This window comes from Phenylobacterium ferrooxidans (assembly GCF_042714595.1).
Classification (GTDB): Bacteria; Pseudomonadota; Alphaproteobacteria; order Caulobacterales; family Caulobacteraceae; genus Phenylobacterium; species Phenylobacterium ferrooxidans.
On record NZ_JAOTJD010000021.1, the window covers coordinates 1 to 54373 of the forward strand.

Annotated in this window: 55 protein-coding genes, 1 tRNA gene and 1 riboswitch (1 of these 57 cut by a window edge); of the genes, 31 read left to right on the forward strand and 25 right to left on the reverse strand. The window is 69.6% G+C overall.

All coding sequences use genetic code 11. The annotated features are described in order from the left end of the window. Positions 1–380, reverse strand: a 380-nt coding sequence (locus OCL97_RS12030; protein WP_377370265.1) for a DNA translocase FtsK 4TM domain-containing protein, incomplete at its 3' end; no start/stop codon positions are given. A 160-nt stretch (positions 381–540) separates the two neighbouring features. Between OCL97_RS12030 and OCL97_RS12035 the strand changes: the two genes are divergently transcribed. Next, complete coding sequence (locus OCL97_RS12035) at positions 541–954, forward strand: hypothetical protein (protein WP_377370266.1); 414 nt, start codon at positions 541–543, stop codon at positions 952–954. A 3-nt stretch (positions 955–957) separates the two neighbouring features. Here the strand turns inward: OCL97_RS12035 and OCL97_RS12040 are convergent, their stop codons facing one another. Both OCL97_RS12040 and OCL97_RS12045 read right to left on the reverse strand, forming a co-directional pair. Continuing rightward, a complete protein-coding gene (locus tag OCL97_RS12040; protein ID WP_377370267.1) occupies positions 958–1866 on the reverse strand; it encodes a dienelactone hydrolase family protein in 909 nt (302 codons plus the stop codon). A 46-nt stretch (positions 1867–1912) separates the two neighbouring features. Further along, entirely contained in the window at positions 1913–2530 is a 618-nt protein-coding gene (locus tag OCL97_RS12045) for an alpha-ketoglutarate-dependent dioxygenase AlkB (protein WP_377370268.1), read from the reverse strand. A 19-nt stretch (positions 2531–2549) separates the two neighbouring features. Between OCL97_RS12045 and OCL97_RS12050 the strand changes: the two genes are divergently transcribed. The 4 genes from OCL97_RS12050 (at position 2550) to OCL97_RS12065 (ending at position 8474) form a co-directional block, all read left to right on the forward strand. Then, positions 2550–3050, forward strand: coding sequence for a hypothetical protein (locus OCL97_RS12050; protein ID WP_377370269.1), 501 nt, complete (start codon positions 2550–2552; stop codon positions 3048–3050). Between the two features lie 182 nt (positions 3051–3232). Continuing rightward, positions 3233–5140 carry a molecular chaperone DnaK gene (gene dnaK / locus OCL97_RS12055; protein ID WP_304780610.1) on the forward strand — a complete coding sequence of 636 codons (1908 nt, stop codon included), beginning with the start codon at positions 3233–3235 and terminating at the stop codon, positions 5138–5140. 169 nt (positions 5141–5309) lie between these two features. After that, positions 5310–6458 (forward strand): molecular chaperone DnaJ, encoded by a 1149-nt coding sequence (gene dnaJ, locus OCL97_RS12060; protein ID WP_377370270.1) that lies wholly within the window; start codon positions 5310–5312, stop codon positions 6456–6458. Positions 6459–6563: 105 nt separating this feature from the next. Next, positions 6564–8474, forward strand: a complete 1911-nt coding sequence (locus OCL97_RS12065) for an alpha/beta fold hydrolase (protein ID WP_377370271.1) — start codon at positions 6564–6566, stop codon at positions 8472–8474. A gap of 16 nt (positions 8475–8490) precedes the next feature. Here OCL97_RS12065 and OCL97_RS12070 read toward each other — a convergent pair whose 3' ends face one another. Continuing rightward, the gene (locus OCL97_RS12070) at positions 8491–9009 is read right to left on the reverse strand and encodes a GNAT family N-acetyltransferase (RefSeq protein WP_377370272.1); all 519 of its coding nucleotides are present in this window, start codon (positions 9007–9009) and stop codon (positions 8491–8493) included. Between the two features lie 106 nt (positions 9010–9115). On the opposite strand from OCL97_RS12070, the gene mutS reads away from it, so the two are divergent. The 7 genes from mutS (at position 9116) to OCL97_RS12105 (ending at position 19361) form a co-directional block, all read left to right on the forward strand. Further along, positions 9116–11803 carry a DNA mismatch repair protein MutS gene (gene mutS, locus OCL97_RS12075; protein WP_377370273.1) on the forward strand — a complete coding sequence of 896 codons (2688 nt, stop codon included), beginning with the start codon at positions 9116–9118 and terminating at the stop codon, positions 11801–11803. A 140-nt stretch (positions 11804–11943) separates the two neighbouring features. Then, entirely contained in the window at positions 11944–12183 is a 240-nt protein-coding gene (locus tag OCL97_RS12080; protein WP_377370274.1) for a hypothetical protein, read from the forward strand. 141 nt (positions 12184–12324) lie between these two features. Beyond that, positions 12325–15153 carry a [protein-PII] uridylyltransferase gene (locus OCL97_RS12085; protein WP_304780630.1) on the forward strand — a complete coding sequence of 943 codons (2829 nt, stop codon included), beginning with the start codon at positions 12325–12327 and terminating at the stop codon, positions 15151–15153. A gap of 39 nt (positions 15154–15192) precedes the next feature. After that, a complete protein-coding gene (gene murJ / locus OCL97_RS12090) occupies positions 15193–16824 on the forward strand; it encodes a murein biosynthesis integral membrane protein MurJ (RefSeq protein WP_377370275.1) in 1632 nt (543 codons plus the stop codon). 147 nt (positions 16825–16971) lie between these two features. Continuing rightward, positions 16972–18009: a tryptophan--tRNA ligase gene (gene trpS, locus OCL97_RS12095; RefSeq protein ID WP_377370276.1), complete on the forward strand. Its 1038-nt coding sequence runs from the start codon at positions 16972–16974 to the stop codon at positions 18007–18009. A 55-nt stretch (positions 18010–18064) separates the two neighbouring features. Continuing rightward, a complete protein-coding gene (locus tag OCL97_RS12100) occupies positions 18065–18538 on the forward strand; it encodes a universal stress protein (protein WP_377370277.1) in 474 nt (157 codons plus the stop codon). 22 nt (positions 18539–18560) lie between these two features. Continuing rightward, positions 18561–19361, forward strand: coding sequence for an SDR family NAD(P)-dependent oxidoreductase (locus tag OCL97_RS12105; RefSeq protein WP_377370278.1), 801 nt, complete (start codon positions 18561–18563; stop codon positions 19359–19361). On the opposite strand, the gene OCL97_RS12110 is transcribed toward OCL97_RS12105, so the two are convergent. Continuing rightward, on the reverse strand, positions 19358–20044 hold the full coding sequence (locus tag OCL97_RS12110) for a MarC family protein (protein WP_305338267.1): 687 nt from the start codon (positions 20042–20044) through the stop codon (positions 19358–19360). The two genes, OCL97_RS12105 and OCL97_RS12110, sit on opposite strands and share 4 nt — an antisense overlap. A gap of 75 nt (positions 20045–20119) precedes the next feature. Between OCL97_RS12110 and pyrF the strand changes: the two genes are divergently transcribed. Then, on the forward strand, positions 20120–20827 hold the full coding sequence (gene pyrF, locus OCL97_RS12115) for an orotidine-5'-phosphate decarboxylase (RefSeq protein ID WP_377370279.1): 708 nt from the start codon (positions 20120–20122) through the stop codon (positions 20825–20827). 3 nt (positions 20828–20830) lie between these two features. Here pyrF and OCL97_RS12120 read toward each other — a convergent pair whose 3' ends face one another. After that, positions 20831–21406 carry a hypothetical protein gene (locus OCL97_RS12120; protein WP_377370280.1) on the reverse strand — a complete coding sequence of 192 codons (576 nt, stop codon included), beginning with the start codon at positions 21404–21406 and terminating at the stop codon, positions 20831–20833. A gap of 113 nt (positions 21407–21519) precedes the next feature. Further along, entirely contained in the window at positions 21520–21717 is a 198-nt protein-coding gene (locus OCL97_RS12125; RefSeq protein WP_377370281.1) for a DUF1674 domain-containing protein, read from the reverse strand. Positions 21718–21855: 138 nt separating this feature from the next. Here OCL97_RS12125 and OCL97_RS12130 point away from each other — a divergent pair, with 138 nt between their 5' ends. From OCL97_RS12130 to purH, 5 genes are all read left to right on the forward strand, one after another. Then, complete coding sequence (locus OCL97_RS12130) at positions 21856–22242, forward strand: hypothetical protein (protein WP_377370282.1); 387 nt, start codon at positions 21856–21858, stop codon at positions 22240–22242. 55 nt (positions 22243–22297) lie between these two features. After that, entirely contained in the window at positions 22298–23584 is a 1287-nt protein-coding gene (locus OCL97_RS12135) for an RsmB/NOP family class I SAM-dependent RNA methyltransferase (RefSeq protein WP_377370283.1), read from the forward strand. A gap of 43 nt (positions 23585–23627) precedes the next feature. Next, positions 23628–24293, forward strand: a complete 666-nt coding sequence (gene rpe, locus OCL97_RS12140; RefSeq protein WP_304780659.1) for a ribulose-phosphate 3-epimerase — start codon at positions 23628–23630, stop codon at positions 24291–24293. Between the two features lie 9 nt (positions 24294–24302). Then, positions 24303–26030: a heparinase II/III family protein gene (locus tag OCL97_RS12145; protein ID WP_377370284.1), complete on the forward strand. Its 1728-nt coding sequence runs from the start codon at positions 24303–24305 to the stop codon at positions 26028–26030. Between the two features lie 28 nt (positions 26031–26058). Next, positions 26059–26141, forward strand: a riboswitch (ZMP/ZTP riboswitch). Positions 26142–26161: 20 nt separating this feature from the next. Then, positions 26162–27754, forward strand: coding sequence for a bifunctional phosphoribosylaminoimidazolecarboxamide formyltransferase/IMP cyclohydrolase (gene purH / locus OCL97_RS12150; protein WP_377370285.1), 1593 nt, complete (start codon positions 26162–26164; stop codon positions 27752–27754). Positions 27755–27758: 4 nt separating this feature from the next. Here purH and OCL97_RS12155 read toward each other — a convergent pair whose 3' ends face one another. Continuing rightward, positions 27759–27989 carry a hypothetical protein gene (locus OCL97_RS12155; RefSeq protein WP_377370286.1) on the reverse strand — a complete coding sequence of 77 codons (231 nt, stop codon included), beginning with the start codon at positions 27987–27989 and terminating at the stop codon, positions 27759–27761. After that, the gene (locus tag OCL97_RS12160; RefSeq protein ID WP_377370287.1) at positions 27989–30811 is read right to left on the reverse strand and encodes a M16 family metallopeptidase; all 2823 of its coding nucleotides are present in this window, start codon (positions 30809–30811) and stop codon (positions 27989–27991) included. Before OCL97_RS12160 ends, OCL97_RS12155 begins: the two co-directional genes overlap by 1 nt. Before the next feature lie 394 nt (positions 30812–31205). Here OCL97_RS12160 and OCL97_RS12165 point away from each other — a divergent pair, with 394 nt between their 5' ends. Further along, on the forward strand, positions 31206–31331 hold the full coding sequence (locus tag OCL97_RS12165) for a hypothetical protein (RefSeq protein WP_377370288.1): 126 nt from the start codon (positions 31206–31208) through the stop codon (positions 31329–31331). On the opposite strand, the gene OCL97_RS12170 is transcribed toward OCL97_RS12165, so the two are convergent. The 4 genes from OCL97_RS12170 to OCL97_RS12185 form a co-directional block, all read right to left on the reverse strand. Beyond that, on the reverse strand, positions 31328–32311 hold the full coding sequence (locus tag OCL97_RS12170; protein WP_377370289.1) for an NADP-dependent oxidoreductase: 984 nt from the start codon (positions 32309–32311) through the stop codon (positions 31328–31330). The genes OCL97_RS12165 and OCL97_RS12170 overlap by 4 nt on opposite strands. A gap of 95 nt (positions 32312–32406) precedes the next feature. Beyond that, positions 32407–33387 carry a small ribosomal subunit Rsm22 family protein gene (locus tag OCL97_RS12175; protein WP_377370290.1) on the reverse strand — a complete coding sequence of 327 codons (981 nt, stop codon included), beginning with the start codon at positions 33385–33387 and terminating at the stop codon, positions 32407–32409. Beyond that, the gene (gene acs, locus OCL97_RS12180) at positions 33388–35328 is read right to left on the reverse strand and encodes an acetate--CoA ligase (RefSeq protein ID WP_377370291.1); all 1941 of its coding nucleotides are present in this window, start codon (positions 35326–35328) and stop codon (positions 33388–33390) included. 77 nt (positions 35329–35405) lie between these two features. After that, entirely contained in the window at positions 35406–36068 is a 663-nt protein-coding gene (locus OCL97_RS12185) for a TetR/AcrR family transcriptional regulator (protein ID WP_377370292.1), read from the reverse strand. Positions 36069–36160: 92 nt separating this feature from the next. Here OCL97_RS12185 and OCL97_RS12190 point away from each other — a divergent pair, with 92 nt between their 5' ends. Further along, complete coding sequence (locus OCL97_RS12190) at positions 36161–37540, forward strand: cytochrome P450 (protein ID WP_377370293.1); 1380 nt, start codon at positions 36161–36163, stop codon at positions 37538–37540. Positions 37541–37615: 75 nt separating this feature from the next. After that, on the forward strand, positions 37616–38365 hold the full coding sequence (locus OCL97_RS12195; protein WP_304780693.1) for a creatininase family protein: 750 nt from the start codon (positions 37616–37618) through the stop codon (positions 38363–38365). A 24-nt stretch (positions 38366–38389) separates the two neighbouring features. Here OCL97_RS12195 and OCL97_RS12200 read toward each other — a convergent pair whose 3' ends face one another. From OCL97_RS12200 to tsaD, 6 genes are all read right to left on the reverse strand, one after another. Beyond that, positions 38390–39532 carry a cell wall hydrolase gene (locus tag OCL97_RS12200; RefSeq protein WP_377370294.1) on the reverse strand — a complete coding sequence of 381 codons (1143 nt, stop codon included), beginning with the start codon at positions 39530–39532 and terminating at the stop codon, positions 38390–38392. 267 nt (positions 39533–39799) lie between these two features. Continuing rightward, the gene (locus tag OCL97_RS12205) at positions 39800–40516 is read right to left on the reverse strand and encodes a class I SAM-dependent methyltransferase (protein WP_377370295.1); all 717 of its coding nucleotides are present in this window, start codon (positions 40514–40516) and stop codon (positions 39800–39802) included. Between the two features lie 58 nt (positions 40517–40574). Next, complete coding sequence (locus OCL97_RS12210) at positions 40575–40943, reverse strand: Rieske (2Fe-2S) protein (protein WP_377370296.1); 369 nt, start codon at positions 40941–40943, stop codon at positions 40575–40577. Beyond that, on the reverse strand, positions 40940–41224 hold the full coding sequence (locus tag OCL97_RS12215) for a YciI family protein (RefSeq protein ID WP_304780702.1): 285 nt from the start codon (positions 41222–41224) through the stop codon (positions 40940–40942). The genes OCL97_RS12210 and OCL97_RS12215 overlap by 4 nt, the downstream gene beginning before the upstream one ends. Positions 41225–41235: 11 nt before the next feature. After that, entirely contained in the window at positions 41236–42234 is a 999-nt protein-coding gene (locus OCL97_RS12220) for an NAD(P)H-dependent glycerol-3-phosphate dehydrogenase (RefSeq protein WP_377370297.1), read from the reverse strand. Further along, complete coding sequence (tsaD, locus tag OCL97_RS12225) at positions 42231–43319, reverse strand: tRNA (adenosine(37)-N6)-threonylcarbamoyltransferase complex transferase subunit TsaD (RefSeq protein ID WP_377370298.1); 1089 nt, start codon at positions 43317–43319, stop codon at positions 42231–42233. Before tsaD ends, OCL97_RS12220 begins: the two co-directional genes overlap by 4 nt. 69 nt (positions 43320–43388) lie before the next feature. Here tsaD and hemC point away from each other — a divergent pair, with 69 nt between their 5' ends. The 7 genes from hemC (at position 43389) to OCL97_RS12260 (ending at position 48928) form a co-directional block, all read left to right on the forward strand. Next, a complete protein-coding gene (hemC, locus tag OCL97_RS12230; RefSeq protein WP_377370299.1) occupies positions 43389–44342 on the forward strand; it encodes a hydroxymethylbilane synthase in 954 nt (317 codons plus the stop codon). 52 nt (positions 44343–44394) lie between these two features. Beyond that, positions 44395–45087, forward strand: a complete 693-nt coding sequence (locus tag OCL97_RS12235) for a uroporphyrinogen-III synthase (RefSeq protein ID WP_377370300.1) — start codon at positions 44395–44397, stop codon at positions 45085–45087. A gap of 3 nt (positions 45088–45090) precedes the next feature. After that, the gene (locus OCL97_RS12240; RefSeq protein WP_377370301.1) at positions 45091–45954 is read left to right on the forward strand and encodes a COG4223 family protein; all 864 of its coding nucleotides are present in this window, start codon (positions 45091–45093) and stop codon (positions 45952–45954) included. After that, positions 45951–47477 carry a heme biosynthesis protein HemY gene (locus OCL97_RS12245; RefSeq protein ID WP_377370302.1) on the forward strand — a complete coding sequence of 509 codons (1527 nt, stop codon included), beginning with the start codon at positions 45951–45953 and terminating at the stop codon, positions 47475–47477. Before OCL97_RS12240 ends, OCL97_RS12245 begins: the two co-directional genes overlap by 4 nt. 40 nt (positions 47478–47517) lie before the next feature. Further along, positions 47518–47593, forward strand: a tRNA-Thr gene (locus OCL97_RS12250). An 86-nt stretch (positions 47594–47679) separates the two neighbouring features. Beyond that, positions 47680–48126 (forward strand): hypothetical protein, encoded by a 447-nt coding sequence (locus OCL97_RS12255; protein WP_377370303.1) that lies wholly within the window; start codon positions 47680–47682, stop codon positions 48124–48126. A gap of 271 nt (positions 48127–48397) precedes the next feature. Next, a complete protein-coding gene (locus OCL97_RS12260) occupies positions 48398–48928 on the forward strand; it encodes an AAA family ATPase (protein ID WP_377370304.1) in 531 nt (176 codons plus the stop codon). Here OCL97_RS12260 and OCL97_RS12265 read toward each other — a convergent pair. Both OCL97_RS12265 and OCL97_RS12270 read right to left on the reverse strand, forming a co-directional pair. Further along, positions 48898–49683 (reverse strand): SDR family oxidoreductase, encoded by a 786-nt coding sequence (locus tag OCL97_RS12265; protein ID WP_304780724.1) that lies wholly within the window; start codon positions 49681–49683, stop codon positions 48898–48900. The two genes, OCL97_RS12260 and OCL97_RS12265, sit on opposite strands and share 31 nt — an antisense overlap. A gap of 58 nt (positions 49684–49741) precedes the next feature. Further along, the gene (locus OCL97_RS12270; RefSeq protein ID WP_377370305.1) at positions 49742–49969 is read right to left on the reverse strand and encodes a helix-turn-helix domain-containing protein; all 228 of its coding nucleotides are present in this window, start codon (positions 49967–49969) and stop codon (positions 49742–49744) included. Positions 49970–50133: 164 nt separating this feature from the next. Between OCL97_RS12270 and OCL97_RS12275 the strand changes: the two genes are divergently transcribed. Beyond that, a complete protein-coding gene (locus OCL97_RS12275) occupies positions 50134–50433 on the forward strand; it encodes a hypothetical protein (RefSeq protein WP_377370306.1) in 300 nt (99 codons plus the stop codon). Between the two features lie 117 nt (positions 50434–50550). Here OCL97_RS12275 and OCL97_RS12280 read toward each other — a convergent pair whose 3' ends face one another. Together OCL97_RS12280 and OCL97_RS12285 are read right to left on the reverse strand one after the other, a co-directional pair. Then, a complete protein-coding gene (locus OCL97_RS12280; RefSeq protein WP_377370307.1) occupies positions 50551–51294 on the reverse strand; it encodes an SIR2 family NAD-dependent protein deacylase in 744 nt (247 codons plus the stop codon). A 25-nt stretch (positions 51295–51319) separates the two neighbouring features. Further along, positions 51320–51817 carry a YbjN domain-containing protein gene (locus OCL97_RS12285; RefSeq protein WP_377370308.1) on the reverse strand — a complete coding sequence of 166 codons (498 nt, stop codon included), beginning with the start codon at positions 51815–51817 and terminating at the stop codon, positions 51320–51322. 161 nt (positions 51818–51978) lie between these two features. Here OCL97_RS12285 and OCL97_RS12290 point away from each other — a divergent pair, with 161 nt between their 5' ends. Together OCL97_RS12290 and OCL97_RS12295 are read left to right on the forward strand one after the other, a co-directional pair. After that, positions 51979–52437, forward strand: a complete 459-nt coding sequence (locus OCL97_RS12290) for a chemotaxis protein CheW (RefSeq protein WP_377370309.1) — start codon at positions 51979–51981, stop codon at positions 52435–52437. A 101-nt stretch (positions 52438–52538) separates the two neighbouring features. Beyond that, the gene (locus tag OCL97_RS12295; RefSeq protein WP_377370310.1) at positions 52539–53837 is read left to right on the forward strand and encodes an ammonium transporter; all 1299 of its coding nucleotides are present in this window, start codon (positions 52539–52541) and stop codon (positions 53835–53837) included. A 9-nt stretch (positions 53838–53846) separates the two neighbouring features. Here the strand turns inward: OCL97_RS12295 and OCL97_RS12300 are convergent, their stop codons facing one another. Beyond that, positions 53847–54188 (reverse strand): DUF167 family protein, encoded by a 342-nt coding sequence (locus tag OCL97_RS12300; protein WP_377370311.1) that lies wholly within the window; start codon positions 54186–54188, stop codon positions 53847–53849. After that, positions 54188–54373, reverse strand: partial view of a YggT family protein gene (locus tag OCL97_RS12305; protein WP_304780744.1) — the 3' portion only. The gene runs 120 nt beyond the window's last position; the window shows 186 of its 306 coding nt (coding positions 121–306); the start codon falls outside the window, past its right edge; it ends in the stop codon at positions 54188–54190. Before OCL97_RS12305 ends, OCL97_RS12300 begins: the two co-directional genes overlap by 1 nt.

A 54373-nucleotide genomic window follows, 5' to 3' on the forward strand; every position in this document is an offset into this window, starting at 1 on the left:
AGCGCCAGCAGGCCCAGGGTCCCGATGGCGGCGCGCAGGCGCACCTGGCCCCGGGTCTCGTCGGGACGCGCGGACACCGCGCGATAGAGCCCAAACAGCACCATCAGCAGGGCTGCGACGCCGGCCGCGAGGCCCAGGGACTGGATGCCGATATCGGCGGCGGTGGCGCCGGGCCCGCCCAGGGCGTTGGCGGCGGCGAACGGGGAAGCGGCGTTCAGGCTGGGGTCGGCGGCGTTGTAGGTGGCCAGGGCCACGGCGAAGGCCGCGCCGGAGGCCGCGATCACGCCGCCTCGAAGGCGCGCGGTGGTCGGATGAGTCCAGGCCAGGCCCGCAATGTGCAGCCCCAACTCCAAACCCGTCTTTCGCGCCACCCGCGCCATACACCTACGCTCCCATTCTGGAAGTCTCAGTCTATGGGCGTCAGGTGGTTAAGAGGCGTTTACCTCGGCTGCGACCGATCGCGCTTTCTGTGGACGCCCGGCCCGCAATCGCAATTCCACTTTCCGGCGATCCGCATTAGGACTTTGCGTCATGTGGAGCATGCCGCGCAGCGTCTTGAGAGTTGTGGCCGTGATCATCGGCCTCTGCGCCGTGATCGGCTTTGTCCTCGGCGTGCGCGGGGCGCCGGAGAAGGCGCGGCTGCCGGGCGAGGGCGCGCCCGGCGCGGCCGCCGGCGTCCAGCTTCAGGCCACGGACGCCAAGCCCCTCGACGACACGACCTTGGCCCCACCGCCCCCTGTGGTGGCGAAGGTCGAGGAAGAAAAGAAGCCGGAAGAGAAAAAGCCGGCCGCCGATCCCCTCGACCTCGCCGCCGACCAGGCCCCGCCAGTGGCCGTGGCCACCGTGACGCCGGCCAGGCCCGCGCCGCCGAAGCCGGTTACGCCGCCGGCCGCCGAAGACCGCGTCGGCGACCTGCTGGACGGCATCACGCCGGCCGAAGAGCCGCCGCACTGAACATCAGGCCGTCGGCTTGAACGCTTTCGGCTTCACCCCGTGCGCGGCGAAGTGGGCCAGCATGCGCCACCAGGCGTCTGCGGCGGCCTTGGGATCGTAGGAGGCGCGGTAATCGGCGTGGAAGCCGTGCTGGCTGTCAGGATAGACGATGATTTCGCTGCCCTTCTTCCTGGCCGCCAGCAGCGCCGCGCGCATGGCCTCGACGTCGGCCAGGGGGATGCCCGCGTCCTTGCCCGCATAGAGGCCGATCACCGGGGCCTTCAGCTCGCCCGCCAGCTGGATCGGCCATTGGCGGCCGGGCTCGCCCAGGAAGTCGCCGGGCTTGGGCGCGGCGAGCCGTCCATACCAGGCCGCGCCGGCCTTGAAGTCCTTGCGTCGCTCGCAGGCCAACCAGGTGACCGCCCCACCCCAGCAGAAGCCGGTGATTCCCATCTTGCTCTTGTCGGCGTACTTCTGGGTCTTGAGGAAGGCCACGGTGGCGTCGAGGTCGCCCATCACCTGGCCGTCGCTGGCGGCGGAGACGATACGGCGGATCTCGGCGAAGTCGCTGATCGTCGAGGGGTCTCCGGCGCGGACGAAGAAGTCGGGGGCGATGGCCACGTAGCCCAGCCGGGCCAGCCGGCGGCAGGTGTCACGGATATATTCGTGCACCCCGAACACCTCGCAGACCACGACGACGACGGGGAAGCGGCCCTTGGCGGCCGGCCGGGCGACGAAGGCCGGTATGGCGCGGTCGCTGGCCGCCACCTGCACCGTCTCGGTGATCAGGCCGTCGGCGGGCGTGGTGATGGGCTCGGCGCTGGCCGAAAGCGCATAGACCGCATAGCCGCCGAACACGGCGCCGGCCAATGCGCGGCGCGACAGGTTCAGGTCTTCGGGCTTGGTCCCCTCGGGACGGGTCAGGGTGATCATGAGCGGGCCTCCCAGGCGTTGTTGATCCGATCCTGGGGCGCGGCCCCTAAGGAGTCAAAGGCCCCGCCCGTCTGAGGGTCAGGTTGATCCGCCCGCCGCCGGGGATCAGCCGCGACGAGCCTGCCAGGATACGGTCGACTCCATGGTGGAACAGCCTCGCCTCACCGGCCAGGACGCAGACGTCACCCGAGGTTAGCCGCATGGAGGTCGTCGGATCGTTGCGCCTGAGGCCCCCCAGCCGGAAGACGGCGGTGTCGCCAAGGGAGACCGACAGCACTGGGAACGAGAAGTCCGCCTCGTCCCGGTCCTGGTGCAGGCCCATGCGGGCGTCGCCGCGGTAGAGGTTCACCAGGCAGGCGTCGGGGGGCGTTTGGGGATCAGCCAGTTCGGCCCACAGACCCAGCAGGACCTGGGGGATGGGCGGCCAGGGCCCGCCTGTCTCGGGATGCTCAGACTGGTAGCGATAGCCCCGCGCGTCGGTGAGCCAGCCCAACGGCCCGAGGTTCGTGGTCTCCACGCTCATGGCTTTGCCGCCCCGGGTGATGGGCTTGTAGAAGGGCGCGGCCTGGCTGAGGGCCAGCACCTCGGCCGCCAGGGCCGCCTGGGCCTCAAGGCTGAGCTTGCCGGGCCAGAGCCGAAAGCCGGTGGTCGTCGAAACGGTCATGACCCGCCATATAGGCCCTATGCGTGATCCCGCAGCCATGGCGCCTGGCGCTTTCCGGACCTTGACCGGCGCAGAGCGGGGGCTCGCCCGCGAGATGTTCGGCGCGGCGCTGGATTGCGAGCGGGTTCGGATCTTCGCCATCCCGCTCTGGCCCCGCGCCTTCGTGCCCGGCGGTCGCTTGATTGTCTGGCCGGCGCGACAGGCCTGGACTGACTTCAGCCGGGCGCCGCTGGCGCTGCAGAGCGTCTTCATCCACGAACTGACCCACGTCTGGCAGGCCCAGGCCGGGGTCAATCTGCTGGCCGCCAAGCTGAGAGCCGGGGATGGGCCCGGCGCCTACGCCTACGATCTTTCGAAGACCTGCGATTTCTCAAAGCTCAATATCGAACAGCAGGCCATGGTCGTGCAGCACGCATTCCTGGCCGCGCGCGGCGGCCCCGCGCCTTATGATGGTGAAGCTTATGCAAGGATTTTAGGGACTTGGTCCGCGGCATGCGCCACAAGACCCCGCACACTTTAAGGGCATTCGCCCTTGCGGGCGGGCACGGCCATCCCATATCGCGACTCGACGGCGGTTTCCGCACAGGTTAACCGCCCGAGACCCTGATCGAACCGGGGACGGTGACAAAAGAAGTCGGGTGCTTGGAAACGAGGCCCCTTAGGCGCCGTCCGCCACTAGTGGAGCGAGCAAGAGACTCGAACATGAGCAAGATTATTGGCATCGACCTCGGCACGACGAATTCGTGTGTTGCGATCATGGACGGCAAGACGCCGAAAGTGATCGAGAACGCCGAAGGCGCGCGGACCACGCCTTCCGTGGTGGCCTTCCTGGAAGACGGGGAGCGTCTTGTCGGCCAACCCGCCAAGCGCCAGGCCGTCACCAACCCCACCAACACCGTCTTCGCCGTCAAGCGTCTGATCGGTCGTCACAACGACGATCCGCTGGTGGAAAAAGACAAGAAGATGGTGCCCTACGAGATCGTAAAGGGCCCCAACGGCGACGCCTGGATCCGCGCTCAGGACAAGGACTATTCGCCCCAGCAGATCTCGGCCTTCATCCTGGGCAAGATCAAGGAAGACGCCGAGCGTCACCTGGGCGAGAAGGTCGAGAAGGCGGTCATCACCGTCCCGGCCTATTTCAACGACGCCCAGCGCCAGGCCACCAAGGACGCCGGCCGCATCGCCGGCTTGGAAGTCCTGCGCATCATCAACGAACCGACCGCCGCGGCGCTCGCCTACGGGCTTGAGAAGAACGACGGCAAGAAGATCGTGGTCTATGACCTCGGCGGCGGCACCTTCGACGTGTCGATCCTCGAGATCGGCGACGGCGTCTTCGAGGTGAAGGCCACCAACGGGGACACCTTCCTCGGCGGTGAGGACTTCGACCTGCGGATCGTCGACTACCTGGCCGATGAGTTCAAGAAAGAGACCTCCGTCGACCTCCGGAAGGACAAGCTGGCCCTCCAGCGCCTGAAGGAAGAAGGCGAAAAGGCCAAGAAGGAGCTGTCCACCACGACGCAGTACGAGGTGAACCTGCCCTTCATCTCGATGAACGCCTCGGGTCCGCTGCACCTCAATATCAAGCTGTCGCGCGCCAAGCTGGAAGCCCTCGTCGAGGACCTGATCGCCAAGACGGTCGGCCCCTGCGAGATGGCCCTGAAGGACGCCGGCCTGAAGAAGTCCGACATCGACGAAGTGATCCTGGTCGGCGGCATGACCCGCATGCCCAAGGTCGTGGACACGGTGAAGGAGTTCTTCGGCCGCGAGCCCCACAAGGGCGTGAACCCGGACGAGGTCGTGGCCTTGGGCGCCGCGGTGCAGGCCGGGGTTCTGCAGGGCGACGTCAAGGACGTGCTGCTGCTGGACGTCACGCCGCTGACGCTGGGCATCGAGACCCTGGGCGGGGTGTTCACCCCGCTGATCGAGCGCAACACCACCATTCCCACCAAGCGCTCGCAGACCTTCTCAACCGCCGACGACAACCAGTCGGCCGTGACCATCCGGGTGTTCCAGGGCGAGCGTCCCATGGCGCACGACAACAAGATGCTGGGTCAGTTCGACCTGGTGGGGATTCCCCCGGCGCCGCGCGGCGTGCCGCAGGTCGAGGTGACCTTCGACATCGACGCCAACGGCATCGTCAACGTCTCGGCCCGCGACAAGGCGACCGCCAAGGAGCAGTCGATCCGCATCCAGGCCAATGGCGGGCTGTCGGACGCCGACATCGAAAAGATGGTCCGCGAAGCCGAGAGCAACAAGGCTGACGACGAGAAGCGCAAGGCCCTGGTGGAAGCCAAGAACCAGGCCGAGGCGGTGGTCCATTCCACCGAGAAGGCCATGGCCGAGCACGGCGGCAAGATCGGCGGCCCCGACAAGGAAGCCATCGAGACGGCGCTCGCCGACCTGAAGACTGCTCTGGAGGGTGACGACGCCGAGGGCATCGCCGCCAAGACCCAGACGCTGATCCAGGCTTCCATGAAGCTGGGTGAAGCTATGTACGCCGCCCAGCAGGGCGGTGAAGGTGATCAACCCGACGACGCCTCGGGCGGTGACGACGTTGTCGACGCCGAGTTCGAGGAAGTCAGCGACGACGACACCAAGAAGTCCGCGTGACGTTGCGCCCCATGGCGGTCTCTCGCAGCTTTCGCGAGGGGTCGCCGTGGGGTTTCGCACATTTGCGGGCCAACCCCCCTCTGCGCCCGGCGCGGCTGGCGTAAGCCTTGCAGCCGGGGCAGGGTGTTCCCACCTCAGTTTAAGATCAATTTGAACGCCTGATGATTTGATGCGGGACTATTATGAGATTCTGGGCGTAACCCGCGGCTGCGATGACGCCGCGCTGAAGTCGTCCTTCCGCAAGCTGGCCATGGAGCACCACCCCGACCGCAATGGCGGTTGCGAGGAGGCCGAGGGCCGCTTCAAGGAAATCAACGAAGCCTATTCGGTCCTTTCCGATCCCCAGAAGCGCGCGCGCTACGACCAGTTCGGTCACGCCGGGGTCAACGGCGGCGGCGGCGGTCCGGGCAATGGCCAGTTCCACGACGTCAACGACATCTTCAACGAGGTGTTCGGCGATGTCTTCGGCGACATGTTCGGCGGTCGCCGCCAGCGCGGCGGGCCGGCTCGCGGCCAGGACCTGCGCTATGATCTCGAGATCACCCTGGAGCAGGCCTATGCCGGCTCGGAGGTGGAGATCGTGGTCCCCGCCTCCATCCAGTGCGAGACCTGCGATGGGTCGGGCGCCAAGCCCGGCACCAGTCCCACGGTCTGCGGCTCCTGCGGCGGGGCCGGCCGGGTTCGCGCCAGCCAGGGCTTCTTCTCGGTCGAGCGCGCCTGCCCCCGCTGCGGCGGCTCGGGCCAGATCATTGTCGATCCCTGCGTCGAATGCCGGGGCCACGGGCAGCTTCGCAAGGAACGCACCCTCCAGGTCCGCATCCCGGCCGGCGTCGATGACGGCGCCCGCATCCGGCTCGCCGGCGAAGGCGACGCCGGGGCGAGGGGCGGCCCGCGCGGCGACCTCTACATCTTCCTGTCGGTGAAGCCGCACGAACTGTTCGACCGTGACGGCCTGGACCTGCTCTGCACCGTGCCGGTGCCAATGACGGTGGCGGCTCTGGGCGGCGACATCGAGGCCCCCTGCCTGATGGGCGGCGAGAACTGCGACGGCAATTGCAGGATCGAGGTCAAGGTGCCGGAAGGCTCTCAGACGGGCCGCACCGTGCGCCTCAAGGGTCGCGGCATGCCCTCCCTGCGGTCGCGCGAACGCGGCGATCTCATCGTCGAGCTGTTCGTGGAGACCCCGACCCGCCTCAGCGCCCGTCAAAAGGAACTGATGCGCGAACTGTCGGATCTCTGCGGCGAACAGCAGCATCCCAAGTCGGCCAGCTTCATTGGCAAGGCCAAGCGCTTCTGGGAAGAAGTGACGGGGGTCTAGGCGCGCCCGTCATACCGGGTCGTTGAAAAATCCGGGAAACAATCCTGCGTCAGACGGCTAAGCTGAGAGCCAATCGCGCGCGAGCGCGTACGACGGGAGGATACCATGAGCCTGAAGACCCTGATCCTGGGCGCGACCGCGATGGCCGCCCTGGCCCTGCCGGCCGCCGCCGCCGCTCCCGCCGACAACTCCAAGAGTCTGGTTCCCGGCTATCCGGACGTGGTGGGGGAATATATCCAGATTCCCGGCTATCCGGCGGCGGGCACGCCCAAGGCCCTGAACACCGCCAGCTTCCTGCGCCTGCGCGCCGCCGCCGACGGTGAGACCCCCAAACCCGCCAATGCGGTGATCGTCGGCCTCCCGGGCTTCTCCTCGACCCCCGCGCACTGGCTCTACCTGGCCAGTCAGCTGGTCCATAAGGCGCAGGGTCAGACCTGCGACGGGGCGCCGTGCCGGATCGAGGTCTGGGTGCTGCAGCGCCGCGGCGCCAACCTCGCCGACACCACCGGCCTGACCGCCGCCCGGGCCAGGAAAGATCCCAAGCTCGCCCTGGACTACTATCTGGGCGCCGCCGCCCTGCAGCCTTCGGCCCTGCCCGGCGCGCCGCTGAAGGTGGATGTGCCCCCCGCCGGCTCCCCGCCGCCGGCCTGGAAACCGCTCAGCCAGACCGATGTCGCCTTCATGGCAGACTGGGACTTCCAGGCCTATGCCGGGGACATCGACGCCATGATCGGCCTGATCAAGCAGAAGACGGGGAACCGCAACGTCTTCCTGGCCGGCCACAGCCAGGGCGGCGGCTTCGTCGCCAACTACGCCGCGCGCCTCCAGGCCGACGGCAAGCGCGGGGTCGACAAGCTGTCAGGCCTGATCTTCCTGGACGGCGGGCCCTCGGCCGGGACGGAGGCCGCCCCCACCGAGGCCCACCTCAACGCCTATTTCGCCAAGGTCGCCGCGCTGCGCGCCGGCAAGGACCGGGTCTATACCGACGCTTCGGGCATGCTCGGCGCCATCGCCGGGCCCGAGGCCGCGGCAAGTCAGTCGGTGACCGGCGTCTATTACGCCTTCGTCGATCCGGCGCAGGAGTCGATCTTCCCTCTGCGCACCGCGGCCATGACCGCCAATCCGGGGGACGCCTTCCTGCGCGCGATCCGCCTGACCTGGCTCGCCCGCGCCGGCGCCAGCTTCGACACCGATCCGGTCCCCGGGGGCGGGGTGCAGATGCCGGTGCTGCAGTTCCTCGGCGAAGGCCTGGGATATCTCGACTTCAAGCCGGTCCCCGGAACCGAGGACCAGTGCGACAAGACCCCGCCCGCGCCGATGCTGGGCCCGCCGCGTCCCGGCATGGCGGCCGCCAAGTGCGTGCCGGCCCCGGCCCAGATCGATCCGGCCAAGGTCTATGGCTGGGTCGAGGGCGGCGGAAACGGCCAGTCGCCCCTGGACGCCGGCAAGGCCAGGCTCTGGATGGACAGCCAGGCCTATGCCCCGGCCCGCTCCAACATCAAGCCGGTCGAGGTGACCTTCGCTGAGAGCGGCGTGCGCACCATCGATGCTTCCGACATGATCGCGTCCAACTGGTATCCCTCCGAGCGCTGGGATTTCGACGCCGGCTTCGTAGGCCGCTACAAGACCCTCAAGCTCGACCGCGACGGGGTGAAGCTGGACATCGACAAGTCCGCGATCGCCGCCATCCCCGTCTATGTGGCCCGCCAGAGCCCGGCCCCGGCCGCCAACAACCCGTTCCCCGGCGTGACCGACTACACCGAGGTCAACAAGACCGGGACCTACCAGACCGACGCCGCCAAGGCGGTGACCCCCTTTGATCCCGCGATCAACGCCAAGCTCTATTTCCACACCGACTTCGTCTCGGTGGACGACTCGACGCCCGACAAGGGCCGGCCGGGCGACCCGGGCAATTCAGCGGTGGCCAACACCCTGATCAACTGGGTGCTGAAGCGGTCAAAGGGCGCGGCGGCCACGCCCACCCCCAAGGCCCTTGGGGTTGTCGCCCGCTACTGACGGTCTGCCGCGCCCTTTAGGTGAGGGCGCGGATATCCGCCCACCGGTAGCTGACCTCGTACAGGAGCCCGCCTGGCCCAGGCTCCTTGCGCGGCGCTTCGGCCTGCCCGCCTAGGTGCTCATAGAAGCCGCGCGCCGGGATGTTGTCGCGCAGGACCGAGATCATCAGGGACTTCGCGCCCTGGTCGGCGAACACGCGGGCCGCCGCCGTCAGCAGGCGCCGGCCCAGGTCGTAGCCCTGGCTCCGGCGCAGGACATAGAGGGTGGTGACCTCCGCCTCGCCCGCCAGGCGCGTGCGCGACGGGCCGCCGGCGGCGTAGCCGACGACGCCGTCCCGGTCGGCGGCGGCGAGCGTAATCTCATGCTCGGCCGGGGTGACCAGGGACTTGGAGAACCGCCGGGCGTTCACCGGCACGCTCATGCGGTCCAGGAAGCTGTCGGGCAGCAGGCCGCGATAGGTCTCGCGCCAGCAGGTCACGTGCACCTGGGCCAGGGCCAGCGCATCCTCGGGGCCGGCGGGGAAGATGACGTGCATGGGGAAACCTCCCGGACTTAACCACAGCTTGGGCCTCGCGGAGCTTTGTTCAAGGGGACCGTGGGGATGACGCGGGCGCCGGGCGCCGTTAACCTCTGGCTCAAGCATGAACGCCCAGATCCCCACACCGCCTGACGCGGCCGCCGGCGCCACCCCGGTGATGGCCCAGTATTTCGAGGCCAAGGCCCGCCAGCCGGACGCCCTGGTGTTCTTCCGCATGGGCGACTTCTACGAGCTGTTCTTCGAGGACGCCGAGAAGGCCGCCGCCGCCCTGGGCATCACCCTGACGGCGCGGGGCAATCACGGCGGCGCGCCGATCCCCATGTGCGGGGTGCCGGTCCATGCCGCCGAGGCCTATCTCGCCAAGCTGATCCGAGCGGGGTTCAAGGTCGCCGTCTGCGAGCAGATGGAAGACCCCGCAGAGGCCCGCAAGCGCGGCTCGAAATCCATCGTCCGACGCGATGTGGTGCGGGTGGTGACGCCGGGCACGCTCACCGAAGACGGCCTGCTGGACGCCCGCGGCGCCAACCGCCTGGCCGCTGTGGCGGTGCGGGCCGGGGCCGCCGCCGTGGCCAGCGTCGAGCTCTCCACCGGAGAGGTGGAATGCTGGGCCGTGGCCCGCGAGAACCTGGCTTCCGCGCTCGCCGCCCTTGGTCCCTCCGAAATCCTGGTGCCCGACCGCCTGTTCGCCGACGAGGGGATGAACACCGCCCTGCGCAGCGCCGGCGGGGTGGTGCAGCCCATGCCCTCGGCCCTGGCCGAGCCGGCTGCCTCGGAGGCCCGACTTAAGCGGCTCTATGGCGTCGACACCCTGGATGGGTTCGGGACCCTGTCGGGCGCGGAGATTTCGGCCCTGGGCCTGATCGCCGCCCACCTGGAGACCACCCAGGCCGGACGCCTGCCCGCGCTCACCGCTCCGCGAAGGGCCGGCGAGGCCGATGTGATGGCCATCGATCCGGCCACCCGCACCAGCCTGGAGATCGAGAAGAGCCTCTCGGGCTCCCGCGAGGGCTCCCTGCTGGGCGCCATCGACCGCACCATCACCGCGCCGGGCGCCCGGATGCTGGCCGCGCGGCTGGCCCGCCCCCTGCTGGACCCCGCCGCCATCGAAGTCAGGCTCGACGCCGTCGGCTGGTTCGTGGAGCGGCGGCCGTTGCGTCAGAAGCTTCGCGAGGAACTGAAGGGCCTGGGCGACATGGCCCGCGCGCTCTCACGCCTGGCGCTCGGTCGAGGCGGCCCCCGCGACCTGGGCTGCCTGCGCGACGGCCTGGCGCGCGGCGAGGCCATCGCCGGACTGTTCGCCGGGGCGCCGGCTCCGCTGGACCCGCCGCCGCCTTCCGAGGTCGAGAGCGCGCTGGCCGTCCTGCATGCCTATGATCACTACGAACTGGGCGCCTTCCGCCAGATGCTGGCCGAAGGTCTTGGGAACGACCTGCCAGCCCAGGCCCGCGATGGCGGCTTCGTGGCGCCGGGCGTCCGTCCCGAACTCGACCAGGCTCGCGCCCTGCGTGACGACAGCCGCCGGGTGATCCTGCAGCTGGAGGCCCAGCTGTTGGCCGATAGCGGCGTGGCCCTGAAGATCCGCCACAACGCGGTGCTGGGCTATTTCGTCGAGTGCACGGCCAAGGCCGCCGAGCCCCTGATGGCGCCGCCGCTCAACGCCACCTTCATTCATCGCCAGACCCTGGCCAACCAGGTGCGCTTCACCACGGTGGAACTGGCCGAACTGGACGCCAGGATCGCCCAGGCCGCCGAGCGGGCCCTGGCCATCGAGGTGGCCACCTTCGAGGCCTGGCGGGAGGCCGCCATCGGCGTGGCCGCCGCCATCCAGGCCGCCGCCGAGGGCGCCGCGCGCCTGGACGTGGCCGCCGGCCTCGCGGAGTGGGCCGACGACGTGGGCGGCACGCGGCCGATCCTCGACCGCTCGACCGCCTTCGAGGCCGAGGCGGCCCGCCACCCGGTGGTCGAGGCCGCGGTCAAGCGTACTGGCCAGCCCTTCACCCCCAATGACTGCCGTCTGGATGGGGCCGGCGCGGTGGGTCCGCGCCTGGCCCTGGTGACCGGGCCGAACATGGCCGGCAAGTCGACCTTCCTGCGCCAGAACGCGCTCCTGGCCGTGCTTGCCCAGGCTGGATGCTATGTGCCGGCCAAGCGCCTGCGCCTCGGGGTGGTGGACCGGCTGTTCAGCCGCGTGGGCGCCGGCGATGACCTGGCCCGGGGCCGCTCGACCTTCATGGCCGAGATGGTCGAGACCGCCGCCATTCTCACCCAGGCCACGCCCCACTCCCTGGTGATCCTCGACGAGATCGGCCGGGGCACGGCCACCTATGACGGCCTGGCCATCGCCTGGGCCTGCGCCGAGGCCCTGCACGAGACCAATCGCTGCCGGGGCCTGTTCGCCACCCACTATCACGAACTGGCGGTGCTGGAGGGCAGGCTCGCCCATGTCGCCAACCTGTCGCTGAAGGCCAAGGAGTGGAACGGCGACCTGATCTTCCTCCACGAGGCCGGCCCCGGTCCCGCCGATCGCTCCTATGGGGTGCAGGTGGCCAAGCTGGCGGGCGTTCCCGCCCCGGTGGTGATCCGCGCCCGCGAGGTGCTGGAGCGGCTGGAGCGCGAGACCGGCGCCCCGGCCCACCTCGACGACCTGCCGCTGTTCGCCGCCACCGCGCCCGGTGTCGCGGAACGGTCGGGCCCGAGCCCGGTTGATATCGCAGTCGCCGACCTCGACCCCGACAGCATGAGCCCGCGAGAGGCCATGGCGGCGCTTTACCGGCTGAAGGGCCTGCTCTGATCCACGCCGGGAAGAAAATTGTGCGTCGCAAAATCTTAAGCATCGCACTGCACAATATTTTAAGCTCGAGCGTACAAAAACACCTCCGACGAGCGCGGACCTCTCCTCCCCATTTCCCCGCGCCGCTGGAGATTTAGATCATGATCCGCACCGCCCTCATCGCCGCCGTGGTCGCCTTCGCCGCCTCCTCGGCCAGCGCCTCCGAAGTCCGCGTCTCCCTGGTGGGCAAGTCCGCCGAACAGATCAACGCCGACATCCTCGACGCCGCGCGCACCGTCTGCGCCAAGGACGTCGCCGGCGAGACCATGATCCTCGGCGCCTACGGCCGTTGCGTGAAGGCCACCGTGCAGGTCACCCAGCAAAAGCTCGCCGCGCTCTAAAGACAGCCGCGTCAGCTGGACGATCGAAAGGCCGGGGCCCCAGGGCGCCGGCCTTTTTCTTTGATCTGCGCCACAGTGCGGGCTTCGCGCCCGTGGCGGCGCGGCCCTATATGACGGGAACCGATTTTCCTTAGGTTTCCCATGCCGCCACGCCTGCGTCCCACGCGCCTGGAATATGTCGTCGACGGAATCCGGCTGCGCGCCCAGCTGTCGGCGGCGGCCCTGGACGCCGCCGGCGACGAGGCCGAGCAGCGCCGCCGCGCCCTGGATATCCTCAAGCAGGCCCTGTTCCGGGGCCGGATGATCGCCAAGGAGCGTCTCGAGAACGGCGCCGGCGGCATCGAGACCGCCCGGCTCTTGTCGGGTGTGACGGACGAGGTCGTCACCGCCCTGTACGACTTCACCACGGTCCACGTGTTCCGGGCGCGCAATCCCACCGAGGGGGAGCGCCTGGCCCTGATGGCCGTCGGCGGCTACGGGCGCGGCACGCTCGCGCCCTTCTCCGACCTCGATCTGCTGTTCCTGCGCCCCTACAAGCAGACCGCCCACGCCGAGAGCGTCATCGAGTACATGCTCTATGCGCTGTGGGACCTGGGCTTCAAGGTCGGCCACGCCTCGCGCACGATCGAAGAATGCATCCGGCTCTCCAAGGAAGACTTCACGATCCGCACCTCGATCCTGGAGGCCAGGCGGCTGACCGGCGATGAGAAGCTGGCCGAGGAGCTGACCCGGAGGTTCGCCGCCGAGGTGGTGAAGGGTTCGGGCGCCCAGTTCGTCGCCGCCAAGCTGAAGGAGCGCGACGAGCGCCACGCCCGGGCCGGCGCCAGCCGCTACCTGGTGGAGCCCAACGTCAAGGAGGGCAAGGGCGCCCTGCGCGACCTCAACACCCTGTTCTGGATCGCCCAGTACCTGAACCCCTCGGCCCAGGCCCGGATGGACGGCATCGTCCACCTGGAGATGTTCGAGCGCCGGGAGGTGGCGGCCTTCCTGCGCGCCTTCGACTTCCTGTGGGCTGTGCGCAGCCACCTGCACTTCGCCACCGGCCGTCCCGAGGAGCGCCTGACCTTTGACCTGCAGCCGGAGATCGCCCGGCGCATGGGCTATGGCGACCGGGGCGACGCGCCGGCCGTCGAGCGCTTCATGCGGCGCTACTTCCTGATCGCCAAGGAGGTGGGCGCCCTCACCCGGGTCTTCGCCGCCAAGCTGGAGTCCGAGCGGGTCAAGCAACAGCCCAAGGGCATCTCCCGCCTGCTGCCGGGCCGGGGCAAGCCGCGCAAGACCTTGCTGGACGCCGGCTTCCACGAGGAGGGCGGGCGGCTCAACATCGACACGCCGGAGATCTTCCAGGCCGACCCCATCAACCTGCTGCGCCTGTTCCGCACCGCCGACCGGCGCGACCTGGACCTGCACCCCGACGCCTTCACCGCGGCGACCCGCTCCCTGCCCCTGATCACGTCGAAGACCCGGCGCGATCCGCGCGCCGCCAAGGTGTTCCTGGACATCCTGGCCCGGGGCCGCGACCCGCAGCGGACGCTGACCCTGATGAACGAGGCCGGGGTCCTGGGCCGCTTCCTGCCGGAGTTCGGCCGGGTCGTCGCCCAGATGCAGTTCAACATGTACCACTCCTACACGGTGGACGAGCACACCCTGCGGGCGGTGGGGGTCATCGCCGAGATCAAGGCCGGGCGGTTCGCCGAGGACCACCCGCTGTCCACCGCTGTCATGCCGCTGATCGACGACCCGGAGGCCCTGTTCCTGGCCATGCTGCTGCACGACACCGGCAAGGGCGGGGCGGGCGGCCAGGAAAAAGCCGGGGCCCGCGCCGCGCGCCAGGCCTGCGAGCGCCTGGGCCAGGACCGCAAGCGTATCGAACTGGTCGCCTGGCTGGTGGAGCACCACCTGGTGATGAGCGACTACGCCCAGAAGCGCGACGTCTCCGATCCCCGCACGGTGGTGGACTTCGCCCGCATCGTGGAGACGCCGGAACGCCTGCGTCTGCTGCTGGTGCTGACGGTCGCCGACATCCGCGCCGTGGGCCCCGGCGTCTGGAACGGCTGGAAGGGGCAGCTGCTGCGCGAGCTCTACGCCGCCACCGAGGCCGTGTTCCGCGGCGGCCGGGGCTCGGACGCGGCGGCCGCCGTGCGCCGCTACCACGAGAACGCCGCCTATGACGCCCGCATGCGGCTGGTGGCGGTCGATCCCGCCGCCACCGCCTGGGCCCAGGCCATGGAGGACGCCTATTTCACCTCCTTCGCCGAGAGCGAGGTCCTGGGCCATGCCGCCCTCGCCCGCCGCGCGGAGACGAGCGGCGCCGCGGCCGAGGGCCATATCCGCCCAGGGCTCAACGCCTCCGAGGTGGTCGTCGCCGCCCCCGACCGCCCCCGCCTGTTCGTGGACCTGGCCCAGGCCGTCACCGCCGCCGGGGCCAATGTGATGGGCGCGCGGGTCTTCACCTCCCGCCAGGGCCAGGCGCTGGACGTCTTCTATGTGCAGGACATCACCGGGGAGGCCTATGGAAGCGACAATCCCAAGGCCCTGACCCGCCTGGCCGACGCCCTGGAGGCCGCCGCCCGCGGCGAGCCCCTGAAGACCGAGGCCAAGCGGCTGTCGGACCTCGGCCGCGCCGCGGCCTTCTCCATCATTCCCACGGTGATGCTGGACAACGACGCTTCGGAGGTCTCGACGGTGGTGGAGGCCTCGGGCCGCGACCGTCCGGGCCTGTTGGAGGCCCTGGCCCAATCCATCTCGGAAGCCGGCCTTTCCATCCTCTCGGCCCATATCGACGGCTATGGCGAGCGCGCCGTGGACGCCTTCTATGTGGTGGACGCGCAGGGCAAGAAGCTCACCGACCCCAAGGCCATGACCAGCCTGAAGGCGCGCCTCATGCTCGCCCTCGACGAGGCGGAGGCCTCGGCCTCGTCGAAGTCTCGCGGCAACCTGCAGCGGGCCCGGGCCAGCGTGGCGCGCTGATCGCTTGACGATGCCGCTGGCCCTGCGCACAGAGCGAGCGTGACCGAACCCGCCCCGCCCTCGACGCCCGTCCCCGCCAAGCCCGGCGGGATGATCCGTTCGTCGATGATCTTCTCGGCCCTGACCCTGGTCAGCCGGTTCATGGGCCTGGCCCGCGACCTGGTGATCACGGCGCGCCTGGGGGGCAGCAGCAACATCGCCGCCGACGCCTATTTCACGGCGCTCGCCTTCCCCAACCTGTTCCGCCGCATCTTCGCCGAGGGCGCCTTCGCCGCGGCCTTCGTGCCGGACTATTCGCGCCGCCTGGCCAGCGACGGCAAGGAAGCCGCCGACGCCTTCGCCGCCGACAGCCTGGCCACCCTGGCGGCCGCCACCGTGGTGGTGACCGTCCTCTGCCAACTGGCCATGCCCTGGCTGATGATGGCCTACAGCCCCGGCTATATGAGCGACCCCGCCAAGTTCAAGCTGGCGGTGCTGCTGACCCAGATCACCATGCCCTACCTGGTGTGCGTCTCGATCGCCTCGCTGTTCGCGGGCATCCTGACGGCGCGGGGCCGGTTCGTGATCTACGGCCTCTATCCCACCATCCTGAACCTGGTGATGCTGCTGGCGGTGCTGCCGCAGAAGGACCCCACCCGCGCGGCCTTCGCGGCCTCCATCGCGGTGCTGGTGGCAGGCGTCGGCCAGGCCGCCATCTGCTGGTGGGGCGCCCACCACACCGGCGCCCGGGTGCGCCTGAAGGCCCTGCGGTTCACGCCCGAGATCAAGGCGCTGGCCAAGCGCGCGGTGCCGGGCGTGATCGCGTCGAGCGCCGTGCAGATCAACCTGTTCATCTCGGCGATCCTGGCCTCCCAGGTGGCCGGCATGCGAGTCTGGCTGAATGTCGCCGAGCGGTTCTATCAACTGCCGCTGAGCCTGGTGGGGGTCGCCATCGGGGTGGCCCTGCTGCCGCGCCTGTCCACCGCCTTCCAGCTGAAGGATCACGAGGACACCCAGGGGGCGATGGACCAGGCCATCGTCTTCGCCCTGGCGCTAAGCCTGCCCGCCGCCGCGGCCCTGATGGCCATGCCGGTCTATCTCACCGACGGCCTGTTCGCCCGCGGCGAGTTCACCTTCGCCGACGCGGCCTCCTCCGGCGCCCTGCTGTTCCACTACGGCTGGGGTCTTCCGGCCTTCATCCTGATCAAGATCCTGCAGCCGGCATTCTTCGCCCGCGGCGACACCAAGACGCCGATGCGGTTCTCGCTGATCTCGGTGGGGGTCAATATCGTGCTGGGGGTGGCGTTATTCTACACCATCGGCTTCCCCGGCATCGCCATCTCCACGTCCATCGCCTCCTGGGGAACCGTGGCCCAGATGGCGCTCCTGCTCTGGCGCGAGAGGATCTACCGGCCCTCGGCCAGGGCGACCGGAAAGATCCTCCGGGTCGCCGCCGCGAGCGCCGTGCTCGGCGTGCTGCTGGCGCTCGCCACCCATTTCCGCGCCGCGATCGAGGCGCCCCTGGCGCAGGTGGGGGGCGCCAAGGAGATCACCGTCCTGGCGGTCTGCCTGGTGGGGGGCCTGCTCTATCCGCTGCTGCTGTTCGCCTTCGGCGGCGTCACCCCGGCCGAGGTGCGCGGGGCGTTCAAGCGGCGCAAGGGTGACGTGGCCGTCTCCGTCCCCGACCTCTGACGGACTTGCCTGAAAGCTCCGCGCGGACTATTCGCATCGGCCATGGCTTGTCCGGACGTATTCACCTGGCGATGGCGCAGCGCCTGATCCCGCTTCCGCGGCGCGTCGAGACGCGCCCCCACGCCCTCTGTTTCAAAGCCTGATCCCATGACCGAACAAGCTCCCGCCGCCTATGTCGGCTCCCGACGCGTGCTCTCCGGCGTCCAGCCCACGGGCGCCCTGCACCTGGGCAACTATCTCGGCGCCCTGGTGAAGTTCACCCGCCTGCAGAACGAGATGGAGACCTTCATCTTCGTGGCCGACATGCACGCCATCACGGTGTGGCAGGACCCGAAGCTGCTGACCTCCCAGGTCCGCGAGATCGCCGCGGCCTATCTCGCCTCAGGCCTGGATCCCGCCAAGGCCACCATCTTCCCGCAGTCGGCGGTGCCCGAACACGCCCAGCTGGCCTGGGTGTTCAACTGCGTGGCTCGTCTCGGCTGGCTCGACCGCATGACCCAGTTCAAGGACAAGGCCGGCAAGCACAAGGAGCGCGAGAGCGTCGGGCTCTACACCTATCCGGTGCTCCAGGCCGCCGACATCCTGGTCTACAAGGCCACCCACGTGCCGGTCGGCGAGGATCAGCGCCAGCACCTGGAGCTGACCCGCGACATCGCCGCCAAGTTCAACCACGACTTCGATGTCCCGGGCTTCTTCCCCCTGCCCGAGGCCCTGACCGAGGGGCCTGGCGCGCGGATCATGTCGCTGCGCGACGGCTCGGCGAAGATGAGCAAGTCCGACCCGTCGGACAATTCGCGGCTCAACCTGATGGATGACGCCGACGCCATCTCGCAGAAGATCCGCAAGGCCCGCACCGATCCCGATCCCCTGCCCGAGACCCTGGAGGAGCTGAAGGACCGGCCCGAGGCCCTCAACCTGATCGGCATCTATGCGGCGTTGTCGGAACGCACCGCCGCCGACGTGCTCGCCGAGTTCACCGGCCAGGGCTTTGGCCAGTCCTTCAAGCCGATGCTGGCCGACCTGGCGGTGGCCAGGTTCGGCGCCATCAGCGGGGAGATGCGCCGCCTGATGAGTCAGCCCGACGAGATCGATCGCATCCTGGCGGCGGGCGCCGAAAAGGCCCGCGAGGCGGCGGCCCCGACCCTGGCCGAGGTGAAGAAGATCGTCGGCTTCTGGGGCAGTTAAACCCCAGCCACGCAGGTGGCTTGCATCCCGCCCGGGAGCAAGCCACCGTCGGTCCATGAGCCAACGCAAGTTCCTGGTGATCGCTGACGACAGCGCGGAGTTCCGTGTCGCGCTGAAGTTCGCCTGCCGCCGCGCCCGTTCCACCGGTGGCCACGTCGCCCTGCTGCGGGTGATCGAACCGGCTGTCTTCGAGCACTGGTCGGGCGTGCGCGAAGAGATCGAGCGCCAGGCCCGCGAGGAGGCTGAGGCCATCCTGCAGAAGATGGCCGAGTTCGTCATCGCCGAGACCGGCATGGCGCCTGAGTTCATCATCGAGCACGCCGACAACACCCGCGCGGCCCTGCGCCGGGTGATCAGCGAGGACGCCGACATCAAGATCCTGGTCCTGGCGGCCGCCGTGGAGGGCCGGGGCCCCGGTCCCCTGGTGGCCTCGATCGCCAAGGAGGGCGTCAAGTGGGGCGCGCGCAAGGTCCCGGTGACCATCGTGCCGGGCGATCTGACCGATGACGAGATCGCCGATCTGGCCTAGATCGCGGGACGAAGAGGTTTCCATGGACCGCAAACTGGCGCTGATCACCGGGGCCTCGGCCGGGATCGGGGCGGCCTTCGCCCGGATCTACGCCAGCCACGGCTATGACGTGGCGCTCACCGCGCGGCGCGCTGAGCGGCTGGACCGCTTGGCCGAGGACATCGGCCTGCGCCATGGTGTCGAGACCCTCACGGTCGCCGCCGACCTGGCCGATCCCGCCGCGCCCGGCGCCATCCTGGACCATCTCACCGCCCACGGCCGGGTGGTGGACGCGCTGGTCAACAACGCCGGCTACGGCCAGCCCGGGACCTATGCCGACACCACCTGGGAGCAGCAGGCCGCGGTCCTGCAGGTGATGCTGACGGCGCCCAGCGAGCTGGCGCACCGGGTGTTGCCGGGCATGGTGGACCGCCGGTTCGGGCGCATCGTCAACGTGGCCTCGCTCGCGGGCCTGATCCCCGGCTCGGCCGGCCACACCCTCTACGGCGCCACCAAGAGCTACCTGGTGAAGTTCTCCCAGAGCCTGCACCTGGAGAACCTGGCCACGGGGGTGCACGTCAGCGCCCTGTGCCCCGGTTTCACCTATTCCGAATTCCACGACGCCAATGGCACGCGGGAAAAGATCAGCGCCTCCACCCCGTCCTGGCTGTGGCTGGGCGCCGACGAGGTGGCCGCCGCGGGCTATGAGGCGGCGGAGGCCAACCGCGCCGTCACTGTTCCGGGGGCTCCGAACAAGGCGATCGCCGGCCTGGTGAAGCTGATTCCCGACGAATGGGCCCTGGCCCTGATGGCCGCCCAGGGGCCGCGCTTCCGCAACATCTAGTGGGCGTAGGGGGCCGCGGCCTTGCGCAGGATGACGTCGTGGGTCGAGTCGGCGATCCCGATCATCACGAACTGAACCGCCAGCGCGCAGAGGATCAGCCCCAGCACCCGCACCACGATGGTCAGGCCGATCTTGCCCAGCATCCGGGTGATCAGCGGGCTCGCCCAGAAGGCCAGCATGGTGGAGAGCGCCGTGGCCGCGATGACCCCCACACCGACGGCGGCGCCGGCCAGACCGAAGCGTTTGGCCTCGCTGGCGTAGATGATCACCGTCGAGATGGCGCCTGGCCCGATCAGCAGGGGCATGGCGAAGGGCACGATCATGCGCTCGAAGCGCTTGCGGGCGTGGGCGCGGCCTTCGCCGATGTTGGCCTCGTCCTCCGGGTCGATGCCGGTGGCCATGTGGCCGCGCACCATGTCCAGGCCCAGCAGGAACAGGATGATCCCGCCGGCCATGCGGAAGGCCGGCAGGGAGATGCCGAAGAAGGCCAGCAGGGACAGGCCCGAGAAGTAGAAGAAGGTCAGGAAGAACAGGATGAAGAAGGCGATATAGACCGCGATCAGCCGCGCATCCTTGCTCTTCACCCCCACCGTGGCCGCGGCGAACAGCGGCACCGTGCCGATCGGATCGATCAGGGCGAAAAGGGCGACGAAGAAGTTGACCGCGAAGTCTGCCGGGCTCATTGCAGCGTCTTAGCCCAATTCGTTTCCCGCGCCGACCTCCGTGAGAGGTCCCCTGCGCCTGCCCGGAGCTAAGCCATGTCCGAGACCCTGGTCAAAGCCGATCCCCGCCTGATCATCCCCCTGGACCTGCCCACCGTGGCCGAGGCCCGCGCCATCGTGAGCGCCCTGTCCGACACGGTAAGTTTCTACAAGGTGGGGCTGGAACTGTTCGCCACGGGCGGCGGCATGGACCTGGCGCGTGACCTGAAGGCGGCGGGCAAGCAGGTGTTCCTGGACTGGAAGCTGCACGACATCGGCACCACCGTGCAGCGGTCCACGGCGGTCCTGGCCGACTCCGGCTGCGATTTTCTCACCGTCCACGGCGAACCCCAGGTGATGGAGGCCGCCGTGCGCGGCAAGGGCCGCTCCAGCCTCAAGGTCCTGGCCGTGACGGTGCTCACCAGCCTGTCGGACGCCGACCTCATCGAGATGGGCTTCTCCGAGACGGCGCGGTCCCTGGTGGAGCGCCGCATCCATCAGGCGGTGGCCGCCGGCTGCGACGGCGTGGTGGCCAGCCCGCACGAGGCGGCCCTGGCGCGCGCCATCGGCGGCAAGGACTTCCTGGTGGTGACGCCGGGCGTTCGCCCCGACTGGTCAGCGAAGAATGACCAGGCCCGCGCGGCCACCCCGGCCGACGCCCTGAAGGCCGGCGCCTCGCATCTGGTGGTCGGCCGGCCCATCACCGCGGCCAACGATCCCCGCGAGGCCGCGATGCGCGTCGCCGCCGAGATGGCGGGGGTCTAGCGCCTACTTGTGCCCGCCGCCCTTGTGGCCGCCGCCGCCGCAGGTCTTGCATCCGCCGCCGCCCTTATGGCCACCGCCACCGCGGCCGATATTGATGCTGACATGGCTGCTGGAGCTGGCCGAGGCTGGGGCCCGCGCGCGGGCGCTCGCGCCCGCGCCGGCTCCCGCGAACCCGCCGCCGGCCACATAGCCGCCACCGCCGCCGCCGCCATACCCGCCCTCGGGATAGGGGCCGACACCGTAGTCATAGCTGAAGGCGTCGCTCAGGATCAGTTCGCCGCACTGGCGGCACTCGCCGCAACGCTGCGCCCGACAGGGGGGCGGACCCCGGTCGTCGTAGCGCTCGTCATAGCCGTAAGCCTCGTAGCCGCCGCCGGTCCGGGCGCCGCATCCGCCGCCGCAGCTGGGATATCCGTAGTGCTGAGCAACGTCGCCATAGGTGCGCAGGCTGTAGCCGCCGCTGCTCTGGCGGTCGTCGTAGCCGCGGCCTTGACCACAGGGGCCAGGACAACCGGCCATGGCCGCGCTGGCGGTGAAGGCCAGGGCCAGGCCCAACATCGTCCGCATTAACCAGGACATCACGCTCTCCGCCACACGGCTTCGACGGAAACCTAGGCGGCATAAGCGGTTGCGGCGACACCTCACCCCTCAGGCGCGAAAGCCGCCGCGCGAAGGGTTAACAGGCCGGACCGTCAGAAATCGACGGCGATGCCCTTGCGCTCCCAATCGCCGAACCGCGTGGGCTCGAGGCCGGCGGGACCGCCATTCTCGGCGGCCAGTTGCGCCTCCTGCTCGGCGGCATGGCGGCTGGCGGCTTCTTCCAGGGCGCGGCGGGCGGCGGGCGTCAGGGGCTTGCCGGGGGCGGCGTTGGGGGGACCGGTGTCTTCCATGCCGCGATTTTACGCCTGCGCGGTCCCCAGCGCCAGTTCGGCGCAAGCGTTGCCATGGCGGACAACCCATTTTAGGGAGGCATATCGGCGTTTGGCGGGTTGTCCCCGTCGGGCGCGCAACATTCGGGGGAGTGTTTCATGTCCAAGATTTCCGTCGCCTTCTTCGCCGCCGCCGTCCTCTACGCCCTCATCGGCATGTGCCTGGGCATCTTCATGGGGACGTCGGGGGACCACAGCCTGTCGCCCGTCCACGCCCACATCAACCTGCTGGGCTGGGCGACGCTGGCCCTTATGGGGGCCTTCTACGGCCTGGCCGGCCGCCAGACGCCGACCCGCTTAGCCTGGACCAATTTCGGAGTCTCCAACCTGGGAAACCTGATCAGCCTGCCGCTGCTGGCCTTGCTGCTGCAGGGGAACACCAGTGTCGTTCCGATCATGGCCGCGGGGGAAATCCTGCTGGTCCTGGGCATGGTGATCTTCGGCGTCGCCGTCCTCACCGTCGGCGGCAAGCCCACCCGGGTCTAGGGCGCCACGCGCGTCGGGGCTTGCCTAGGGGCCGATTTGCGGGCACGCCGCCCGCGTGACCGATCTTTCAGCCTCCGACGCCGCCGGCCTGCCTGCGCGGCGCGCCGCCCTCGACCTGCTCACCGCGGCCCTCAACCGCCGCTCGGGCTTCGACGAGGCGGCCGCCACGCCGGCCTTCCGCAACCTGGAGCCCCGCGACCGGGGCTTCGCCCGCGCCCTGGTGCTGGCGACCCTGCGCCATCTCGGCCCCATCGACCGGGCCCTGGACGGCCGCATCTCCCGCGAGCCGCCGGAGGTGGTGCGCAACATCCTGCGTCTCGGCGCGGCCCAGGCCTTCGTCCTGGGCACGCCGGCCTTCGCCGCCGTCGGAACCAGCGTCGACCTGGTGGCCGAGCTCAAGGATGGCCGCGCCTTCAAGGGCGTCGTCAACGCCATCCTCCGGAGCCTGACCCGCGAGCCGCCGGACATGACCGATCCGGAGTTGCTGGCCCCGCCCTGGCTGTTCAGCCGCTGGTCGGCCGCCTTCGGCGAGCCCGCCGCCCGGGCCATGGCCACCCTGATCGCCGCCGAGCCGGCAACCGACCTGTCCCTCAAGGCGCCGTCGCCGGACCTGGCCGTGGCTCTGGAGGCCGAAGAACTGCCCGGCGGAACCTTGCGCTCGGCCCTGCGCGGCGAGATTTCCACCTGGCCCGGATTCGCCGACGGCGTCTGGTGGGTGCAGGACGCCAGCGCCGCCGTGCCGGCGCGGCTCCTCGCGGTGAAGGCTGGCGAGACCGTGCTCGACCTCTGCGCCGCCCCCGGCGGCAAGACTCTGCAGCTGGCCGCCACGGGCGCGTCCGTGGTCGCGCTTGACCGTTCGGCCGCCCGCCTGGTCCGGGTCGCCGAGAACCTCGCCCGCATGGGGCTGACCGCCGAGACCGCCACCGACGACGCCGGAAGCTGGCCCGATACGCGCAGCTTCGACGCCGTCCTGCTGGACGCGCCCTGCAGCGCGACGGGCACCTATCGCCGCAACCCCGATGTTCTCTGGGCCGCCAAGCCCGGGGATGTCGCGGCCCTGGCCGGGGTCCAGTCCCGGCTGCTGGATTCAGCGGCCCGGCGCGTGAAGCCCGGCGGCCGCCTGGTCTATTGCGTCTGCTCCCTGGAGCCGGAGGAGGGTGAGGCCCAGACGGCCGGCTTCCTGGCCCGCAATCCGGACTTCGCCCTGGCGCCCATGACGCCCGGCGAAGGCGGGGCGCCGGAGGCCAGTCTGCGGCCCGACGGGACGCTCAGGATCCTGCCACACCACCTCACCGGTGGAACCGACGGCTTCTTCATCGCCCGCTACGCAAGGCGACCGTAAGGTCTGCCTTGTCCCGGCCATCGGGCCCCGTTAAGTCGGGACCATGACCGCGCGCACCCCGATCATCGCCCCGTCCATCCTGGCGTCCGACTTCGCCAAGCTGGGGGAGGAATGCCGCGCGGTGGAGGCGGCGGGCGCCGACTGGCTGCATATCGACGTGATGGACGGCCACTTCGTGCCCAACATCACGCTGGGCCCCGACATCGTGAAGGCGTTGAAGCCCCACGTCTCGATCCCCTTCGACGTGCACCTGATGATCGCTCCGGTGGACAACTACCTGGAGGCTTTCGCCGAAGCCGGCGCCGACATCATCAGCGTCCATCCCGAGAGCGGCCATCACCTGAATCGCACGCTCAAGCGCATCCGCGAGCTGGGCTGCAAGGCCGGCGTGGTCTTCAACCCCTCCACCTCCCCCTCGGTGATCGAGTGGATGATGGACGAGATCGACCTGATCCTGGTGATGTCCATCAACCCCGGTTTCGGCGGCCAGAAGTTCATGCACTCCCAATTGGCCAAGATCGCCAAGCTGCGGGAGATGATCGACGCCACGGGCCGCGACATCCATCTGGAGGTCGACGGCGGCGTCACGACTGAGACCGCGCCCCTGTGCATGGCGGCGGGCGCCACGGCCCTGGTGGCCGGGACCGCGGTGTTCAAGGGCGGCCCATCGGCCTACGCCGCCAATATCGCCGCCCTGAAGGGCGGGTAGGGCCAGACCATGGCGGGCGGCCTTCCGGCTCTGTCGCGCCTGCCCGGCCGGGTCTTCCTCCTCGCCCTCGCCCAGGCCCTGCAGCGCCAGGCCCGCCGGGAGTGGGCGGGCAATCCCCTGCACCGCTGGATGCTGGCCAGGCCGCGCCCGGAGGGCCTCGCCGCCAGCCCGCGCAATCCGCGCCCGGTGAACCCGGAGGCCGGCCGCCGCATCCTGGACGGCCGCTTCGTGTTCGGCGGCGCGACCCTGGAGACCGGGACCCGGGGTGATCCCTGGGACCGCCCCAGCCCCACGCGGCGGTTCGCGGCGGTTCTGCACCGCTTCGACTGGATGCCGGACCTGCTCGCGACAGGGGAGGCGGGCGCGGCGGAGGGCCTGCGCCTCACCCTGGACTGGAGCCGGGTCTTCGGGCGTTGGAACGGCTTCTCGTGGGGCCCGGAGGTCCTGGAGCGCCGGACCTTCAACCTGGCATGCGCCGCCACCACCCTCTGCGCCCGGGCCTCGGACGCCGAGATCGCCCTGATCACCCTGGATCTCGCCCGCCAAGCCCGGCATCTGCTCGACATCAATGACGGTCCGGTGCGCGCCGCCGAGCGCGCGGTGGCCGCCACCCTGGCCGGGACGGTGCTGTCGGGGGAAGCCGGTGAAAAACTTATCGATCGGGGCCTGGTTGGGCTGGAGCGCGCCCTGGCCGTCACCGTCCAGCCTGACGGCGGTCACGCCTCGCGCAGCGCCCGGGCGGCCCTGGAGCTATTGCTGGATCTCCAGGCCCTCGATGAGGCCCTGGTGCAGCGGGGCATCGCCGCGCCAGACGAGATGATGCGCGCCATGGACCGTCTGACCGGGGCGGTGCGGTTCTTCACCCTGGCCGACGGCTGCCTGCCCGATCTGCAGGGTGGCGAGGCCGGGAGCCGCCAGTACGTCGCCGCGGCCCGCGCCAGCGAGGAGCAGACCCAGCGCGCGCCGGTGGCCCGCAACGGTTACCAGCGGCTGGAGGCTCGCAGCCTGCAGATCCTGGCCGACTGCGCCCCGCCGGCGGAGGGGGCCTGGAGCGTGGGCGCCTGCGCCCAGCCGCTCGCCATCGAGGTGCTGGCGGCCGGCCGCCGCCTGATCGTGGCCTGCGCCTGGTCCCCGGAGGCCAACGGTCCCCAGGCCCTGCGGCTGGCCGACGCCAGCTCCACCGTCGGGGTGGGGGACGCCGCCTGCGGCGAACCTTTACGCGGCTTCCGGGCCAACGCCCTGGGACCCCGCCTGATCGACGCCTATGACGCCGTCGCCGCCCAGCGCCACGAGACCGCCGAGGCCCTGTGGCTGGAGATGTCGCATGAGGGCTGGGTTCCGCGCTTTGGCCTTCGCCACGAGCGCCGCCTGTTCCTGGACCTGGCCGCCGACGAACTGCGGGGCGAGGATCGGCTGACACCGGTGTCCGAGGCCACAGGCGATCCGGAAGCCCGACGCTTCGTCCCCTTCATGGTCCGCTTCCACGTCCACCCCGACGTTCGCGCCAGCCTGGCTCGGGACGGCAAGAGCGTGCTGCTGCGCGCCGAGGGCGACGAGACCGGCTGGTGGCTGCGCAACGACGCCCAGGAGGTCGCTGTCGAAACCTCGGTCTATTTCCAGGAGGGCCTGCCCAAGCGGACCCACCAGATCGTCCTGCGCGGCGCCGCCCGCCTGGACGCCGGCGCCCGGGTGCGGTGGAAGCTCGCCGCGGCCGAGGCCTGGCCCCCGCCGCATTGACGAAATGGGCTCCCGGGCCTACAGGCAGCGCGACCTGCGTGACTGGCGAAACTGAGGTGGGAGACCACCGGGGAGCGCAGGGTCCATATGCCGCTCGCCTGGGCAACTCCTCAAACGATGAAGGATTTGCCGTGCCTGCAGCCCCCGACTTCCCCAAACCCGCCGACCGCGCCCCTATCAAGCGCGCCCTGATCTCCGTCTCCGACAAGACCGGCCTGATCGAGGCCGCCAAGGTCCTCGCCGAGCTGGGGGTCGAACTGGTCTCCACCGGCGGCACCCGGGCGACCATCGCCGGCGCCGGCCTGGCGGTGAAGGATATCGCCGAGCTCACCAACTTCCCGGAGATGATGGACGGCCGGGTCAAGACCCTGCACCCCGTGGTCCACGGCGGCCTGCTCAGCGTTCGCGACGCGCCCGACCACGCCAAGGCCATGGCCGATCACGGCATCGGCGGTATCGATCTGGTCTATGTGAACCTCTACCCCTTCGAGCAGACGGTGGCGGCGGGCGGCGACTTCGAAACTTGCGTTGAGAACATCGACATTGGCGGCCCGGCCATGATCCGCTCGGCGGCCAAGAACCACGGCTATGTCTGCGTCTGCACCGAGATCGCCGACCTGGAAGAGGTGCTGGCTGAACTGCAGGCCACCGGGACCACCAGCCTGGAGCTGCGCAAGTCGCTCGCCGCCCGGGCCTATGCCCGCACGGCCACCTATGACGCCGCCATCTCCACCTGGTTCGCCCAGGCCCTCGGCGACGCCGCGCCCAAGCGCCGGGCCATCGGCGGCGAGTTGGTCCAGACCATGCGCTATGGCGAGAACCCCCACCAGTCGGCCAGCTTCTACCGCTTCGCCGACCCCCGCCGCGGCGTGGCGACGGCCAAACAGCTCCAGGGCAAGGAGCTTAGCTACAACAACATCAACGACACCGACGCCGCCTTCGAGCTGATCGCCGAGTTCGACCCCGCGAACGGCCCCGCCTGCGCCATCATCAAGCACGCCAATCCCTGCGGCGTCGCCACGGGCAAGTCCATGGTTGAGGCCTATGAGCGGGCCCTGGCCTGCGACCCCACCAGCGCGTTTGGCGGCATAATCGCCCTGAACCAGAAGCTGGACGCCGCCACCGCCACCGAGATCCTCAAGCTGCTCACCGAGGTGGTGATCGCGCCGGACGCCGACCCCGACGCCGTGGCCCTGTTCGCCAAGAAGAAGAACGTGCGCCTGCTGACCACCGGCGGCCTGCCCGATCCCCTGGCGGCCGGGACCACCTTCAAGTCGGTGTCGGGCGGCTTCCTGGTGCAGAGCCGCGACGACGCCCGCCTGACGGCGGCCGACCTCAAGGTCGTCACCAAGCGCGCGCCCACGCAGGAGGAGGTGCGCGACATGTTGTTCGCCTTCACCATCGCCAAGCACGTGAAGTCCAACGCCATCGTCTATGCCCGCGCGGGCCAGACCCTTGGTGTTGGCGCCGGACAGATGAACCGCAAGGACTCAGCCCGCATCGCGGCGCTCCGGGCCGCCGATTTCGGCCTGGACCTCAAGGGTTCGGCCTGCGCCTCGGAGGCCTTCTTCCCCTTCCCCGATGGCCTGATCCAGGCCGCCGACGCCGGCTGCACCGCGGTGATCCAGCCGGGCGGCTCCATCGGCGACCAGAAGGTCATCGACGCCGCCGACGAACGTGGCCTGGCCATGGTCTTCACCGGCGTGCGGGTCTTCCGCCACTAGCCCTTCAGGCGGTCCGCGTGTCCCACCAGCGCCACAGGGCCGCGAGGCCCCAGAAAATCTCGATCAGTCCGAAGGGCCAGGCGCCCTGCAGGAAGGCGTAGGACGAGGCCGCGAAGTTGGCGAAGGCGAAGCCCAGGGTCCACCAGGGGCTTCGCCTCTCCATGATGTAGCAGAACAGGCTGGCGCAGACGGCGGCGAGGCCAAACAGCGACAGGGCGTCGAATTCAAATCCCATCAGGGGGCTTTAGCAGCTTTCCTCAGGGTGGGACTGTCCAGATCGAGATCGGCCGCCGGGATCACTTCCAGGTCGGAGCGGCGGGCCTTGAGGCCTTCGGTGAAGCTCTTGGCGTCGCCGGCCACGATGACGCTGACGGCGGCCGGATCGAGCCTGGCGGCCGCGAAGTCCTGCACCTGGGCCCCGGTCACCGCCTCCACCTTGCCCGTATAGGCGTTCATCTCGCTCAGCGGCACGCCGTAGAGGGCGAGGTTGCCCAGGATGTCGGCCAGGCCTTCGGTGGTCTCAAGCTCGCGGCCGAAGCCTCCGATCAGCACCGACTTGCGGGCCTTCAGCTCCTCCGCGCCCGGCGGGGTGGCGGTCAGGCCCTTCATCTCCGCCAGGATCAGGTCCAGCACCTGGGGCGCGGACTCATTCTTGGTCTGGGCCGCGGCGCGGAACAGGCCGGTGGTGCGGCGCGGGGTCAGGGACGAGCTGGCGCCGTAAGACAGGCCGCGCTTGATGCGGATCTCCTGGTTCAGGCGGGCCGAATAACCGCCCCCCAGCACGGTGTTGGCGACGATGCCCGGATAGTAGGCCGGGTCATCGCGGGCGATGCCGGGCTTCAGCACGCTCACCGCCGCCTGGCCGGTGCCGGGCAGGTCGATGACGATAGCGCGGGGCTTGGCCGAGGGCGTGATGGTGGGGGCGGCCGGGGTCGGGGTGGCGGGCTTCTTCCAGTCGCCGAAGGTCTTCTCCGCCAGGGCGAAGCCCTGGGCCGGGGTGATCTTGCCGGTCAGCACCAGGATGGCGTTGTCGGGCCGGTAGTAGGCCGCGTGCAGCTTCACCAGGTCGCCGGTGGCGAACCTGGCCACCGAGGCCGGGGTGCCGCCGGCCACATGACCAAAGGCGGTGCCGGCGAACACCGTGGGGCCTGCGGCGAAGGACGCCAGCTGGCCGGGCTCCTGATAGGCCACCGACAGGCCGTCCAGGGTCTGGGCGCGCTGGCGCTCCAGTTCCTCGGCGGCGAAGGCCGGGTTCTTGGCCACGTCGGCCATGATCGCCATGGCGGCGTCCAGGTTGCCGGGCATGACATTGAGGGTGACGGAGCTGCTCTCCTGACCGCCGCCGGAGGCCAGGGTCGCCCCCAGCGCCTCGGTCTGCTGGGCGATCTCCGGGGCGCTGCGGGTCTTGGTGCCCTCGGCGAGCATGCCGGCGGTCATGCCGGCGACGCCGGCCAGGCCGTCCGGGTCGGCCCAGGCGCCGGTCTTCACGGTGAGGTCGGCGGTGACCAGGGGCAGGGTGGTGGACTGGGCGACGATCACCCGCAGGCCGTTGGCCAGGGTCTTCTCGGCCGGCTTGGGCAGGACCGGGCTCACGGGGGTGGCGAGGGGCGGTGGGGCGACGCGCTGACCCTCCGGCGCCAGTTCCGTGATCGGGCCGGTGTACTTCACGGAGGCGACGACGGGCGCGGCGGCCACCGTGGCGGTCTCACCCTTGGGGCGGTCGCTCTCGGCCAGGTATCGGATGGTCATGCGGCGATCGTCGGGCAGGTACTTGGCGGCCACCCGCTGGACGTCGGCGGCGGTCACCGCCTGCAGTTCGGCCAGTTCCTTGTTGGCCTGGGCCGCGTCGCCTTCGGTGCGCAAAGCGTAGCCCAGGGCGAAGGCGCGGCCGTCGATGGTCTCGCGTTCCCGCAGCTTGCCCGCCACCAGCTCGTTCTTGGCCTCCGACAGCTCGGCGGCGGTGGGCGGGGCGTCGCGCAGGCGCTTGACCTCCGCCAGCAGGGCCTTCTCGCCCTCCTCGATTGTGTGGCCGGAGGCCATGATCGACCCCACCGCGAACATGCCCGGCTGTTCCGGCAGGTCGGCGCTGGACAGCACCTGGGCGGCGATCTGCTGGTCGTAGACCAGGGCGTCATAAAGGCGGGCCGACTTGCCCGAGGAGAGGATGGCGTCCAGCACCTTGAGCGCCGAGGCGTCCGGGTCAGCCGCCTTCGGGCCCAGCCAGGTGATGGCCACCGCCGGCAGGGGGACATTGGGGCCATAGCCGGTGAAGACGCCGGGGCCGGTACGCGCCGGCTCCACGGCGGTGACCCGCTTCAGCGGTTCGGCCGGCGGCCTGAGCGGGCCCATATATTTGTCGACCCAGGCGTCAAAGGCCTTCTGGTCGAAATTGCCCACCACGATCAGGGCCGCGTTGTCGGGCCGGTAATAGGCGGCATGGAAGGCCCGCACGTCGTCGATGGTGGCGGCGTCCAGTTCCTCGATGGAGCCGATGCCCGGGCGCTTGTAGGGGTGGGTCGTGTAGCTGGCCTGGGGGAGGTAGAGGGCGAACAGCCGGCCATAGGGACTGGCCAGCACCCGCTGACGCAGTTCCTCCTTCACCACGTCCCGCTCGGACTTGAAGGTGGCCTCGTCGACGACGAGGGACCCCAGCCGCTGGCTCTCCACCCAGAGCAGGCGCTCCAGGTGATTGGCCGGCACCACCTCGTAGTAGTTGGTGAAGTCGTCATAGGTCGAGGCGTTGTTGATCCCACCCACGTCCTCGGTGAAGCGGTCGATGCTCTCGGACGGAAGGTCCTTGGTGGCTTTGAACATCATGTGTTCGAACAGGTGGGCGAAGCCCGAGCGGCCCTGAGGGTCGTCCTTCGACCCCACCCCGTACCAGACCTGCACCGTCACATTGGGGGTCGTCCGGTCGATGGACGAATAGACCTTCATCCCATTGGCCAGCGCCCGCTCCTTGTAGGCGATGGGCGGAACCTGGTCGGCGGCGAAGGCGGGAGCCGCCGTGGCGATCCCCAGACTGAGGGCGGCGGCGCAGGCGAAGGTGCGGAACATGGACGCGTCTCGAAGGGGCTGGGTTGGCTCGAGAACCTAGCATCCGCGACGCGCGAGGGAAGCTTACGGGATTGTCATTGAAAGCCGTCATCCCGGATCGCCTGTCGTGTGGAGGACCTGCGAAACTATGACCTGATCGGTGGTGATGGCGCTTCCTTGCCCCTTCCGGGCATGAAGGGGATGCTTGACCCGGTTCCTGGCGTGGAGCCGGCCCATACGTCCAACTCCGTGACCAACCTCAATATCGCAGTGAAGGCGGGCCTGGGGATCGCCCCTGTGGGCTGCCTTCTGGCCGACCTTGAGCCCGATCTGATCCAGTGCGCCCCGCCGGTCCCTGAGCTGCGGTACAGCGCATGGGTGGTCACCCGGGCCCGAGTTGAAGGACACGCCCCGGATGCACGCCTTCATCGACTTCATTGTCCCCCACTTCGCCGCCCTGCGCCGTGGCCTTGAGGCCAAGGGCGAGGCGATGAAGGCGGAGAAGGCCGCCGCGGTGGCGACCTTTCCGAAGACGGCCTAGTCGGCCAGCTTCACCAGCATCTTGCCGGCGTTGAGGCCTTCCATGAGGCCGATCAGGGCCTTGGGCGCGTTGTTGATGCCCTCCAGGACGGTCTCCTGGTACTTCACGCGGCCGTCCTTCAGCCAGCCGGCCATGTCGCGCTGGAAGTCGCCATACATGTGCATGAAGTCCGTGCCCACGAAGCCCCGCAGCATCACCCGCGAATAGATGATGTTGGACAGGTTCGAGACATTGGAGTGGCCAGAATTGTAGCCGGAGATGAAACCGCAGACCGGAATCCGGCCGAGCGTGTTCATGCGGCGCAGGGCGGCCTCCAGGTGATCGCCGCCGACATTGTCGAAATAGACGTCGATGCCCTTGGGGGTGGCGGCCTCGAGCTGGCCGCGGATCGGGGCGTCCTTGTAGTTGATCACCGCGTCGAGCCCGACCTCGTCCTTCAACCAGGCGGCCTTCTCGGCCGAGCCGGTGGAGCCGACGACGTAGCAGTTCTTGATCTTGGCGATCTGGGCGGCGATGGAGCCCACAGCCCCGCCGGCGGTGGAGACGAAGACCTGCTCGCCGTCCTTCAGCGCCCCGATGTGCAGGATGCCGCCATAGGCCGTGAAGCCGGTCATGCCCAGGGCGTGCATGTGGGTGGTGAGCGACAGGTCCGGGTCCGGCGTCAGCTTGGTGAGGCCCTTGCCGTCGGAGGTGAAGTACTCGCGGAAGCCCAGGCGGTTGGAGACCAGGTCGCCGACGGCGTAGTCACTGTTCTTGGACTGGACCACGCGGCCCAGAGCGCCGCCCATCATGGCCACGCCCAGATCCTGGCCGGCGGTCAGGCGCGGCCGCATGGCCGGGTCCACCGACATGTAGAGGTTCTGCACCAGCACCTCGCCGTCGGCGGCGTCGGGCACATGGGTCTCGACGATCTGGAACTGATCGACGGTGGGCATCGCCTTGGGGCGCTCGATGAGGTGGACTTCGCGGCTGACGGGCATGGCGCCCTCCCATTTGGAATTTGAAAGAGAGAAATCTTTATCGCGGCCCGGAAATACGGTGGGCGGCTGCGCCTGTTCTCTCACCCTGGCGCGCTCTAGGGAAGGGCGTCGCCCCAGTCGAGCCGGCGGGCCCAGGCGTAGGCGGCCTTGTCGCGGCGTGGAACGTCGGTCAGCTCGGCGGTTCCGGCCGGCGTGCAGAGCTTGAAGGTGATCGCCGGCTTGGCCACGCGCGGCGGGGCCAGGACGCGGGCGGTGCGGGCCAGGGTGGGAACAGCGGATCGGACCGCCACCAGATAGCTGAACTTCTCATCCTCGAAGGGCAGGTCAGCGCCCTTGGCCAGGCGATGGTCGCGCGACCGGGGCAGGCGCTGGACGAAATGACACCAGTCCGGTGGGATCAGGGGACAGGCCAGGGCATGGGGGCAGGGGGCCAAAAGCTCGGCCCCCGCCGCGATCAGCGTCTCCCGGGCGGCCAGGATCCGCCGGTAGCCGTCCGGCGTGCCGGGTTCGATCAGGGCCAGCGCGCCGTCGGTGGCGGCCCAGAGGGCTTGCACGGTCTCGGCCTGGCGCGCCGGGGCGATTTCGGCCAGGGCGTAGCTGGCGGTCACCAGGTCGGCCTGGGGCCAATCGGTTGAGGGCGCGGTCAGGTCGCCGCGTAAAAAGTTCGCGTTTCGCAGGGTGGGCCCGGCCTCGCTCGCCAGCTTGGCGGCCATGTCGAGGAAGGGGCGGCTGGAATCCAGCAGGGTGGCGGCCTGGATCGCGGGCCAGGTCTCCAGCGCCGCCCAGCTGGCCCCGCCCGGGCCGGCGCCGGCGTCCAGCAGCCGTCGGGGGGCGAAGTCGGGCGCCATTCTCTCGAGTTCGGCGAAGACGAAGGCGTCAGCCGCATAGGTGGCGGGCAGGCGCGACAGCACATAGGCGACCGCATCGGCCTCGTCGGTGACCACCGCGCGCGAGGTGGCCCCGCCGCGATAGCCGCTGGAGATCTTCGCAGTCCTCTCGGCCAGGCCCTTTCGGGCCACGCCGTCCAGCAGGCGGTCGGCGGCCAGGCGCAGGGCCGCGGGCAGGTCGGGGCTCACCTAGCTGCCGATGCGGTTCTTCACCAGGTCGTCCACCACCGAGGGATCGGCCAGGGTGGAGGTGTCCCCCAGGTTCGAGAGATCGTTCTCGGCGATCTTGCGCAGGATCCGGCGCATGATCTTCCCCGAACGGGTCTTGGGCAGGCCCGGCGCGAACTGCACCACATCGGGCGCTGCGAAGGGCCCGATCTCCCGGCGCACCCAGCCCTTGAGCTCGGCCTGCAGGATGTCGGTGGGGGTGACGTCGGCCTTCAGGGTGACGAAGCAGTAGACCCCCTGGCCCTTGATATCGTGGGGGAAACCGACGACGGCGGCCTCGGCCACGTTCTCGTTGCTCACCAGGGCGCTCTCGATCTCGGCGGTGCCCAGGCGGTGACCGGAGACATTGATCACGTCGTCCACCCGGCCGGTGATCCAGTAGTAGCCGTCCTCGTCGCGGCGGCAGCCGTCGCCGGTGAAATATTTCCCGGCATAGGTGGAGAAATAGGTGTCGAAGAAGCGCTGATGGTCGCCATAGACGGTGCGCATCTGGCCCGGCCAACTGTCGGTGATCACCAGGTTGCCGCTGGTGGCCCCGTGCAGGGTCTGGCCCTCGGCGTCCACCAGCTCGAACTTGATCCCCGGTAGGGGCTTGGCGCAGGAGCCGGGCTTCAGCGGCGTCGCGCCGGGCAGCGGCGAGGCCAGGCAGGCGCCGGTCTCGGTCTGCCAATAGGTGTCGACGATGGGGCAGCGGCCGTCGCCCACCACCCGGTGGTACCAGAGCCAGGCTTCAGGATTGATCGGCTCGCCCACGGTGCCCAGCAGGCGCAGGGACTTGCGCGAGGTCTTCAGGACCGGGGCGTCGCCGTCGCGCATCAGGGCGCGGATGGCGGTGGGAGCGGTGTAGAAGGTGTTGACCTTGTGCTTGTCGATCACCTCCCAGAAGCGGGAATTGGTGGGGTAGTTGGGCACGCCCTCGAACATCACCGAGGTCGCCGCATTGGCCAGGGGCCCGTAGACCACATAGGAGTGGCCGGTGACCCAGCCGACATCGGCGGTGCACCAGAAGACCTCACCGGGCTTGTAGTCGAAGACCAGTTCGTGGGTGTGGGCCGCCCACACCAGGTAGCCGCCGGTGGTGTGCAGCACACCCTTTGGCTTACCCGTCGAGCCGGAGGTGTAGAGGATGAACAGCGGATCCTCGGCGTTCATCGGCTCGGGCTCGCAGGTGTCGGAGACGCTCTGCTTGAGGTCCGAATAGAAGGCGTCGCGGCCGTCCTTCATGGGCACGTCGGCCCGCGTGCGCCGCACGACGATCACATCGGTGACGCCGGGGCACTGCTCCAGGGCCTCATCGACATTGCGCTTCAGGGGCACGATCTTGCCGCCGCGCAGGCCCTCGTCGGCGGTGATGACGATCCTGGAGTCGCAGTCCTGGATGCGGCCGGCGATCGAGTCGGGGGAGAAGCCGCCGAAGATCACCGAGTGGACCGCGCCGATCCGGGCGCAGGCCAGCATGGCCACGGCGGCCTGGGGGATCATCGGCAGGTAGATGGTGACCCGGTCACCCTTCTGGACGCCCTTGGCCTTCAGCACATTGGCCATGCGGCAGGTTTCGGCGTGCAGTTGGCGGTAGGTGAGGTTGTCCCAGGGCTCGCCCTCGTCGCTCTCCCAGATGATCGCCACCTGGTCGCCGCGCTCCGCCAGATGGCGGTCCAGGCAGTTGACCGAGACATTGAGCACGCCGTCCGCGTACCAGCGGATGTGGAACGGGTGCTTGTGGAAGGAGGTGTCCTTGACCTGGGTGAAGGGCTTGATCCAGTCCAGGCGGCTGGCGACCTGGGTCCAGTAGCCGTCGGGGTCGGTCTCGACGCGTTGAACAGCGGCCTCATAGGCCTGCGCGTTCATCTTGGCCCGCTTGGCCCAGGCCGCGGGAACCGGGAAAACTTCGCCCTCGCTCACCGTTCTTAACTCCCATCAATACTTGGCTGCGAGTTATGCGGAGGGCGCCCGCCGGGCGCAACAGGCTGCACCAGAAATCAGCGTTCCGGGATCAGCTGCGCAAAGCCGGCGATCAGGCAGTTCATGCCGAAGGCGAACTGTCCGTCGACATCGCCGCCCGCCTCGAAGCTTCCGATGACCTGGGCGAAGTGAGGGTAGGCGCCGGTGGCCACCATCGCCTGGGCCAGCTCGTCATTGCCGTCGTGGCCGGTGGCGCGGCGTGCGACCAGGTCGGCCTCGCCGATCACCCAGGTGATAACGTAGGAGAAGCCGGTGCTCATGGCGTAGCCCGCGTCCTTGGGCGCCAGACCCGCCCGAATCAGGATCGCCAGGATCTTCTCGGCATGGCCCATGATGTTGGGGCCCACGAAGAAGCCATGCGGCAGCAGCAGGGCCACGTCACGTCGCGCCAGGAGGTGGCGGCGCAACTGCTGGGCCATGTCGAAGATGTCCTTGCGCCAGTCGCGCCCCTGAAGTTCGAAGACCAGATCGGCCATCAGGTGATCATAGAGCGCCACCTGCAGGGCGTCCTTGTTGGGGAAGTGCCAGTAGAGGGCCGGCGCCTGGACCTGCAGCTGCGCGGCCACCGCCCGCATGGTGAGGCCCTCGAAACCCTCGCGCTCGAGGACCTGGGCGGCGGCGGCCACCACCAGGTCGGGACTGAGCTGCGGGCGGGCCTTGGACGGGACGCGGGAGACCATGCGCGTAGTTCTGTCATTCATTTAACGTTGTAAATCTCCTTCGAGGGCCTAGGCTCAGTTTAACGACGTTAAGTGAGCCTGGGAGGGGCGCCATGACCGCCGTAGAGATGTCGCCGAAGCTGGTGGGGTCTGATCCGCCGCCACGCCGCATGCCGCTGTTTGGCCTGGGCAAGGCCCTGCGAAAGCACCCCTTCCCCACCATCCCGCCCCAGGCCTATCAAGCGCCGGTGCTCAAGGTCCCCACCCCGGGCGGCCAGCGCTTTTACGTGGTCAGCGATCCGGCGGGGGTGAAGCGGATCCTGCTGGATCATGTCGCCAACTATCCGAAGACCGAGCGCGAGCGGCGATTCTTCTCGGCCATGTTCGGCGACGGGCTGCTGTCCACCGACGGGGACATGTGGCGCGCCCATCGACGAACGATGGCGCCCTCCTTCTCGCCCCCGAGCGTGGCCTCCTACGCCCCGGCCATGGCCGCCTGCGCCGAAGCCTTCCGCCAGCGCTGGGACCAGGCGCCGGAGGGCGCCGAGATCGACGTGGCCGAGGCCATGACCGACCTGACCCTGCAGATCATCGCCAGGACCATGTTCTCCACCGACGGCGCCGACGTGGCGGGCGTGGTGCGCGGGACCATGGAGAAGGCCATGGAGCAACTGGACTTCAACATCCTCGATATCCTGCCAGTGATCGGCGAGCACCGCTTCAAGGCCCGTGAGCGGCGGATCGAGGCGATCTTCGCCGAAATGGACGGCGCCATCGCCCGGATGATCGCCGAGCGCCAGGCCGATGCCGAGGGCGGGCCCCAGGATCTGTTGGCCCGGCTGATCGCCGCCCGCGACGGGGAGACCGGGGAGGGCATGAGCCCGAAGGAGATCCGCGACCAGGTGGTGACCATCTTCCTGGCCGGGCACGAGACCACCGCGGCCACCATGTGCTGGCTCTGGTACCTGCTCTCGCAGCACCCGCAGGTGGAGGCGCGCCTGCACGTCGAGCTCGATCAGGTGCTGGGGGGCCGCACCCCCGGGCACGAGGACCTGGCCCAGCTGCCCTATGCAAGGATGGTGGTGGACGAGGCGCTGCGGGTCTATCCGGCCGCGCCCGGCCTCTCCACCCGGATGGCCCTGGAGGCCGACGAGATCTGCGGGGTGAAGATCCCCAAGGGCGCGATGATCGCCGTGGCCCCCTGGATCCAACACCGGCACGAGGCCCTGTGGGACGACCCTGGACGGTTCGATCCCGAGCGCTTCGCCCCAGGCGTCGAGCGGCCGCGTTTCGCCTATATGCCCTTCGGCGGCGGGCCCAAGGTCTGTATCGGCGCCCAGCTGGCCGTCACCGAGACCCTGCTGATCCTGGCGACCTTGGCCCAAGGCTACAGCCTGGCCCTGAGGCCGGGCCATGAGGTGGAGATCCTGCAGAAGATCACCATGCGCCCACGGGGCGGGCTGCCGATGATCCTGCGCAGGCGCAGGCGCTGACGCCGCAGCCGCTTACGGTCCGAGGGGGAACTGACTATGTGGGAAGGCCGCCCTTCTTCCCGCTAGGACCGCTCCATGCTGCTGCACCTCTCCACCTGGCCCGAGATCGAAGCCTTCCTCACCCGCTCCAGGACGGTGGTGATTCCGATCGGCTCCAACGAGCAGCACGGGCCGACGGGCCTGCTGGGCACCGACTGGCTGTGCCCGGAGATCATCGCCAACGAGGCCCAGAAGACCGGCGACATTCTGGTGGGGCCGACCTTCAACATCGGCATGGCGCAGCATCACCTGGGCTTCCCGGGCACCATTTCCCTGCGGCCCTCGACCTTCATCGCCGCCATCGGCGACTGGTGCCGCTCGCTGGGCCACCACGGCTTCGAGAAGATCTATTTCCTCAACGGGCACGGCGGCAATGTCGCCACCATCGAGGCCGCCTTTTCTGAACTCTATGCGGAGGCGAGCTTCGCCGGCCGGCCGCGCGGCTTCTCGATGAAGCTGAAGAACTGGTGGGAGCTGCGAGGCGTTCTGGCCCTGGCCAACCGCCAGTTTCCGGTGGGCCACGGCAGCCACGCGACGCCCTCGGAGATCGCGGTGACCCAGTGGGCCTATCCCGACGCCATCAAGACCGCCGCCTACACGCCGCAGATCGCGCCCACCGGTCCGATCCGCGAGGCGCTCGATTTCCGCGCCCGCTATCCCGACGGTCGGATGGGGTCGGATCCCGCCCTGGCCACGCCGGAAAAGGGCGCTGAACTGGTGGCGACGGCCGCGGCCGGCCTGATCGAGGACGTCAACGCCTTCTCGGCGGAAATCGCGCCGGGCTGACCCGTTGCTGCGTGACGTTAGGGGTTAGAACGTCGATCCGGGCATGGCCAGGCGCGGCGGGCCCTTTTTCTTGGGCTGGCCGGTCCAGTCGAGGTCTTCGGCCTTCAGCAGGGCGCCGGCGTCCTTGGCGGCGTCGGCCACGGTGACCAGAGGCTCCTGCTTGACGATCTCGGACTGGCTGGCGGGTGTCCTGCCGTCAGCGCCCTTGGGGGCCTTGGTCAGGACGGCCTCCTCCACCGGCAGGGCTTCCTGCAGGTTGTCGTTGGCCAGGGAGGCCTCGATCTTCGGCGTGGTGGCGTACTTGTCGAGGGCGGCGATCTGCATCCCCTCGGCTTCGGTGCCGAGATACTTGCCGGAGAAGGCGGGGGGCAGGCCCGAGCCGCCGGTCCAGCGATAGAAGATGTGGGCGCCGATGGTGCCGACCTTGACCAGGCTCGGGCTCCAGTACGCGGCGACATAGTTGGCGTGATAGTGGGTGGCGGTGCCGACCTGCTTCATCACATAGCCGTTCAGGGCGGCCGAGGCGACGCTGCGGGCGCGCAGCCAGCCGGCTTCCTGCGGCTGACGGTTCATCGCCCCGTCGCAGGTGAAGCTGAATTGGCAACCGGTGGTGCGGTTGGAGCCCTGGAACACCACGCCGCAGACCGTCTTGGGGTAGGCCGGGTGGCGCATGCGGTTCAGCACGACCTGGGCCACGGCGCGCTGGCCTTCGACGCTTTCCCAGGCGGCTTCGTAATAGATGGCCGCGGTCAGGCAATCGATGGCGCGGGCCTCGTCCAGCATGCCGCCGGTCTTCAGCTTGAAGGGACGCGCCGCCGGGTTGGGCAGGACCGAAGTCGGGTTGGCCAGGTTCCAGGCGCGGGCCTGGTCGGCGTCGAGATCCTGCAGGCGGATGACGGCGGCGTCCGCAGCCGCGCCTTCGGGCAGGGCGGCGGCGTCGGGGTTGATCACATCGCCCGCGGGCGTCATCAGACCGCCCATGCGGGGCTCGACGCGGCTGGCCAGGGTCAGCATCGCTGGGTCCATGCTGGCCTTGAGCCGGGCGAAGGCCTGGGGAGAAACCTCGCCCCCTGTCAGGCGGGCCAGGCGTTCATTGCGGCCATCGGGCGCGGCCGCGACAGCGATACCGGCGGTCAGGGCGGCCACAAGGGCAAGTTCAACACTCACGAGATGGATCGCATCACGTCGCGGCAGACGGCTTTTGGCGGTCTGCAAAAGGTGACGCAAGCGTTCCAACACGGCCGTGTTCTCTCCTGGGACAGTGCACTGCAGCAATTGCAAGACGAACGCCATAACCCCGATTTGTGGAGCGCGCTACCATGAATCTTTTATTTTGCATTAACTATGACAGGTCCCGGCGCCAAACAGCCGGCTCGCACCCCGGAGTCCCGGGGTCCAACGCCAGAACAAGCTCTCAGCAGAGCCCGTCAGTAATCAGCGCGGGATTTCTAGGATCTTGGTCAGGGCCACTTGGCGGTAGACGGCCGTGATGTCGAAGTAGCGTCGGAAGACTCCGTGGAAGACGTCCACCGCCTGCTTGACGCCCGGGCCGCCGATCTCGCTCTCGTGGTGCCAGTAGTCGTCCAGAACCATCATGCCGCCGACGTTCAGCAGGGCGGCGCAGTAGGCCAGGTCCACCCCCACGGCCCAGGCCGTGTGCGACCCGTCGATGTAGATCAGGTCGTAGGTCTCGCCTCGCTCGAGCATCCTGGGCAGCTCGTAGGTCGAGAATCCCTTGTGGGTGGTCAGCCTGGAGAAGCTGAGCTTGGCGGTGTTGCGGGCGAAGCGCGGCTCGACCGCGTGGTACTTTTCTTCCGGGTTCAGGTCCTCGTCGAACCAGGGGTCGATCACCGTGACGTCCAACTTGGCCGGCAGCAGCCAGTCCATGAAGGCCAGGTTGCGCCCCTCATAGGCGCCGATCTCCATGTACCGGATCGATCCGCGCTTGGCGGCGAAGTCCCGCAGCAGGGGGGAGACGAAGGGGATGTTCTGGTCGGCCCAGCCCTCGGTGAACTCGAAGTTCATGGCCTTGCAATGGGCGGCGAAGGCGGCGGCGTCGTCATCGGCGCGCGGCGTGGCCAGCATGGTCTTGGCGAACTGCGGGGCGAACCGGTGGTTCATGGTCGCCAGGGCGCGAAGGGCGTCAGCCATGACAGGCTCCTCTCAAATATCTGAGCAAGAGGCTTAGCCCTGGCGGGTTAAGGAAGAGTCAGGCGGTGACCACGTCGCCGTCCACCACCGCCACCGGCCAAGGGCGCAGGTGCTCGTCGGCGCAGGGACCCGCCACGCAGAGCCCGTCGGCGGGGCGGAACATGGCCCCGTGCGCGGCGCAGATGATCCGGTCTCCCTCGCGCGTCAGGTATCGGTCGTCCATCACCGCCAGGGGCCAGCCGTTGTGCGGGCAGGAGTCGACATAGCCGGCCACGCTGTCGCCCTGTCGCACGAGGAAGCCGGCGAACAGGGCGCGCTCGTTGCGGAACCGGAACCCCCTGGCGCCGGGATCGGCCAGGTCGGCGAGCGCGCAGAGACGCTCACCCGCTGGGGGTTTGGCCGGATTGTCGGGCTCGTCCCGGATCACAGGGTCCCGATGGTCGCGCGGAAGGGCAGGATCTGCACGCTCTGGAACAGACCGGCCAGGGTATAGGGATCGTCACGGTTGAAGGCCTGCGCCACCTCCGCGGTCTCGCCTTCCATGACGATCAGGGAGCCGGCCATGTCGCCCTTGTCGTCCAGGATCGGGCCGCCCAGCTTGACCACGTTGCTGAAGGTCCCGGCATAGGCCAGATGCGCCGGCCGGGTGGCCATGCGCAGGTCCAGGGAATTGGGCTTGTCGAGGCAGATCAGCACGAAGAGGGCCATGGGCGGTTCCTTCAGAATTCGGTCTTGAGGGGGCGCGAGAGCAGGCTGGCGATTGCGGTGTCGATGTCGGCCTCGCCCGCCAGGATGGCGGCCACGGCGTCGCAGATCGGGATCTCGACCCCGTGCTTGGCGGCCAGGCCGCGCACCGCGGGGGCGGAGGCCACGCCCTCGGCCACGGCCCCGCCCAGGCTGGCGAGGGCCTCCTGCAGGGTCATGCCCTGGCCCAGGGCCAGGCCGACGCGGTTGTTGCGCGACTGGGCGCTTGAGCAGGTGAGCACCAGATCGCCGAGGCCACAGAGCCCGGCCACGGTCTCCGCCTCGCCTCCAAGCGCCTCGGCCAGGCGGGTCAGCTCGGCGAAGCCCCGGGTGATCAGGGCCGCATGGGCGCTGCGTCCCAGGCCGCGGCCCTCGACGACGCCGCAGGCGATGGCCAGCACGTTCTTCACCGAGCCGCCGATCTCGGCGCCGATCATGTCGGTGGCCAGGTAGGGGCGGAACAGCGGGCTGGCGATGGCCTCGGCCAGGTCGCGACCCAGGTCCTCGTCGGGGCAGGCCAGGGTCACGGCGGTGGGCAGGCCGCGGGCCACCTCGCCGGCGAAGCTCGGTCCCGACAGCACGGCGGGGCAGGCGTGCGGCAGCGTCTCGGCCAGGACCTCGGTCATCAGCTTCAGCGACCCCTGCTCCACCCCCTTGGCGCAGAGCAGGATCGGCACGCCAGTCCGCGCATGGGGCGCGAAGGCCGCGAGGCTGGCCCGCAGATGCTGGGCCGGGGTGACGTTGAGGATCAGGTCACAGCCGGCCAGGTCGGCCATGTCGCCGGTGGCGGTGACGGGGCTGTCAAACGCGACGCCGGGCAGGAAGAGGCTGTTCTCATTCTTTGTCCGGATGGCGTCCACCACCTCGGCCTCGCGGGCCCAGAGGGTGGTCTGCAGGCCGGCGCGGGCGCAGACCAGGGCCAGCGCGGTGCCCCAGGCGCCGCCGCCAATCACGCCCGCGGTTGTCATGCTCATGCCTTGGCGCCCTTGCGTCCGAATGCGTGGGTGGGATTGGATAACGCCGCAGCGGCGTCCAGGGGCCAACGCGGCCTCGCGGGCGCGTCCAGGGGATCGGTCATCCCCAGGGCCAGGCGTTCCGCGCCGGCGAGCGCGATCATGGCGGCGTTGTCGGTGCAGTAGGCCAGCGGCGGGGCGTCGAAGGAAAAGCCCCTGGCCGTGGCGGTCTCCATCAGCTTTGCGCGCACAGCGCTGTTGGCGGCCACCCCGCCGGCCACCACGAAGCGCAGGTCGCGGTTCCCCTGGGCGATGGCGTAGGCGGCCATGGCGCGATCGGTGCGGTCCGACAGCTGGCGGGCGATGGCGGTCTGGACGCAGGCGGCCAGGTCCCTGCGCTGGGTTTCGGTGGTGACGGTCTCGGCCAGGCGCGCGGCGGCGGTCTTCAGGCCGGAGAACGAGAAGTCGCAGCCCTCGCGGCCCAGCAGGGCACGGGGCAGGGTGAAGGCGGTGGGATCGCCGCCGACCGCCAGCTTCTCCAGGGCCGGGCCGCCGGGATAGGGCAGGCCCAGGCTCTTGGCGATCTTGTCGAAGGCCTCGCCGGCGGCGTCGTCGATGGTGGAGCCCAGGCGCCTGCAGGCCCCGACGCCTTCGACAGCGAGGAGTTGGCAGTGGCCGCCCGACACCAGCAACAACAGGAAGGGATACGGAATGTCGGCGGCCAGCCGGGCCGAGACCGCGTGGCCCTCCAGGTGGTTCACGGCGATCAGGGGCAGGCCGCGGGCCAGGGCCACGGCCTTGCCGAAGGACAGCCCCACCATAACCCCACCCACCAGGCCGGGGCCAGCGGTGGCGGCCACGCCCGAGAGGTCGGCATAGGTCACGCCCGCCTCGCTCATGGCCTGGGCGGCTATGGCGTCGATGGACTCCACGTGGGCCCGGGCGGCGATCTCCGGCACCACCCCGCCATAGGGGGCATGGGCGGCGATCTGGCTGGCGATGACGCTGGAGAGAACCTCCACGCGGCCGTCGGCGGACCGGCGCAGCACCGAGGCGGCGGTTTCGTCGCAGCTGGTTTCGAGGCCCAGGAGGGTAAGGTCGGTCATCTGCGTTGCGGCTTGGGGTTCCGTCCTGTAGCGAACGGCTTAGTTCCCCGCCGAGGTAGCCCTCCCGCCGTGCCCACGCAACCTGTCCGGATCGGAGCCCGCGGCTCCAAGCTCTCCCTGGCCCAGGCCGGCATGATGCAGCGTCGCATCGCCGCCGCCCTTGGCGCGCCTCCTGAAGACGCCGAGCGCGTCGCCCCGCTGATCATCATCACCACCACCGGCGACCGGGTGCAGGACCGCCGCCTGCTGGAGATCGGCGGCAAGGGCCTTTTCACCAAGGAGATCGAGGAGGCGATGCTGGAGGGTCGCATCGACTGCGCCATCCACTCGCTGAAGGACATGCCGGCGGTCTGCCCCGACGGCCTGACCATCGCCGCCATCCCCGAGCGCGAGGATCCCCGCGACGCCTTCCTGTCCTTCAAGGCCGACCGGCTCGAGGACCTGCCGCAGGGCGCGGTCCTCGGCACCGCCTCGCTGCGCCGCCAGGCCCAGTCCCTGCACCGGCGCCGCGACCTCGACGTCCAGATGCTGCGGGGCAATGTCGACACCCGCCTGGCCAAGCTGCAGGCCGGGGACGCCGACGCGATCCTGCTGGCCATGTCGGGCCTCAACCGCCTGGGCCTCGGACACCTGCCCCAGAGCCTGATCGATCCCGTCGAGGTTCCGCCGGCCCCCGGCCAGGGCGCCCTGGCCATCGAGACCCGCTCGGGCGACGTGGACCTGCCCTGGCTGGACGCCGTGCGCCACCACGGCACCATCGTGGCCGTGGCCGCCGAGCGCGGCGCCCTGATGGCCCTGGAAGGCTCCTGCAAGACCGCGATCGGCGCCCACGCCCGCATCCTGGGCGACCGCATCCACCTGATCGTCGAGGCCCTGTCGCCGGACGGCGTCCACCGCTTCCGCCGCGAGGGCGACGCCCTGCTGGGCGCCGACCACGAGGCCGCGGCCCGGGAACTGGGCCTGTCGCTCGGCGGCCAGGTGCTGGAAGAGGGCGGCGACCTGCTCGCCCTCCACGAGGCGTGAAGACCTCTCTGGGTTGCGTTATGGCCGGGCTTGGCTCAACCGTGTCCGGACGATGAGCGTACGCAAGATCTGGATCACCCGGGCCCAGCCCGCCGCCGAAGCCACCGCCGCCCGCGTCCGCGCCCTGGGGCATGAGCCCTTTGTCGCGCCCCTGCTCGCCGTCCAGCCGGTTGAGGGTGTCGAGGTGGACCTGCGCGGGGTCTGCGCGCTCGCCTTCACCAGCGCCAACGGGGTGCGGGCCTTCATCGAGGCGACTCCCGAACGGTCCCTGAGGGTGTTCGCGGTCGGCGCGGCCACCGCCCAGGCGGTCCGCGCGGCGGGCTTCAAGAACGTGCTGTCGGCCGATGGCGACGTCGAGGCCCTTGCCAAGGGCATCGCCGCCCGCAAGCGCGACCTGAAGGGCTGCGTCCTGCATCCGGGCGCGGCCGAGCCGGCCGGCGACCTGGTGGGGGCCCTGGAGGCCCACGGTATCGAGGCCAAACGCCTGGTCCTCTATGACACCGGACCGGCCGAACTGACGGCGGAAGAGCTGGCGGCGCTGCCGGAAATCGACGCGGTCCTGCTGCACTCCCCCAAGGCCAGCCAGGTCCTGGCGGCCATGCTGAAGGAGACCCCGCTGCCGGGCCTGCGGGCCCTGTGCCTTTCCAAGGCGGTGATGAAGCCGCTGGCCCGCACCAGGATGGCGGCCAAGGTGTTCGCGCCCTTTCCTCTCGAAGCGGCGCTGTTGAATCTGATAGACCGGTAGATCATGAGCGTCACGCCGGACCCCCAGGAGCCCTCCGCGCCCGCCTATGGCCGCGCGCGGCCGCCGGGGGCGACGGCCTGGCTGGTGGCGGTTTTCGGCTTGGCCTGCGTCCTGGCCGGCTATGGCCTGTCGCGGTTTGGCCCCCACCTGCTGCCGGCCAAGCCCGGCTCCGCCCTCAGCGCCGACCTCGCCGCCGTCCGGCCCCTGGCGCCGGCGCAGGCCTATCCCGCCGATACGCCGCCTGACGAGGCTTCGTCATCGGCCCCGCCCGACACCGCCGCGCTCTCCGAACTCGCCGCCCGCCTCGATGTCCTGGAGGTTGAACAGTCGCGCACCGCGCAGGCCGCCGCCTCAGCCCTCGCCGCCGCCGCCCTGATGGAGGCGGCCCAGAGCTCCCGGCCCTTCGCCGAGGAGCTGGCCGCCCTGGACGCGGTCTCGCCGCCGTCCGTCGAGCTGCGCGCCCTGCGCCGGGTGGCCGAGCGCGGCGCCCCCAGCCGCGCGGCCCTGGCCGCCAGCTTTCCCGACCATGCCGCCCGCGCCGCCGCGGCCGCCCGCGCCCCCGGTGAGGGGGCCGGCCTGATGGCCCGTCTGGGCGCCGCCCTGTCCCGCGTCGTCACCCTGCGCCAGGTGGGCGATGTCCCGGGCTCAGGCGTCGACGCCCTGCTGGCCAGGGCCGAACGCCAGGTGGCGGAGGGCGACCTCGACCACGCCCTGCGCACTCTGGAGAGCTTGCCTCCCGGCGGCCGTGAGGCCCTGGCCCCCTGGCGCGCCGCCGCCGAGACCCGGGCCGACATCGACCGCCGCATCTCCGCCGTCCGCGTCCAGGCCCTGGAGGACCTCGCCCGGCTGGCCCGGAGCGGCGCATGATCCGCACCGCCATCGCCGTGTTTCTGGTGGTGGCGCTGGCCACCGCCATACTGGCCATCACCGGCGAGCCCGGCCACGCCAGCATCATCTGGCTGGGCTGGCGGGCCGACATGACCGCGGCCGCCATGGTGCTGATCACCCTGCTCGTCGCCCTGCTGACCATGATCGGCTGGCGGCTGCTGCTCTGGATCCTGGAGGCGCCGCGCCGGGCCGAGCGCGCCCGGGCCGAGGATCGCCGCCGCCAGGCCAATGAGGCCCTGACCCGCGGCTTTCTGGCCGCCGCCGCCGGGGATGGCTCCGAGGCCAGGCGTCTGGCCCTCAAGGCCGCCGACCTCGCCGATGAGGCGCCGGGTCTGGTTCGGGTCCTGGCCGCCCAGGCCGCCGAGGCGGCCGGTGACGCCGTGGCTGTCCAGGCCGCCTATTCCGCCATGCTGGGTTTCCCCGAGATGCGCCTGGCGGGCCACCGGGGCCTGATGGCCCAGGCCCTGGCCCAGGGCGACAAGGCCGCAGCCCTGCGTCACGCCGAGCAGGCCTATGAAATGGGTCGAACCGCCCGCTGGGCCTGGCGCGCGGTGCTTGAGGCGCGGCTCGAGGCGGGCGACTGGGAGGGGGCGCTGGACCTGGTGAAGAGCGCGCTCGACCGCAAGGTGGTCTCGCCCATCGTCGCCGAACGCGCCCGGGCCGCCCTACTGGCCGCCTCGGCCGCTCAACTGGAGAACGCCGCCGAGCCCAAGGCGCGGTCCCAGGCGACCGACTTCGCGGTTGAGGCCGCCAAGCTGCAGCCCGGCTTCGCGCCCGGCGTGGTCATGGCCGGTCGGCTGCTGGCCGCCGACGGCAAGACGGGTCGCGCCGCCCAGGTCCTGGAGACCGCCTGGAAGATCGCGCCCCACCCGGCTCTGTGGCTGGCCTATCGCGACCTGAAGACCAATGAGACGCCCCGCCAGCGGGCCGAGCGTCTGAACAACCTGGCCGAACTCAACCCCACCGCGCGCGAAAGCCGCATCCTCTTCGTCGAGCAGGCCCTGATCGACGGCGTCCCAGGCCGCGCCCGTGAGGCCGCCAAGGCCCTGGCGGACGAGCCGCTGACGATCCGCATCGCCGGCCTGTTCGCCCGTGTCGCCTTCGCGGCCGGCCAGCCGGACGAGGCCCGGCTGTGGATGGCGCGGGGGGTGGGCGCGCCGCAGGAGCCGGACTGGACCGATCTCGACCCCGAGGGCCAGGCCTTCGCCTATCTGCCCGCCGACTGGGCGCGGCTGACCGCGGTCTATGCCGAGACCGGCGAGTTGATCCACCCGCGCCACGAGCGGGCCGAGAAGACCATGAGCGAGCTGCCGGAACTGCCGGTTCCCTATACCGACTCCGCCCCGTTTCTGTCGGGCCAGGAGGCCGCGCCGCCGCCCTACGGCGTGGAGGAGGGTCGCTATGACGACGACGAGCCCGAGCCTCCGCCGCCCCCGCCGGTGAGCCAAAGACGCAGTCACGCGAGGCGCCGCTTGGCGAGCGCGCCCAGAGCAGCTAAATAGGCGCTCCCGCGCGGGCCGGTTCGCCGCCCCGCCGCGTCAGGCCGCTTTAGCTCAGCTGGTAGAGCACATCATTCGTAATGATGGGGTCAGGTGTTCGAGTCACCTAAGCGGCACCACTTCTTCCTTCGATCCTGAAATCCAGGCGTCCCGTCGCCGGCGAATCACGTCAGGGATTTCCGACCCCCCGCGTTGGACCCGGCCCATGGATGATCCCAGGCACATCCGGCTGATCTCCCGGCTGTCGATGGACTATGTGATCTCGATCTACAGCGCGGTGCTGCGTGGCGGGACGCATGATCCCCTCGACGCCCTGATCCTCTCGACCGTGGCGGTGGCCAATGTGGCCCACCTCGGCTCCGACCCGGCCCTGTCGCTGCGGTACGGCGGGATCGACGAGCCGGAGCCCTTCGAGATCAAGCGGCCCATCAGCCGCAACGCCGTGGCCCTGTCGCTCGGCCTCTCCTACGAGACCGCCCGGCGGCGGATCCAGAAGCTGATCGACGCCGGCTCCCTGGTCGACACCGAGCAGGGGCTGGTGGGGGCCAATGAGGCCCGCAATCCGGAGCTGGTCCTCGCCATGGCAAAGCAGAACGCCACCCTGCTCAAGCGCCTGGTGCGGCTGATGCGGGAGGCCGGGGTCGAGGTCTAGGCCAGGATGTCATGATCTCGCCAGATCAGGCGGTCGTGCTCTTGTCCCTCGGCGGGTTCGGATCGTTTCCGGGAGCGAGCCGGTCTTCAGGCTGGCGTTAAGCCGAAGTAAGTGCTCGCTTTTCTGCGTTGTCGTGACTTGAGTTCGTAATGATGGGGTCAGGTGTTCGAGTCACCTTAGGCGGCGCCACTTCTTACAGTGAAAACAGATAACGGAGCTCCGCCGGCGCGGCCTTGCGCGCGCTTGCGTGGGCGATGGGGAGGGCCGCGCCATGACGCGATACATACTCACCGGCGCGCCTGGAGCGGGGAAGACCGCCCTGCTGCGGCTGCTGGAGCGCCAGGGCCACGCGGTGGTCGAGGAGGCGGCGACCGATGTCATCGCCCTGGAACAGGCCCTGGGGCGGGACCAACCCTGGACCGATCCGGCTTTCATCGACCTGATCGTCGCCCTGCAGAGACAGCGGCAGATCGCGGCGCAGGGGGCGTGCTTCTTCGACCGCTCGCCGGCCTGCACCTGGGCCCTGGCTGAATTCCTGGGGTTTGAGCCCTCTCCGGGCCTTGAGGCCGAGATGACCCGTATCAAGGCCGAGCACACCTATGAGCGCCGGGTGTTCTTCATCGAGAACCTCGGCTTCGTCACGCCCACGGCGGCGCGGCGCATCAGCTACGAGGACGCGCTGCGGTTCGAGCAGGTCCATATCGAGACCTACCGCCGCCTGGGCTACGACCTGGTCTGCATCCCGCCGGGCGAGCTTGAGGCCCGCGCCGATCAGGTCTTGGAGAACACGCCCTTCCAATAGGCGCGCATGGCCTCCACCGCCGGACGCAGGCCCTGGGTCTGGCTCTCGGCGTGGGCGCCGACCCCGTGGTGCAGGTGGGGGCTGGAGATCGAGTCCCAGATCACCTTGGTCACGTCCTCCACCGAGCCCGGCACCGACTGGGCCTCCTCGATGGCGCTGCGGAACACCTGGCCCTCGGCGTTGGCGGTGGAGTCCAGCAGGGGGGTGTCAATGTAGCCCGGCATGATGCAGACCACCCGAACGCCGAACCGGGAATATTCCAGGTCCAGCGCCTCCGAGAGGCCGCGCACCGCGAACTTGGTGGCGCCGTAGACGGCCAGGCGCGGCGGGCCCGACAGGCCGGCGCTGGAGGCGATGTTCACCAGGACTGAGTCCTTGGTGGCCTTCAGCAGGGGCAGGGCGGCATAGCTGCCATAGATGACGCCGCGAAGGTTGACGTCGATCTGCAGGTCCCAGTCGGCCGAGGTCTGGGTGTCGAACCAGCCGTAGCGGGCCAGGCCAGCATTGTTGACCATCACGTCCAGCCGGCCGCCGCTGGCCTTGCCGAAGCGGGCGAGCGCCAGGCCCCAGGCGGCCTCGTTGCGCACGTCCAGGCGCACGGCGAGGACCTTGTCGGGATCGAATCCTTCGGCGGCCTTGGCCAGGGCGTCCTCGTCCACGTCGGACAGCCCGACGAAATAGCCCTCGGCGGCGAAACGCTTGGCGGTGGCCAGGCCGATGCCGCTGGCGGCTCCGGTGATGAAGCAGGCTTTCATGTGACTCTCAAACCCCGTGGACTTGGCCGGGAGCATGTCGTCCCTGGGAGTCGGGCCGTCAAGCGCGCCGCAGCAGCACCGCGCCTGTCCAACCGGCCTCGGCCAGCAGCTTCACGCCGTTCTGTTCCAGGGCCTTGGTAAGGCGCTTCCGGGTGGTTCCGTGGGCCGGACGGCCGTTCTCGAACTGCGAGATGGTGGTGAAGGCGACACCGGATTTCTCGGCCAGGTCCTTCAGGCTCCAGTCCAGCAGGGCGCGGCCGGCGCGGCAGCATTCGGGGGTCAGCATGGCGGAACTCCATGGGAATCACCGACGAATCCTCCGCCGCGAGCGTTAAAAATTCATCGCCAAGCGGGCATCGGGTGCGTTGATGCTCCGCGGGCGCCTTGCCCCGCCAGGACAAGAGGCCTAGTTCCGATGGCGGCGCCTGTCGCCCAAGACCCAAAAGCGCCATGACCGACGAACCTCGCCCCCGCAAGATCCTGAGCCTGAAGAACCCGCCGACGCGGCCTCTGGGGCCGGAGCCGATCCGCAAGGCCGCGCCTCCTCCTCCTCCGCCCCCACCGCCGCCCCAGGTTTTCGCCTGGAAGTGCAAGCCCTGCGGCGCGGGCTTCAATGTGGGTGATCAACTGGCCGACGACGTCGTGATCCGCTGCCCCGCCTGCAACGCCAAGATCGGCCAGGTGGCCGACTTCCGCGCCGATCCGACCCCCGCCAAGCTGCGCGCCCGGCCGGTCAAGCCGGCGGCCTGACCGTTAGACCCTTTCCGGATCAGGTTGAATCAACCTGATCGGATAAAAAGGGTCTATCTTCTTGAATCTAGAGCATGTCCGGGCGGCGAACCGGCGCCCACTTGCGCCTGACATGCTCTAGAGCGACGCGGCGACCTCGCTCATCGCCGGGCCGATCTCGTCGTTCAGCACCAGGTCGGCCATGCCGTCGATATCGGTGGGCTCGCGATTGATGATGGCCAGGGCCGCGCCGTTGCGCTTGGCGATCTGGGGCAGGGCGGCGGCCGGATAGACCACCAGGGACGAGCCCAGCACCAGGAAGAGGTCGCTGTTCAGGGCCTCGAGCTCGGCCTTCCGCAGCACGTCGGGCTTGAGCTGTTGCCCGAAGGAGATGGTGGCGGTCTTCACAATGCCGCCGCAGGCCTGACAGACCGGCGGTTCGTCAGTCTCCGCGAAGCGGGCCTTCAGGTCAGCCAGCTCATGGCGCATGCCGCAGTCCAGGCAGGTCGCATAGCTGGCGTTGCCGTGCAGCTCGATCACCCGACTGGCCGGAATCCCGGAGTCCTGGTGCAGGTTGTCGACATTCTGGGTGATGACGCTGGAGAGCTTGCCGGCCTCCAGCAGGCGGACCAGCGCGAAATGGCCCTCATTGGGCGACGCGCCCACCCACCCGGCCCGGCCGGAAAAGGCCCGTCCCCAGGCTTCGCGGCGCTTGGCCGGATCGGCGACGAAGTCCTGGAACAGGATCGGGCTCATCTTGCTCCACACCCCGCCGGGAGAGCGGAAGTCGGGAATGCCCGACTCGGTGGAGATTCCCGCCCCGGTGAAGGCGACGATGCGGCGAGCCTCGCCGATCATCCTGCCCAGGTTCTGCCGTGTCACAACGCCTCCGGGGCCCTGGGGCCGGCTACTGGGTCTTGAAATAGGTGGCGGGGGCGCTGGTGAAATCGTCGAAGTCGGCGACGCAGCTCAGCCATTCCTTCTGCTGGGCCACCACATCCTCCCGCCGGTCGTTCACCGACGGCCGCAGGGCGTACCAAGCATAGGGGTGGTTGTCCGTGTTGAGATAGGCCGGGCACAGGTAGGCGTTGCGGTTCCACAGGTTGACCTGCTCGAAGTTCACCAGGTCGTCGTCGTCCCAGCCCAGCTGGTAGACCACCAGGTCGCAGACGGTCTTGGTCTTGTCGCACTTCAGGAAGTTGACCTCGAAGATCAGCTTGCCCACCAGGCCCTTGATCCAGGGCAGCCCCTTGTCGTCGGTCTTGAGTTCGCCGCTGGCGCCATTGGTCTGCAGCACGGCCAGGACGTCTGCGGGCTTGCGGGCGTCGAACGCCGACGCGGGCGTGGCGAAGGCCAGCAGCGCGGCGGTGAGCGCTGCGGCTCCGGCGATGATGCGGAATGTCATGTCGTGTCCCCCTTGCCGTCAGCCTAGTCGCGGGGCGACCGGGCCCGCAACCCCTTGGATCGACTCCGAAAACGAGCGTCGCCGTTAATGAAATCGAGCAGGTTCATAGGGATACTGGTCAAAATCGACCCCGAACAGAACGATTGGGACGTGTTCCGAGAATGAGCCATTCCATACCCCAGCCGGGCGCCGAACTGATCTCGGTCCGCATCGGCGATCAATCCTACGCCATCGACATCATGGCGGTGCGAGAGATCCGCGGCTGGACCGCGGCCACGCCCCTGCCGCACGCCCCGCCTCACGTGCTGGGGATGATGAACCTGCGCGGCGCCATCCTGCCGGTCATCGACCTGGGCGCGCGCCTGGGTCTGGGGCCTGCCGAACCCAACTCCTCCTCCGTGGTGGTGGTGGCTCAGATCGGCGAGGCCCAGGTGGGCCTGGTGGTGGACGCGGTCTCCGACATCCTCACGGTGACCGAGGGCCTGATCCAGTCGCCTCCGGACATCGGCGGCGAAATCCTCAACTATGTCAACGGCGTGATGACCACCGACACCGGCATCGTCAGCCTGCTGTCCCTGGATAACGTTCTGCCGCCGGAACCGATCGTGCTCGCGGCCTGAGGCCCCCTGCCCGCTTTTTGCGCGCGCCCTGAAAAAATGTGCCTGCACAACAGGCAAAGACTCCTGTAGCCAAGGCCCCCTGGCCAGTTGGGGGACGGGGCATGACGGTTCGTATGCTGACGCGCTTGGGCGCGCTGATCGCAGGTCTGGCCCTGGCGTCGCCGGCCCTGGCCCAGGCTCCGGCGCCCGCCATCGATCACGGGCACACCGCCTGGATCCTCAGCGCCACGGCGCTCGTCCTGTTCATGACCCTGCCGGGCCTGGCGCTCTTCTATGCCGGGTTGGTGCGGTCCAAGAACGTGCTGTCGGTGATGACCCACTGCGTGGCCATCGCCTGCCTGGCCTCGGTGCTGTGGCTGCTGGGGGTCTACAGCCTGGCCTTCTCCGGATCCAACCCGTTGATTGGTGACCTCGCCAAGTTCGGCCTGGTCTCGGTGGGCCGCGACGCGGTCACCGGCGCCCTGCCGGAGAGCGTCTTCTTCGCCTTCCAGATGACCTTCGCCATCATCACCCCGGCCCTGATCGTCGGCGCCTTCGTCGAGCGTATCAAGTTCTCCGCCGTGCTGGTGTTCTCCGGCCTGTGGCTGATCGTCGTCTATGCGCCGGTCTGTCACTGGGTCTGGGGCGGCGGCTGGCTGGCCCAGATGCGGGTCATGGACTATGCGGGGGGCCTGGTGGTCCACGCCACGGCGGGGGTCTCGGCCCTGCTGATCGCCTGGCGGCTTGGCCCGCGCGACGGTTTCCCGCGCGACCTGTCGCCGCCGCACAATCCGGGCATGACCATGATGGGCGCCGGCATGCTGTGGGTCGGCTGGTACGGCTTCAACGCCGGCAGCGCCCTGGCCGCCGACGGTAACGCCGGGGCGGCCCTGATCGCCACCCACCTGTCGGCCGCCACGGCGGGCCTGGTCTGGGGCGCCATCGAGTGGAAGCGGTTCGGCCGGCCCAGCATGGTGGGCCTGGTGACCGGGGTGGTGGCTGGCCTGGCCACCGTCACCCCCGCCTCCGGCTTCGTCGGCCCCCTGGGCGGCGTGGTCCTGGGCGCCGCGGGCTCGCTGATCTGCTACCAGGCCGTGGACCTGGTGAAGCACCGGATGAAGATCGACGACAGCCTTGATGTCTTCGCGGTGCACGGGGTGGGCGGGATCCTCGGGACCCTGTTGGTGGCCGTGCTGGCCAGCCCCGAGCTGGGCGGCGCGGGATATGCGCAGGGCGTCACCATGGGGTCGCAGGCCGTGACCCAGGTGCTCGGCGTGCTGGCGGTCTGCGCCTGGTCGGGGATCGCAACCCTGGTCCTGGTGTTCCTCACTCGCCGCACCGTGGGCCTGCGCGCCAGCGACGACGCGGTGGACGAGGGCCTGGACATGTCGGCCCACGGCGAGCGGGCCTATAACCCCTAGGGCTGCGCCCTAGGACTTTTGCAGTGTCGCGCTTCCGGGCGGCGAACCGGTTTTCACTTCGCCTGAAGCGCTCGTGGGCCTAGGGCCAAAGGCGGCCTCGAAGTCGCCTTCGGTCGCGCCCTCGACCTCGATCATCTTCACCCGCGCCGTCTCGCCCGAGACGATGCGCAGGGCGGACCTGGGCCGTTTCAGCGCCTTGGAGAGGAAGGCGATCAGGGCGGCGTTGGCCGCGCCGCCGGCGGCCACGGCGCTCACCCGCACCTTGAGATAGGAACGGCCCTCGGCGTCGAGAGCCCAACCGTCCGCCCTGTCCCGGCCGCCCTTGGGCGTGACCCGGACGGGCAGGCGCATCAGCCCAGCAGGGCCATGAGCGGTGCGAAGGCCATCGGCAGGAGGTAGGTCTTGATCCCCTGCAGGATCAGCAGGACGATGATCGGGCTGATATCCACGCCCCCCAGCGGCGGAATGATCCGCTGGAACGGCGCCAGGATCGGCCGGGTCACGGCGTCCAGGAACTTGGCGATGTTGTAGACCAC

What these genes read in the sequence shown, in the direction of transcription:
- OCL97_RS12035 (WP_377370266.1), top strand. Translation starts at nt 541, where the DNA reads ATGCCGCGCAGCGTCTTGAGAGTTGTGGCCGTGATCATCGGCCTCTGC.
- OCL97_RS12040 (WP_377370267.1), bottom strand. Translation starts at nt 1,866, where the DNA reads ATGATCACCCTGACCCGTCCCGAGGGGACCAAGCCCGAAGACCTGAAC.
- OCL97_RS12045 (WP_377370268.1), bottom strand. Translation starts at nt 2,530, where the DNA reads ATGACCGTTTCGACGACCACCGGCTTTCGGCTCTGGCCCGGCAAGCTC.
- OCL97_RS12050 (WP_377370269.1), top strand. Translation starts at nt 2,550, where the DNA reads ATGCGTGATCCCGCAGCCATGGCGCCTGGCGCTTTCCGGACCTTGACC.
- dnaK (WP_304780610.1), top strand. Translation starts at nt 3,233, where the DNA reads ATGAGCAAGATTATTGGCATCGACCTCGGCACGACGAATTCGTGTGTT.
- dnaJ (WP_377370270.1), top strand. Translation starts at nt 5,310, where the DNA reads ATGCGGGACTATTATGAGATTCTGGGCGTAACCCGCGGCTGCGATGAC.
- OCL97_RS12065 (WP_377370271.1), top strand. Translation starts at nt 6,564, where the DNA reads ATGAGCCTGAAGACCCTGATCCTGGGCGCGACCGCGATGGCCGCCCTG.
- OCL97_RS12070 (WP_377370272.1), bottom strand. Translation starts at nt 9,009, where the DNA reads ATGCACGTCATCTTCCCCGCCGGCCCCGAGGATGCGCTGGCCCTGGCC.
- mutS (WP_377370273.1), top strand. Translation starts at nt 9,116, where the DNA reads ATGAACGCCCAGATCCCCACACCGCCTGACGCGGCCGCCGGCGCCACC.
- OCL97_RS12080 (WP_377370274.1), top strand. Translation starts at nt 11,944, where the DNA reads ATGATCCGCACCGCCCTCATCGCCGCCGTGGTCGCCTTCGCCGCCTCC.
- OCL97_RS12085 (WP_304780630.1), top strand. Translation starts at nt 12,325, where the DNA reads ATGCCGCCACGCCTGCGTCCCACGCGCCTGGAATATGTCGTCGACGGA.
- trpS (WP_377370276.1), top strand. Translation starts at nt 16,972, where the DNA reads ATGACCGAACAAGCTCCCGCCGCCTATGTCGGCTCCCGACGCGTGCTC.
- OCL97_RS12100 (WP_377370277.1), top strand. Translation starts at nt 18,065, where the DNA reads ATGAGCCAACGCAAGTTCCTGGTGATCGCTGACGACAGCGCGGAGTTC.
- OCL97_RS12105 (WP_377370278.1), top strand. Translation starts at nt 18,561, where the DNA reads ATGGACCGCAAACTGGCGCTGATCACCGGGGCCTCGGCCGGGATCGGG.
- OCL97_RS12110 (WP_305338267.1), bottom strand. Translation starts at nt 20,044, where the DNA reads ATGAGCCCGGCAGACTTCGCGGTCAACTTCTTCGTCGCCCTTTTCGCC.
- pyrF (WP_377370279.1), top strand. Translation starts at nt 20,120, where the DNA reads ATGTCCGAGACCCTGGTCAAAGCCGATCCCCGCCTGATCATCCCCCTG.
- OCL97_RS12120 (WP_377370280.1), bottom strand. Translation starts at nt 21,406, where the DNA reads ATGTCCTGGTTAATGCGGACGATGTTGGGCCTGGCCCTGGCCTTCACC.
- OCL97_RS12125 (WP_377370281.1), bottom strand. Translation starts at nt 21,717, where the DNA reads ATGGAAGACACCGGTCCCCCCAACGCCGCCCCCGGCAAGCCCCTGACG.
- OCL97_RS12130 (WP_377370282.1), top strand. Translation starts at nt 21,856, where the DNA reads ATGTCCAAGATTTCCGTCGCCTTCTTCGCCGCCGCCGTCCTCTACGCC.
- rpe (WP_304780659.1), top strand. Translation starts at nt 23,628, where the DNA reads ATGACCGCGCGCACCCCGATCATCGCCCCGTCCATCCTGGCGTCCGAC.
- OCL97_RS12145 (WP_377370284.1), top strand. Translation starts at nt 24,303, where the DNA reads ATGGCGGGCGGCCTTCCGGCTCTGTCGCGCCTGCCCGGCCGGGTCTTC.
- OCL97_RS12155 (WP_377370286.1), bottom strand. Translation starts at nt 27,989, where the DNA reads ATGGGATTTGAATTCGACGCCCTGTCGCTGTTTGGCCTCGCCGCCGTC.
- OCL97_RS12160 (WP_377370287.1), bottom strand. Translation starts at nt 30,811, where the DNA reads ATGTTCCGCACCTTCGCCTGCGCCGCCGCCCTCAGTCTGGGGATCGCC.
- OCL97_RS12165 (WP_377370288.1), top strand. Translation starts at nt 31,206, where the DNA reads ATGCACGCCTTCATCGACTTCATTGTCCCCCACTTCGCCGCCCTGCGC.
- OCL97_RS12170 (WP_377370289.1), bottom strand. Translation starts at nt 32,311, where the DNA reads ATGCCCGTCAGCCGCGAAGTCCACCTCATCGAGCGCCCCAAGGCGATG.
- OCL97_RS12185 (WP_377370292.1), bottom strand. Translation starts at nt 36,068, where the DNA reads ATGGTCTCCCGCGTCCCGTCCAAGGCCCGCCCGCAGCTCAGTCCCGAC.
- OCL97_RS12190 (WP_377370293.1), top strand. Translation starts at nt 36,161, where the DNA reads ATGACCGCCGTAGAGATGTCGCCGAAGCTGGTGGGGTCTGATCCGCCG.
- OCL97_RS12195 (WP_304780693.1), top strand. Translation starts at nt 37,616, where the DNA reads ATGCTGCTGCACCTCTCCACCTGGCCCGAGATCGAAGCCTTCCTCACC.
- OCL97_RS12205 (WP_377370295.1), bottom strand. Translation starts at nt 40,516, where the DNA reads ATGGCTGACGCCCTTCGCGCCCTGGCGACCATGAACCACCGGTTCGCC.
- OCL97_RS12215 (WP_304780702.1), bottom strand. Translation starts at nt 41,224, where the DNA reads ATGGCCCTCTTCGTGCTGATCTGCCTCGACAAGCCCAATTCCCTGGAC.
- OCL97_RS12220 (WP_377370297.1), bottom strand. Translation starts at nt 42,234, where the DNA reads ATGAGCATGACAACCGCGGGCGTGATTGGCGGCGGCGCCTGGGGCACC.
- tsaD (WP_377370298.1), bottom strand. Translation starts at nt 43,319, where the DNA reads ATGACCGACCTTACCCTCCTGGGCCTCGAAACCAGCTGCGACGAAACC.
- OCL97_RS12235 (WP_377370300.1), top strand. Translation starts at nt 44,395, where the DNA reads ATGAGCGTACGCAAGATCTGGATCACCCGGGCCCAGCCCGCCGCCGAA.
- OCL97_RS12240 (WP_377370301.1), top strand. Translation starts at nt 45,091, where the DNA reads ATGAGCGTCACGCCGGACCCCCAGGAGCCCTCCGCGCCCGCCTATGGC.
- OCL97_RS12245 (WP_377370302.1), top strand. Translation starts at nt 45,951, where the DNA reads ATGATCCGCACCGCCATCGCCGTGTTTCTGGTGGTGGCGCTGGCCACC.
- OCL97_RS12255 (WP_377370303.1), top strand. Translation starts at nt 47,680, where the DNA reads ATGGATGATCCCAGGCACATCCGGCTGATCTCCCGGCTGTCGATGGAC.
- OCL97_RS12260 (WP_377370304.1), top strand. Translation starts at nt 48,398, where the DNA reads ATGACGCGATACATACTCACCGGCGCGCCTGGAGCGGGGAAGACCGCC.
- OCL97_RS12265 (WP_304780724.1), bottom strand. Translation starts at nt 49,683, where the DNA reads ATGAAAGCCTGCTTCATCACCGGAGCCGCCAGCGGCATCGGCCTGGCC.
- OCL97_RS12270 (WP_377370305.1), bottom strand. Translation starts at nt 49,969, where the DNA reads ATGCTGACCCCCGAATGCTGCCGCGCCGGCCGCGCCCTGCTGGACTGG.
- OCL97_RS12275 (WP_377370306.1), top strand. Translation starts at nt 50,134, where the DNA reads ATGACCGACGAACCTCGCCCCCGCAAGATCCTGAGCCTGAAGAACCCG.
- OCL97_RS12285 (WP_377370308.1), bottom strand. Translation starts at nt 51,817, where the DNA reads ATGACATTCCGCATCATCGCCGGAGCCGCAGCGCTCACCGCCGCGCTG.
- OCL97_RS12290 (WP_377370309.1), top strand. Translation starts at nt 51,979, where the DNA reads ATGAGCCATTCCATACCCCAGCCGGGCGCCGAACTGATCTCGGTCCGC.
- OCL97_RS12295 (WP_377370310.1), top strand. Translation starts at nt 52,539, where the DNA reads ATGACGGTTCGTATGCTGACGCGCTTGGGCGCGCTGATCGCAGGTCTG.
- OCL97_RS12300 (WP_377370311.1), bottom strand. Translation starts at nt 54,188, where the DNA reads ATGCGCCTGCCCGTCCGGGTCACGCCCAAGGGCGGCCGGGACAGGGCG.